At 60.5% G+C, this 55,631-nt stretch carries 57 protein-coding genes; 15 read left to right on the forward strand and 42 right to left on the reverse strand.

The window, feature by feature from the left end; genetic code table 11:
• The first annotated feature begins 95 nt into the window (after positions 1–95).
• Positions 96–344 (forward strand): hypothetical protein, encoded by a 249-nt coding sequence (locus U1A24_RS07450; protein ID WP_322321349.1) that lies wholly within the window; start codon positions 96–98, stop codon positions 342–344.
• A gap of 111 nt (positions 345–455) precedes the next feature.
• On the opposite strand, the gene U1A24_RS07455 is transcribed toward U1A24_RS07450, so the two are convergent.
• From U1A24_RS07455 to U1A24_RS07475, 5 genes are all read right to left on the reverse strand, one after another.
• Positions 456–977, reverse strand: coding sequence for an alkylphosphonate utilization protein (locus tag U1A24_RS07455; protein WP_322321350.1), 522 nt, complete (start codon positions 975–977; stop codon positions 456–458).
• 53 nt (positions 978–1,030) lie between these two features.
• Positions 1,031–1,978, reverse strand: a complete 948-nt coding sequence (locus tag U1A24_RS07460) for a LysR family transcriptional regulator (RefSeq protein ID WP_322321351.1) — start codon at positions 1,976–1,978, stop codon at positions 1,031–1,033.
• Position 1,979: 1 nt separating this feature from the next.
• Entirely contained in the window at positions 1,980–2,534 is a 555-nt protein-coding gene (phaR, locus tag U1A24_RS07465; protein ID WP_322321352.1) for a polyhydroxyalkanoate synthesis repressor PhaR, read from the reverse strand.
• 229 nt (positions 2,535–2,763) lie between these two features.
• A complete protein-coding gene (locus tag U1A24_RS07470; RefSeq protein WP_322321353.1) occupies positions 2,764–3,219 on the reverse strand; it encodes a Phasin in 456 nt (151 codons plus the stop codon).
• Positions 3,220–3,372: 153 nt separating this feature from the next.
• On the reverse strand, positions 3,373–5,178 hold the full coding sequence (locus U1A24_RS07475; protein ID WP_322321354.1) for a class I poly(R)-hydroxyalkanoic acid synthase: 1,806 nt from the start codon (positions 5,176–5,178) through the stop codon (positions 3,373–3,375).
• 104 nt (positions 5,179–5,282) lie between these two features.
• On the opposite strand from U1A24_RS07475, the gene phaZ reads away from it, so the two are divergent.
• On the forward strand, positions 5,283–6,653 hold the full coding sequence (gene phaZ, locus U1A24_RS07480) for a polyhydroxyalkanoate depolymerase (RefSeq protein ID WP_322321355.1): 1,371 nt from the start codon (positions 5,283–5,285) through the stop codon (positions 6,651–6,653).
• 51 nt (positions 6,654–6,704) lie between these two features.
• On the opposite strand, the gene U1A24_RS07485 is transcribed toward phaZ, so the two are convergent.
• Together U1A24_RS07485 and U1A24_RS07490 are read right to left on the reverse strand one after the other, a co-directional pair.
• On the reverse strand, positions 6,705–7,421 hold the full coding sequence (locus tag U1A24_RS07485) for an alpha/beta hydrolase (protein WP_322321356.1): 717 nt from the start codon (positions 7,419–7,421) through the stop codon (positions 6,705–6,707).
• A complete protein-coding gene (locus tag U1A24_RS07490; protein ID WP_322321357.1) occupies positions 7,421–8,176 on the reverse strand; it encodes an alpha/beta hydrolase in 756 nt (251 codons plus the stop codon). Before U1A24_RS07490 ends, U1A24_RS07485 begins: the two co-directional genes overlap by 1 nt.
• A gap of 125 nt (positions 8,177–8,301) precedes the next feature.
• On the opposite strand from U1A24_RS07490, the gene thrS reads away from it, so the two are divergent.
• The gene (thrS, locus tag U1A24_RS07495) at positions 8,302–10,248 is read left to right on the forward strand and encodes a threonine--tRNA ligase (RefSeq protein WP_322321358.1); all 1,947 of its coding nucleotides are present in this window, start codon (positions 8,302–8,304) and stop codon (positions 10,246–10,248) included.
• A 180-nt stretch (positions 10,249–10,428) separates the two neighbouring features.
• On the opposite strand, the gene U1A24_RS07500 is transcribed toward thrS, so the two are convergent.
• Complete coding sequence (locus U1A24_RS07500; RefSeq protein WP_322321359.1) at positions 10,429–10,785, reverse strand: hypothetical protein; 357 nt, start codon at positions 10,783–10,785, stop codon at positions 10,429–10,431.
• Positions 10,786–10,935: 150 nt separating this feature from the next.
• On the opposite strand from U1A24_RS07500, the gene U1A24_RS07505 reads away from it, so the two are divergent.
• Positions 10,936–11,142: a cold-shock protein gene (locus U1A24_RS07505; RefSeq protein ID WP_054008012.1), complete on the forward strand. Its 207-nt coding sequence runs from the start codon at positions 10,936–10,938 to the stop codon at positions 11,140–11,142.
• Between the two features lie 34 nt (positions 11,143–11,176).
• Here U1A24_RS07505 and U1A24_RS07510 read toward each other — a convergent pair whose 3' ends face one another.
• Both U1A24_RS07510 and U1A24_RS07515 read right to left on the reverse strand, forming a co-directional pair.
• On the reverse strand, positions 11,177–11,500 hold the full coding sequence (locus U1A24_RS07510) for an arsenate reductase family protein (protein ID WP_322321360.1): 324 nt from the start codon (positions 11,498–11,500) through the stop codon (positions 11,177–11,179).
• Positions 11,497–11,901 carry a DUF2177 family protein gene (locus U1A24_RS07515; RefSeq protein WP_322321361.1) on the reverse strand — a complete coding sequence of 135 codons (405 nt, stop codon included), beginning with the start codon at positions 11,899–11,901 and terminating at the stop codon, positions 11,497–11,499. Before U1A24_RS07515 ends, U1A24_RS07510 begins: the two co-directional genes overlap by 4 nt.
• A gap of 230 nt (positions 11,902–12,131) precedes the next feature.
• Between U1A24_RS07515 and U1A24_RS07520 the strand changes: the two genes are divergently transcribed.
• From U1A24_RS07520 to U1A24_RS07535, 4 genes are read left to right on the forward strand one after another with little or no spacing between them, the layout of a single operon-like run.
• Entirely contained in the window at positions 12,132–12,737 is a 606-nt protein-coding gene (locus U1A24_RS07520) for a CDP-alcohol phosphatidyltransferase family protein (RefSeq protein ID WP_322321362.1), read from the forward strand.
• Between the two features lie 54 nt (positions 12,738–12,791).
• Positions 12,792–13,976, forward strand: a complete 1,185-nt coding sequence (locus U1A24_RS07525) for an ABC transporter substrate-binding protein (RefSeq protein ID WP_322321363.1) — start codon at positions 12,792–12,794, stop codon at positions 13,974–13,976.
• Entirely contained in the window at positions 13,973–15,634 is a 1,662-nt protein-coding gene (locus tag U1A24_RS07530; RefSeq protein WP_322321364.1) for an ABC transporter permease subunit, read from the forward strand. The genes U1A24_RS07525 and U1A24_RS07530 overlap by 4 nt, the downstream gene beginning before the upstream one ends.
• Complete coding sequence (locus tag U1A24_RS07535; protein ID WP_322321365.1) at positions 15,631–16,260, forward strand: ATP-binding cassette domain-containing protein; 630 nt, start codon at positions 15,631–15,633, stop codon at positions 16,258–16,260. Before U1A24_RS07530 ends, U1A24_RS07535 begins: the two co-directional genes overlap by 4 nt.
• 135 nt (positions 16,261–16,395) lie before the next feature.
• Here the strand turns inward: U1A24_RS07535 and U1A24_RS07540 are convergent, their stop codons facing one another.
• On the reverse strand, positions 16,396–16,872 hold the full coding sequence (locus tag U1A24_RS07540) for a dihydrofolate reductase (RefSeq protein ID WP_322321366.1): 477 nt from the start codon (positions 16,870–16,872) through the stop codon (positions 16,396–16,398).
• Positions 16,872–17,705, reverse strand: a complete 834-nt coding sequence (locus U1A24_RS07545) for a thymidylate synthase (protein WP_322321367.1) — start codon at positions 17,703–17,705, stop codon at positions 16,872–16,874. The genes U1A24_RS07540 and U1A24_RS07545 overlap by 1 nt, the downstream gene beginning before the upstream one ends.
• 249 nt (positions 17,706–17,954) lie before the next feature.
• Between U1A24_RS07545 and U1A24_RS07550 the strand changes: the two genes are divergently transcribed.
• Genes U1A24_RS07550 through U1A24_RS07560 form a run of 3 tightly spaced genes read left to right on the forward strand, consistent with a single transcriptional unit; the run spans position 17,955 to position 20,778 of the window.
• Entirely contained in the window at positions 17,955–18,902 is a 948-nt protein-coding gene (locus tag U1A24_RS07550) for a hypothetical protein (protein WP_322321368.1), read from the forward strand.
• On the forward strand, positions 18,878–20,293 hold the full coding sequence (locus U1A24_RS07555) for a hypothetical protein (protein WP_322321369.1): 1,416 nt from the start codon (positions 18,878–18,880) through the stop codon (positions 20,291–20,293). The genes U1A24_RS07550 and U1A24_RS07555 overlap by 25 nt, the downstream gene beginning before the upstream one ends.
• 56 nt (positions 20,294–20,349) lie before the next feature.
• A complete protein-coding gene (locus U1A24_RS07560) occupies positions 20,350–20,778 on the forward strand; it encodes a VOC family protein (RefSeq protein ID WP_322321370.1) in 429 nt (142 codons plus the stop codon).
• Between the two features lie 75 nt (positions 20,779–20,853).
• Here U1A24_RS07560 and ribD read toward each other — a convergent pair whose 3' ends face one another.
• The 3 genes from ribD to U1A24_RS07575 all read right to left on the reverse strand — a co-directional run bounded on the left by ribD (position 20,854) and on the right by U1A24_RS07575 (position 22,997).
• Positions 20,854–21,921: a bifunctional diaminohydroxyphosphoribosylaminopyrimidine deaminase/5-amino-6-(5-phosphoribosylamino)uracil reductase RibD gene (gene ribD, locus U1A24_RS07565; protein ID WP_322321413.1), complete on the reverse strand. Its 1,068-nt coding sequence runs from the start codon at positions 21,919–21,921 to the stop codon at positions 20,854–20,856.
• A 14-nt stretch (positions 21,922–21,935) separates the two neighbouring features.
• Complete coding sequence (gene nrdR, locus U1A24_RS07570) at positions 21,936–22,403, reverse strand: transcriptional regulator NrdR (RefSeq protein WP_299474984.1); 468 nt, start codon at positions 22,401–22,403, stop codon at positions 21,936–21,938.
• 147 nt (positions 22,404–22,550) lie between these two features.
• Positions 22,551–22,997 (reverse strand): thiol-disulfide oxidoreductase DCC family protein, encoded by a 447-nt coding sequence (locus tag U1A24_RS07575; protein ID WP_322321371.1) that lies wholly within the window; start codon positions 22,995–22,997, stop codon positions 22,551–22,553.
• A 170-nt stretch (positions 22,998–23,167) separates the two neighbouring features.
• Between U1A24_RS07575 and yghX the strand changes: the two genes are divergently transcribed.
• Positions 23,168–24,055 carry a YghX family hydrolase gene (gene yghX, locus U1A24_RS07580; protein ID WP_322321372.1) on the forward strand — a complete coding sequence of 296 codons (888 nt, stop codon included), beginning with the start codon at positions 23,168–23,170 and terminating at the stop codon, positions 24,053–24,055.
• 57 nt (positions 24,056–24,112) lie between these two features.
• Here the strand turns inward: yghX and U1A24_RS07585 are convergent, their stop codons facing one another.
• Together U1A24_RS07585 and U1A24_RS07590 are read right to left on the reverse strand one after the other, a co-directional pair.
• Positions 24,113–25,498, reverse strand: coding sequence for an FAD-binding oxidoreductase (locus U1A24_RS07585; protein ID WP_322321373.1), 1,386 nt, complete (start codon positions 25,496–25,498; stop codon positions 24,113–24,115).
• Positions 25,499–25,629: 131 nt separating this feature from the next.
• The gene (locus tag U1A24_RS07590) at positions 25,630–26,529 is read right to left on the reverse strand and encodes a LysR substrate-binding domain-containing protein (RefSeq protein ID WP_322321374.1); all 900 of its coding nucleotides are present in this window, start codon (positions 26,527–26,529) and stop codon (positions 25,630–25,632) included.
• A gap of 76 nt (positions 26,530–26,605) precedes the next feature.
• Between U1A24_RS07590 and U1A24_RS07595 the strand changes: the two genes are divergently transcribed.
• Entirely contained in the window at positions 26,606–27,826 is a 1,221-nt protein-coding gene (locus U1A24_RS07595) for an acyl-CoA dehydrogenase (protein WP_322321375.1), read from the forward strand.
• 95 nt (positions 27,827–27,921) lie between these two features.
• Here U1A24_RS07595 and U1A24_RS07600 read toward each other — a convergent pair whose 3' ends face one another.
• From U1A24_RS07600 to U1A24_RS07615, 4 genes are all read right to left on the reverse strand, one after another.
• The gene (locus U1A24_RS07600; protein WP_322321376.1) at positions 27,922–28,791 is read right to left on the reverse strand and encodes an ABC transporter permease; all 870 of its coding nucleotides are present in this window, start codon (positions 28,789–28,791) and stop codon (positions 27,922–27,924) included.
• Between the two features lie 12 nt (positions 28,792–28,803).
• The gene (locus U1A24_RS07605) at positions 28,804–29,727 is read right to left on the reverse strand and encodes an ABC transporter permease (protein WP_322321377.1); all 924 of its coding nucleotides are present in this window, start codon (positions 29,725–29,727) and stop codon (positions 28,804–28,806) included.
• Positions 29,728–30,810: an ABC transporter ATP-binding protein gene (locus U1A24_RS07610; protein ID WP_322321378.1), complete on the reverse strand. Its 1,083-nt coding sequence runs from the start codon at positions 30,808–30,810 to the stop codon at positions 29,728–29,730.
• Positions 30,811–30,922: 112 nt separating this feature from the next.
• Positions 30,923–32,047: an extracellular solute-binding protein gene (locus U1A24_RS07615; protein ID WP_322321379.1), complete on the reverse strand. Its 1,125-nt coding sequence runs from the start codon at positions 32,045–32,047 to the stop codon at positions 30,923–30,925.
• 485 nt (positions 32,048–32,532) lie between these two features.
• Here U1A24_RS07615 and U1A24_RS07620 point away from each other — a divergent pair, with 485 nt between their 5' ends.
• The gene (locus tag U1A24_RS07620; RefSeq protein WP_322321380.1) at positions 32,533–33,792 is read left to right on the forward strand and encodes a D-amino acid dehydrogenase; all 1,260 of its coding nucleotides are present in this window, start codon (positions 32,533–32,535) and stop codon (positions 33,790–33,792) included.
• 125 nt (positions 33,793–33,917) lie between these two features.
• Here the strand turns inward: U1A24_RS07620 and U1A24_RS07625 are convergent, their stop codons facing one another.
• From U1A24_RS07625 to U1A24_RS07655, 7 genes are read right to left on the reverse strand one after another with little or no spacing between them, the layout of a single operon-like run.
• Positions 33,918–34,637 (reverse strand): FadR/GntR family transcriptional regulator, encoded by a 720-nt coding sequence (locus U1A24_RS07625; protein WP_322321381.1) that lies wholly within the window; start codon positions 34,635–34,637, stop codon positions 33,918–33,920.
• A gap of 27 nt (positions 34,638–34,664) precedes the next feature.
• A complete protein-coding gene (locus U1A24_RS07630) occupies positions 34,665–35,855 on the reverse strand; it encodes an aminotransferase class V-fold PLP-dependent enzyme (protein ID WP_322321382.1) in 1,191 nt (396 codons plus the stop codon).
• A gap of 1 nt (position 35,856) precedes the next feature.
• Complete coding sequence (locus U1A24_RS07635; protein WP_322321383.1) at positions 35,857–36,720, reverse strand: ABC transporter permease; 864 nt, start codon at positions 36,718–36,720, stop codon at positions 35,857–35,859.
• Positions 36,717–37,646: an ABC transporter permease gene (locus tag U1A24_RS07640; protein ID WP_322321384.1), complete on the reverse strand. Its 930-nt coding sequence runs from the start codon at positions 37,644–37,646 to the stop codon at positions 36,717–36,719. Before U1A24_RS07640 ends, U1A24_RS07635 begins: the two co-directional genes overlap by 4 nt.
• Positions 37,643–38,566: an ATP-binding cassette domain-containing protein gene (locus U1A24_RS07645; protein ID WP_322321385.1), complete on the reverse strand. Its 924-nt coding sequence runs from the start codon at positions 38,564–38,566 to the stop codon at positions 37,643–37,645. The genes U1A24_RS07640 and U1A24_RS07645 overlap by 4 nt, the downstream gene beginning before the upstream one ends.
• The gene (locus U1A24_RS07650; protein WP_322321386.1) at positions 38,563–39,525 is read right to left on the reverse strand and encodes an ABC transporter ATP-binding protein; all 963 of its coding nucleotides are present in this window, start codon (positions 39,523–39,525) and stop codon (positions 38,563–38,565) included. The genes U1A24_RS07645 and U1A24_RS07650 overlap by 4 nt, the downstream gene beginning before the upstream one ends.
• A gap of 48 nt (positions 39,526–39,573) precedes the next feature.
• Positions 39,574–41,178, reverse strand: a complete 1,605-nt coding sequence (locus U1A24_RS07655) for a peptide ABC transporter substrate-binding protein (RefSeq protein WP_322321387.1) — start codon at positions 41,176–41,178, stop codon at positions 39,574–39,576.
• A gap of 234 nt (positions 41,179–41,412) precedes the next feature.
• Between U1A24_RS07655 and U1A24_RS07660 the strand changes: the two genes are divergently transcribed.
• Entirely contained in the window at positions 41,413–42,648 is a 1,236-nt protein-coding gene (locus tag U1A24_RS07660) for an aminopeptidase (RefSeq protein WP_322321388.1), read from the forward strand.
• 109 nt (positions 42,649–42,757) lie between these two features.
• Here U1A24_RS07660 and U1A24_RS07665 read toward each other — a convergent pair whose 3' ends face one another.
• The 14 genes from U1A24_RS07665 to U1A24_RS07730 form a co-directional block, all read right to left on the reverse strand.
• Positions 42,758–43,171, reverse strand: coding sequence for a c-type cytochrome (locus U1A24_RS07665; protein WP_322321389.1), 414 nt, complete (start codon positions 43,169–43,171; stop codon positions 42,758–42,760).
• Between the two features lie 61 nt (positions 43,172–43,232).
• Positions 43,233–43,916 carry an ABC transporter ATP-binding protein gene (locus U1A24_RS07670; protein ID WP_322321390.1) on the reverse strand — a complete coding sequence of 228 codons (684 nt, stop codon included), beginning with the start codon at positions 43,914–43,916 and terminating at the stop codon, positions 43,233–43,235.
• Positions 43,909–45,198 (reverse strand): lipoprotein-releasing ABC transporter permease subunit, encoded by a 1,290-nt coding sequence (locus U1A24_RS07675; protein ID WP_416173474.1) that lies wholly within the window; start codon positions 45,196–45,198, stop codon positions 43,909–43,911. The genes U1A24_RS07670 and U1A24_RS07675 overlap by 8 nt, the downstream gene beginning before the upstream one ends.
• A gap of 82 nt (positions 45,199–45,280) precedes the next feature.
• Positions 45,281–45,616 carry an AAA+ family ATPase gene (locus U1A24_RS07680; RefSeq protein WP_322321392.1) on the reverse strand — a complete coding sequence of 112 codons (336 nt, stop codon included), beginning with the start codon at positions 45,614–45,616 and terminating at the stop codon, positions 45,281–45,283.
• Positions 45,617–45,651: 35 nt separating this feature from the next.
• Entirely contained in the window at positions 45,652–46,704 is a 1,053-nt protein-coding gene (locus U1A24_RS07685; protein ID WP_322321393.1) for an endonuclease/exonuclease/phosphatase family protein, read from the reverse strand.
• Complete coding sequence (locus U1A24_RS07690) at positions 46,701–47,414, reverse strand: molecular chaperone DjiA (RefSeq protein ID WP_322321394.1); 714 nt, start codon at positions 47,412–47,414, stop codon at positions 46,701–46,703. The genes U1A24_RS07685 and U1A24_RS07690 overlap by 4 nt, the downstream gene beginning before the upstream one ends.
• Before the next feature lie 31 nt (positions 47,415–47,445).
• Positions 47,446–47,919, reverse strand: a complete 474-nt coding sequence (locus U1A24_RS07695; RefSeq protein ID WP_322321395.1) for an N-acetyltransferase family protein — start codon at positions 47,917–47,919, stop codon at positions 47,446–47,448.
• On the reverse strand, positions 47,916–48,530 hold the full coding sequence (locus tag U1A24_RS07700; protein WP_322321396.1) for a VOC family protein: 615 nt from the start codon (positions 48,528–48,530) through the stop codon (positions 47,916–47,918). Before U1A24_RS07700 ends, U1A24_RS07695 begins: the two co-directional genes overlap by 4 nt.
• Entirely contained in the window at positions 48,530–50,065 is a 1,536-nt protein-coding gene (locus U1A24_RS07705; RefSeq protein ID WP_322321397.1) for a Ppx/GppA family phosphatase, read from the reverse strand. The genes U1A24_RS07700 and U1A24_RS07705 overlap by 1 nt, the downstream gene beginning before the upstream one ends.
• A 50-nt stretch (positions 50,066–50,115) precedes the next feature.
• Complete coding sequence (locus tag U1A24_RS07710; RefSeq protein ID WP_322321398.1) at positions 50,116–52,278, reverse strand: RNA degradosome polyphosphate kinase; 2,163 nt, start codon at positions 52,276–52,278, stop codon at positions 50,116–50,118.
• Positions 52,279–52,322: 44 nt separating this feature from the next.
• On the reverse strand, positions 52,323–52,994 hold the full coding sequence (locus U1A24_RS07715) for a chromosomal replication initiator DnaA (RefSeq protein WP_322321399.1): 672 nt from the start codon (positions 52,992–52,994) through the stop codon (positions 52,323–52,325).
• Positions 52,991–54,085 carry an AI-2E family transporter gene (locus U1A24_RS07720; protein WP_322321400.1) on the reverse strand — a complete coding sequence of 365 codons (1,095 nt, stop codon included), beginning with the start codon at positions 54,083–54,085 and terminating at the stop codon, positions 52,991–52,993. Before U1A24_RS07720 ends, U1A24_RS07715 begins: the two co-directional genes overlap by 4 nt.
• 63 nt (positions 54,086–54,148) lie before the next feature.
• Positions 54,149–55,174 carry a pentapeptide repeat-containing protein gene (locus U1A24_RS07725; protein WP_322321401.1) on the reverse strand — a complete coding sequence of 342 codons (1,026 nt, stop codon included), beginning with the start codon at positions 55,172–55,174 and terminating at the stop codon, positions 54,149–54,151.
• Positions 55,171–55,407, reverse strand: coding sequence for a hypothetical protein (locus U1A24_RS07730; protein ID WP_322321402.1), 237 nt, complete (start codon positions 55,405–55,407; stop codon positions 55,171–55,173). The genes U1A24_RS07725 and U1A24_RS07730 overlap by 4 nt, the downstream gene beginning before the upstream one ends.
• Positions 55,408–55,631 lie beyond the last annotated feature (224 nt).

Raw genomic sequence — 55,631 nt, forward strand, 5'->3', positions numbered from 1 at the left:
CCACTGCAACCAAGGCTGATGAACGGCAGGATTAAACTTTGCGGGCCATAAGAAGATCGCGTAGCCTGCACCGAAAGACCTATCCGGGGACCGTCATGACCGAAACCTATGTTGCAAGCTGGCGCATCATCCTTGCGTTCATTCTTGATCTGATCACCGCCTTCGTGGTGATCGGCTGGCTGATCGCTTGGGCCACCGGAAGCCTGACGGAAAGCGGCTTCCAGCTGACGGGCGGGCCCGCTTTGCTGTTCTTTGTGCTGCTGATTGGCTATTTTGTTGTGTCTAACCGCTATCTGGGCGGCACATTGTGGAAGCGTATTCTGCGCGCCGTCCGTCACCGCTGATCACGCGGATGCGCGCCCCCCTTGGCGTGCAAACCTTAAAAAACTATGAACGAAACTTTGTAACTTATTGATATTAATGATGAAAGATGATTGTCCACGCGTGGACCGCCCTCAAATCTTCTTCACAAACGCCGTCAAAATCACGATCCGCTGATCCTCGACCCGGCCTTCAATCTGCTCGGGATTATCCGCCACCAACGAAATCCGCCGCACCGCCGTGCCGCGCTTGGCGGTGAAATTCGCGCCCTTCACCACCAGATCCTTGATCAACATCACGGAATCGCCATGCGCCAGCAAAACCCCGTTGCTGTCGCGATGCTCGACCTTGGCCGCGGCATCGCTCCAACCCTGCACCTCATCCGACAACACCATCCCCTCGCGCGCCTCAACGGCCCAAGGGTCCGCCAACTGCCCCAGCTTGCGCCAGACCGCCAGTTGCACCACAGGCTCGGCAGACCAAGCCGCGCCCTCAAGACAGCGCCAGTGCGAAGCATCGGCGGGCACATCCTCGCGGCAAGCAGGACAAAGCGCGATCTCGCCCGCAGGCGGCACATCGACCGCAGCCAGATCGGCAGCTGCGCCACAGAATTCGCAAGCATCGCCCGCGCGGGCCAGAAGATCGGAAAGTGCCATGATATGTCCTTTGATTTCCTCAGCCCTAAGCGCTTGCCCCGGCGAAAGCCAGCTTAAAGCACCCGCAGCGTCTCACCCAGCCAAGGCCATTCCGCCTGCGCGGGGGCGACGATTTGCGCGGCGATCAATCCGCGCAGACGGGATGCGATCTGACGCGGCATGTCGCGCAGCACACCTTCGCGGGCGGAAAGCGAGAGGGTGCGCTGCAAGGGTTCGAACGGTAGGGGTGCGACGTCGATAGCCCCGTGAAAGCGGGCGGCGTGGTGCAGGGCCAGCGGGGTCAGGATCGTCCAGCCCTGCCCGCCTGCCACCATCGCCAAAATCGCGTGATAGCTGTCGAGTTCAAAGCGATGCGCCAGCCGCAGGTTCTGCCGCGCCAGATGGCCCGCGATCTGGCGGCCCATCACATGCCGGGCGGTGTATTGGATCAGCGGTAGATCGGTGTGGCTGCGGCCCTTGGGGGTGATGGCAAGGAAGGGTTCGGCCAGCAGCGGATGCACCTCGCGCCAGCCCTGATCGGCGGTGCCGGAATCTAGATCAGCCGCGACGACGATATCCAGCGAGCGGCTTTCAAGCTGATCCAGCAAGCGGTGGCTGGCCCCGGTTTCAAGAAGGAAACGGCAGCCTTTGAGTTCGCCCGCCAAGGCTGACAGCAGGCTTGGCGTCACCTCGGCATCGAAATCTTCGATCATTCCCAGCCGCAGCGTGGTCAGGCCGGAAAGATCCGCCACTGCCAGATCAGCGCGGGCTTCGGCCTCGGCGTTCAGGATTGTTTGGGCATGGCGGCGAAACATCGCGCCCGCTGGCGTCAGCCGCATCGGCCGGGCGGAGCGATCCAGCAGCACGGCGGCGAGAGCGGTTTCCAGCCCGGTCAACTGCTGACTGATCGCCGAGGGGCTGACGCCCAAGCGTTTCGCAGCCGCAGAAATTGCGCCCTCTTCGGCGACGGCAAGGAAAACCTCGATCCCCCAAAGCGTGACGCGACCTTGTTGTTCGGCCATTCTACAGCTTCGACAGCTTCTTCTGAAGCTCGGCGAATTGCTTTTTGATCTCAGCCAACTCTTCCGCCGGGTCTTGCGCAGAGTCTTCCTTGGCAGGACCAGAGCCAGACCAGCCCGGAACGCCGCCCATCATAGTTTTCATGAACGCTTCCTGCTGCTTGCGCATCAGATCAAACCCCGGCATCGCGGTCAGCGGGTTCGGGATCGCGTTCATGTTCTCGATCACTTTGGTGGGGCCATCGCGCAGCATCTCAAAGCTGGCAGCAAGGAATTGCGGCACAACGGATTGGATGTTGCTGGTGTAGCTGCGCACAAGGTCGGTCAACACATTGGTGGGCAGCACGGTGTCGCCCTTGGATTCATGTTCGGCCACGATTTGCAGCAGATATTGCCGGGTCAGATCATCGCCGGATTTCAGATCAACGATCTGCACTTCGCGGCCCGCGCGGATAAACCCTGCGATATCTTCCAGCGTCACATAATCAGAAGTCTCGGTGTTATAGAGACGACGGCTGGCATAGCGCTTGATCAGCAGCGGCTTAGCAGGTTCGGCCATAGTTCTCTCCCCGAGATATTGCAGTGCAGAGAAAGTCTAGAGCGGTTCAGAGGGTCATGGAAGTAAAAGTATCAAAAAACGCGTTCTCGCGCCGCGAGAGGCAGCGGTTTTCTGATATTTGCAAGTTTCAGCCGCTTTGCAGCTGCAGCATAAAAGAAAGGGCGGGCACAATGGCCCGCCCTGCACATCCCCACTTAGGGAGGAAATTGGGATGCGCGATCCTTGCGGATTACTTGGCAGCGGTAGCTGCGGTGGCTTTTTTGGTCGCAGCGGTCACTTCGTCAGTGGCTTTTTTCACAACAGCCGAAGCTTCAGCCGAGGCGTCTTTGCCAGCAGCCAACAGCAGCTCGACGGTTTCCATCTGCACTTTTTTCGCAACTTCAGCGAAAGCAGCCATGTTTTCCGAAGCCAGTTCAGCAGCAGCCGAAGCGAAGTCGGTTGCAGCTTTGGTGTAGTCAGCCGGCTCGGTTTTCGCTTTGGCAGCGCCCGACAGCTTGGCGATGGTCTCTTTTGCCCACTTGGACGAGATTTCGGTCGACTTTTCAGCAGCTTCCAGAGCCACTTTCGACAGTTTCTCGCCAAATGCGGCTTGGGTCTTGAATGCGTTCTGGAACGCCGAAGCGTCAACCGGGAACTTTGCCATCATGTCTTGCATGACTTTGGTGAAATCATTCGCATTGGTCATTTTATGCTCCTACAGGTGTGCGGGAGATAACCCGCTTTTCGATGACCCAGATATAAATGCTGCGGTGCAGCATTGCAAGTGAATTTTCTGCAACGCAGCAATGACAGTGTCGCAGGGCGCGCGCAGGCTGCCGCTAGGGAAAGCCGTGCAAACTCAACCCTTTGGCGAGTTCGGCTGCTGCGACACATATGTGCCGGGGGCTGCACACAGCACCGGACGCACCGAATCACCCGGTATCCGCGCGGGAATTTGTGCACCGGACTGCGCGGCGAGCCATGCCCCCCAATGCGGCCACCAGCTGCCTTGATTGAAGGTTGCGCTGGCCATCCAATCATCCGGCGCGCCTGCCACCGGGCCGGCGTTGGTGTAATGGCCGTATTTGCCTTTCGAGGGCGGATTGATGATGCCCGCGATATGGCCGGACTGAGAAACGATAAAGGTCTTGTCCGCCGAGCCCATCTGTTTGAAGCCGTTAAAGCTGCCGCGCCAATGCGCGATATGGTCGGTCTCACAGGCAATGGCGCAGACCGGGATCTGAATGTCCTGCAAGCTGACGTTATGCCCGAACACCTTGTAGGTGCCCTGCGCCAAGCCATCATCCTGGCAAAGCCCACGCAGATATTCGATCGCCATTTTGCACGGCAGATTGGTGCCGTCGCCGTTCCAATACAGCAGGTCAAACGCCGGGGGAGCCTCGCCCATCATATAGCTTTTGATCGCCGGGCCGTAGATCAGATCATTCGAGCGCAGATAGCTGAAGGTGCGGCTCATGAAGGTCTTCGACAACATGCCGTCATTGAGGCTTTGGCGTTCGATGCCATCGACAAAGTCATTGTCGAGGAACACGCCCACCTCACCCGGATCAGAGAAATCGGTCAGCATGGTGAAGAAGGTCGCGGATTTCACCGAGGTGTCGCCCGCACGGTGCAGATGCGACAGGGTCAGGCTGAGGGTGGTGCCCGCAATGCAATAGCCGACCGCGTTGATCTGTTTTTCGTCGGTGATGCGGCGCACTTCGGCCATCGCGGTCAGATAGCCTTCGCGGATATAATCATCCATGCCGACATCGGCGTAAGTTGCGTCGGGGTTGACCCAAGAAACCACGAACAGCGTGAAACCCTGATCGACGATCCATTTGATCAGGCTGTTTTGCGGTTTCAGATCCATCACATAGAATTTGTTGATCCACGGCGGGAAGATCAGCAGCGGGGTTTCAAAAACCGTTTCGGTGCTGGGGCTGTACTGGATCAATTCCAACATGCGGTTGCGGAACACCACGGCACCGGGGGTGGTGGCAATGTTTTCGCCCAATACAAACGCCTCACGATCAGCCAAAGTCACCGCGAGTTCGCCGTTATTGGCCTCGATATCTGCCACAAGGTTCTCAAGCCCGCGCACCAGACTTTCGCCATCGGTTGCCACGGCTTTTTCCAACGCATCCGGGTTGGTGCCCAGAAAATTGGTCGGTGACAGCATATCGACGATCTGCTTGGTGAAATACTCGACACGCTTTTTATCGCCGGGCTCGATGGATTCCATATCGCCGACAGCGTTCTGCACGGCCTCGGCGTTGAACAGATACTGCTGCTTCAGATAATTGAAGGCAGGGTGGGTATCCCAGAGCGGATTGGAAAAGCGGCGATCTTTTGGGCCTGAATCGGCGGGGGCCTTCAGCTCACCCGAGGCCAGGGCCTGCTGGGCTTCGACGTAGTGCTTCATCGTCTTGCCCCAATAGGCGATCTGATGCTCCAGCACCTTGGCCGGGTTCTGCATCATTCCGGCCAGATAGGCAGCGGCGGCTTTCATATACATGTCTTGCCCCGGACCTTGCACGCCGGGGTCGGAAGACTTTTTACTCGCTAAAGCCGCCATCAAACGCGCTGACAATGCTTCGATTTTGGCGAGATTGGCAGTCATCTTCTCCAATTTAGCGCCTGCGGCATTGTCTTCGGTTGTCATGTTAATCTTTAGCCCCTATTCTTTCTGCTGTGCAGCATCGCGCCGCCCCCTCCCAGGGGCCCCGCGAAAAGAGGGCCGGGGCCCTATCCCCGCAAGGAGTCGTGATGAAGTATATGGCGACCTACGACCTTATGGAAAGCATTCGTAACACCAATGAGTGGATGGGTGCCACCGCGCGCGCCATGGCCTCTTATCCGGCGTTCTCGATGACGATGAACCCGATGCTGAACGTGATCGCCGCCTGGGGCGAAGTGACCGAGCGCAGTTTTGGCCGCATGGTGACCAAGCCAGACTGGGGTATCCGCTCGATTCCCGGCCCGGATGCGCAGGACCATCTGGTTGACGTGGTCGCCGTGGTGGATCGCCCGTTCGGCAGCCTGATGCAGTTCAAGGTGCGCAGGCGGGCGGCTATGGCGCGCAAAGTGCTGCTGGTGGCGCCGATGTCAGGACATTATGCCACACTGCTGCGCTCGACCGTCTCCAGCCTGCTGCCGGATGCGGATGTCTATATCACCGACTGGCACAACGCCCGCGACATTCCTGTGTCGGCGGGTAAGTTCGATATTGAAGACTACACGCTGTATCTGGTTGATTTCATGCGCGCGTTGGGGCCGGACACCCATGTGATCGCGGTCTGCCAGCCAGCCCCTTTGACCTTGGCCGCAACGGCCTATCTGGCCGCAGAAGATCCAGATGCACAGCCGCGCAGCCTGACCTTGATCGGCGGGCCGATTGACCCCGATGCAGCGGCAACAGACGTAACCGACTTTGGCCGCCGAATCACCATGGGCCAGTTGGAGCAGATCGCCATCCAGCGCGTTGGCTTCAAATACAAAGGCGTGGGACGTCTGGTCTATCCGGGCTTGCTGCAACTGCAAAGCTTCATGTCGATGAATGCCGATCGGCACTCCAAAGCCTTCAACGATCAGATCATGCGGATCGCGCAGGGGGACGCTTCCGAACACGATGCACATAACCGCTTCTATGACGAATATCTGGCGGTGATGGACATGACTGCCGAGTTCTATCTTTCCACGGTAGAGCGGATCTTCAAAAACCGCGAAATCGCCAAGAACGAGTTCGTCGTCGCAGGCAAGCTGGTGGATATCGGGGCAATCTCGCGCGTTGCGGTGATGACGGTCGAAGGCGCTGAGGATGACATTTCCGCCCCCGGCCAATGCGTTGCCGCGCTGGATATGCTGACCGGCTTGCCCGACAGCATGAAAGCGCAGCATCTGGAACCGGGCGCTGGCCATTACGGCATCTTCGCGGGCAAAAGCTGGCGTCTGAACATCCGGCCACTGGTGTTGTCGTTTATTGACGCCAATTCGGGCGCAGCCCCGGTTGCCGCAGCGGTTGTTTCTGAACCCGTTGTTGCAGCGCCAATCTCGGAAGCGCCTGTTGCGACGGCACCGATTGCCGATGCACCGTCTGCGACTGTCATGCGACTGGCCTCGGTAAAATCGGGCCGATAACCGATTGTTGTTGTGATAAAAGGCCCGAGGGGAAACCTTCGGGCCTTTGTCTTATCGCAGCATCATCGGACCGGCGAGAAAGTCCTCGATGGCTTTCGACACCACCTCGGGCTGTTCCAGGCTTGCCAGATGCCCGGCAGCCTCGATCACCAAAAGCTTGCCATAGGGCATCAGATTGGCGGTGAATTCCTGCCGGCGCATCGGCACCAAAGTATCGGCCTCGCCCGCGATCACCAAAACCGGCAGTTTGACCCGCCGCATGGTTTTCTGCTGATCCGGGCGGCGTTGCAAAGCACGGGATTGCCGCAGGAACACGCCCTCACCCAGACCCATCGCCATATCCTGCACCAGTGCCATGATCTCATCGCGCCAGTCTGCCGCGACAATGGCCGACAGCGGGATTTCCTGCCACATCGCCTCGGCCAAACGCCCCGACCGCGCGGCGACGATCCGCGCTTCGCGGGCGGCGGCGGCTTGCGGCGGTTCGGACAGCGGATCGGTCGCCATCAGCACCACGCGGGTGACGCGGTCAGGCACGCGTCGGATCAAATCAAGCGCGATATCACCGCCCAAGCCATGGCCCAACAGAGCGAATTTCTCGGGCAGGCCGGGCAGGATGGCCTCGGACATCTGCTCCACCGTTTCGCCCTTGGTCGGCAACACCACCTGCATCGCCCGCGTCGCCCCCAGTTGCACCATCTGCGGCAAAAACAGCCGCGCATCGGCCATCAGGCCGGGGATCAGCACCAGGGGTTCGGGATGCGGCATCAGATCGTGCTTTCCAGCACATCAGTGATGGCATCGGTGATCAGAGCAAGGCAGGCGGGGGTGGAAAAGCGGTGATCTGCGTCCTTCACCAGCGTCAGGCGGATATCCGGCCCCGTCGCATGATCCAACAGCCGCAGCGCCACGGCGGGCGGCACGTCGATATCGGCTGTACCTTGCAGCAGGCGGGTGGGAAAGTTCAGGGCAAGCGGATCCCGCAACACCAACCGATTGCGGCCTTCCTCAATCAGGCGGCGGGTGATGATATAGGGCGCGTCGGAATACTCAGACGGCAAGGCGATCTGACCTTTCGCCATGATTTCAGCGCGTTGCGCATCGGTGAAATCGGCCCACATACTGTCTTCGGTAAAGTCCGGCGCTGCCGCGATCCCCACCAGCCCCGCAATCCGCGCAGGGATCGCACGGGCAACCAGCAGCGCAATCCAGCCGCCCATCGACGAGCCGACCAGCACCAGCGGCCCTGAGGTCACAGCGTCAATCACCGCCAAGGCATCTTCAAACCAATCGCCTATCGCACCGTCAAGGAAGTCGCCCGATGAGGCGCCATGCCCCGAGTAATCGAAGCGCAGGAACGAACGCCCCGCAGCCTCGGCCCAATCCTGCAAATAAATCGCCTTGGTCCCGGTCATGTCGGATTTGAACCCGCCCAGAAACACCACGGTCGGCCCCTGCCCCGGCGTCAAATGATAGGCAATCCGGCGGCCCTGCTTTGTGGTCAACTGGTGCGGTTCGGTCATGCTGCCTCACTTTTTCTTCACCATAGCGGGCCACGGTTGACAAGGCCACGGGGCATAGGCAAAACCCCGCTTACATAACCCGCAACCGGGCGTTTCGTAGGCGCCAAAACGACGAGGAGGACGATATGTCCCAGATTTCGCTCACATTCCCTGATGGCAATAAGCGCGATTACGCCGCTGGCGTGACTGCTGCTGAAGTGGCTGCAAGTATCGCCCCCGGCCTTGCCAAAAAGGCGATCTCGGCCACGGTCAACGGCGCGCATTTCGATCTGCAATGGCCGATCCACGCCGATGCCAGCATCGCGATCCACACGCTGGCCGATGATGCGCAGGCTCTGGAGCTGATCCGCCACGACGCAGCCCACATCATGGCCCGCGCAGTGCAGGAAATCTGGCCGGATGTGAAAGTCACCATTGGCCCGGTGCGCGATTACGGCTGGTTTTATGATTTCGACCGCGCCGAGCCGTTCACGCCGGAAGATCTTGGCGCGATTGAAGCCAAGATGAAGCAGATCATCAACGCCCGCGACCCGGTGAAAACCGAAGTCTGGGACCGCGCCCGTGCTGTCAAATTCTATGAAGACAAGAACGAACCGTTCAAGGTCGAACTGATCAACCGCATCCCCGAAGGCGAGGATCTGCGGATGTATTGGCATGGCAATTGGCAGGATTTCTGCCGTGGCCCGCATTTCGCCCATACCGGGCAAGTGCCCGCCGACGCCTTCAAGCTGACGCATGTGGCGGGCGCGTATTGGCTGGGCGATGCCAGCCGCCCGATGTTGCAGCGCATCTATGGTCTGGCGTTCAAGAACCGCGATGACCTCAAGGCGCATATGACCATGCTGGAAGAGGCCGCCAAGCGCGACCACCGCAAGCTGGGTCGTGAGATGGACCTGTTCCACATTCAGGACGAAGCCCCCGGCATGGTGTTCTGGCACCCGAACGGCTGGACGGTGTACCGTCAGCTGGAAGACTATATGCGCGGGCGTCAAAAGGCGGCGGGCTACAAGGAAATCAAGACACCGCAAGTGGTTGACCGCGTGTTGTGGGAGAAATCCGGCCATTGGGAAGCCTATCGCGAGAACATGTTCATCGTCGAAGTGGACGAAGAGGGTGAAAAGGCCAAGCGCATCAACGCGTTGAAGCCGATGAACTGCCCCTGCCATGTGCAGATCTTCAATCAGGGGCTGAAAAGCTACCGCGACCTGCCGCTGCGGCTGGCCGAGTTTGGCTCCTGCCACCGCTACGAATCCTCGGGCTCGATGCACGGGCTGATGCGGGTGCGCGGCTTTGTGCAGGACGACGCGCATATCTTCTGCACCGAAGATCAGATCGAAAGCGAATGTGCGGCCTTCATCGCTCTGCTGTCCTCTGTCTATAAAGACCTTGGCTTTGAGAAATTCGACATCAAGCTTTCTACCCGCCCGGATGTGCGTGTGGGTTCGGATGAGGTTTGGGACAAAGCCGAAAACGCGCTGAAAACCGCGATTGAAGGGCTGCACCTGCCCTATCAGATCAATGAGGGCGACGGCGCATTCTATGGGCCGAAGCTTGATTTCAAGCTGACCGATGCGATTGGTCGCGAATGGCAGTGCGGCACCTTCCAAGCCGATTTCAACCTGCCAAACCGGCTTGATGCCGAATTTGTCGGCGAAGATGGCGCAAAGCATCGCCCGGTCATGTTGCACCGCGCGATTCTGGGCAGTTTCGAGCGTTTCATCGGCATTCTTCTGGAAAACTACGCCGGCAAACTGCCGTTCTGGCTGGCCCCACGTCAGGTGGTGGTGGCCTCTATCGTCTCGGATGCAGATCCGTTTGTGCATGAGATCACCAATGCACTGATCAAGGCGGGTGTGCGGGCCGAGGTCGACACCCGCAACGAGAAGATCAACTACAAGGTGCGGGAGCATTCGGTGGGCAAGGTTCCGGTGATCCTTGCGGTGGGGATGAAAGAAGTTGCAGACCGCACGGTTTCGGTGCGCCGTCTGGGCGACAACCGCACCGAGACGATCAGCCTCGATCAGGCGTTGGCCGAGTTTGGCTTTGCCGCGCTGCCGCCTTCAGGGCACTAACAACCGCGCCAATTTCACATTGGTCTAAATACTCAGCCCGGAATGCCTGTGCATTCCGGGTAGCCGGAGGCTTCCGCCGCAGCCGCAGAAGCCTCCGGCGGGAGTATTTCAAAAAGAGCAAATCCAAGATCCGGCAGCGCCGCTGAGTGGGGCCTCGATGGCCCCCGAGGCGGCTCTTGTTTAGTGGGCGTCAGGTTGCCGCGCGGCCAAGGCCAGGATGCCGCCAAGGCCACACATCGCAATCGGGAACATCGTGAAGACGCCGAACCCGAAAGCCACATAAATCCCCAATGCCGAAGCCAGCATCAGAACCCCGGCCGGAATATTTTGCGACCGCGCCATCGCCGCGCCCGCAATCGCCAGAATTGGCGCCAGAAAGCTGGCAACTTTAATCACCATCGGATGATCGACCTGGGTGCCGAAATCGCCAATCGCACCATTGCGCGAGACGAACTCGGTATAACCATAGCCAAAAAACCCAACAATCATGGCCAAAACGCCGCCAATCAGGCCTAAAGTCAGTGCAGCGTTTCTCACCCGAATCTCCGTGCTTGATTTTCGCCTAAGGTTTGGCATGATTTCATCAGTGACGACAGACTTTCTGAACGCCTGACTTGGCCCGGAAGACCTGGATTGCACGGCCCGGGGTAATATCGCCTCGGGGGGGGTTGAGATAGGAGAGACGGCATGCCAACCGGCACCGTAAAATGGTTCAACAGCACAAAGGGCTACGGCTTTATCGCGCCCGATGATGGCGGGAAGGATATCTTCGTTCACATCTCGGCAGTCGAGCGCGCCGGGTTGAAGGGCCTGAATGACAACCAGAAGATCGGCTTCGAGCTGCAATCTGGTCGCGACGGCAAGGAATCCGCAGGCGATCTGCGCTTGCTCTAAAGTTTGAAAGCGGCCCCTCTGGGGGCCGTTTTTCTTACAGCAGGGCCGCTTGCACGGCGTCGTCCCAGCCGAGGTAGAACTTGCCACCCGCGTCAATCACCGGGCGTTTCATCACGGCGGGTTGCGCTGCGATTTGTGCCTCGGGGTCTGAGGCTTTCAGGAAATCGTTGAAACCGCGATAGGTGGTGGACTGCTTGTTCACCGCGCGGTCGCCAAATTCCATCACGATCTTGTCGATTTCAGCCTCGGACAACGGTTGCGCCCGGATGTCGCGGAAGGTGACGTCGCGGCCCGCTGCTTCCAGCGCTTTCAGGGCTTTCTTGCAGGTGTCGCAGGTGGATATGCCGTAGAGGATCATTGCAGGCCTTTGAATATCATCTTGGTCAGGGTGACCCCGCCCCACGCGGAGGCGGCGGTCAGGACGGTGCCCCAGATCAGATCGGTCGCGACCATCTCGGGGCTCCAGGCTTTCATAACCGCGTAGCTGGTGAATTCATAGGTGCCGTAGGCCATCGCGCCCAAGATCGCGGCGGGGATCAGAACGGGCGTGTCGGATTTCAGGCCCGGGATTGAGACCAGATAGAGCAGGCCCGCGATATAGGCGGCGTAGAAGGCGGCGGCGGGGAGGTAGCGGATTTCGGGCAGCAGTTGATCGCCAAGATGGCGGCGGAACAGGGGCTGCATGTGGAGGGTCAGCATCACCGCATCGAGGATCAGGAAGATCAGCGCGGTCAGGATATAGAGGGTGATGATTTGCATGGGGCTCTCCTTTAGCCGGAAGGTAGGCTGCGGCGCGGCTTTGGGAAGGGTGTTGAGGGCGGTCCCAACTCGGGACCTTTTTATTGTGTTTTATATCAGACACTTGACCTGCGCCAATTAACGAAAAATTAAGGTTTTGGGGCCGGACTCACGTTTCTGACATCTGAGTGAAAGATGAGGCGCAAACGCGGCCAAGCCCCTATGCTGGCCGCGAAATGTAGGGAGCAGGCATGATCGACGCGAAACTTTTGCCGATACAGCGCTGGCTGTTGCGGGGACCGGCGCGGGTGCTGGCACGCTGGGTCACGGCGGATCAGGTCTCGGTGGCCGGGTTTGTGCTGGGCGCGCTGACGGTTCCGGCGCTGGCGCTTGGGCTTTATGGGCTGGCGCTGATTTTGCTGGTGCTGAACAGGGTGGCGGATGGTTTGGACGGCGCGATTGCGCGGATCACCGGGCCGACAGATCGCGGCGCGTTTCTGGATATAGCGCTGGATTTCGTGTTTTACGCGCTGTTTCCCTTGGGCTTTGCGCTGGCCGATCCGGTCGCAAATGCCTTGCCCGCTGCGGTGTTGATCGCAAGCTTTGTCGGCACCGGATCATCGTTTCTGGCCTTTGCCAGCATTGCCGCCCGGCGGGGTTTGACCGCCGCCGATTATCCCAACAAGGGGATCTATTATCTGGGCGGTTTCACCGAAGGCTTTGAAACCATTGTGGTCTTTGCCCTGATGGCGCTTAATCCTGCGTGGTTTGCGATGCTGGCCTATGGCTATGCCGCCGCCTGCTGTCTGACGACTGCGACACGGTGGCGGATGGGGTGGCACGCCTTTGCCCGCTAGACCGCGCGGGCTATATCCTGCTGATATGATATGAATTTTGACATTGGAGTTGCCATGAAACTGTCGCTGATTGCCGCCCTTGGGCTGATGCTTGCCACCCCTGCCCTTGCCGACTGGGCGCAGACGCTGGAGGCGGCGAAGGGCCAGACGGTGTATTTCAACGCCTGGGGCGGCGATGCGCGCACCAATGCGTTCATCGCTTGGGTTAGCACGCAGACCGAGGCGCAGTATGGCGTGAAGGTCGAGCAGGTGAAGCTGACCGATACTGCGGAAGCGGTGACTCGGGTGATCTCCGAAAAAGCGGCGGGGCAGGATACCGGCGGATCGGTTGATCTGATCTGGATCAACGGGCCGAATTTTCTGGCGATGAAAGAGCAAGGCCTGCTGCATGGGCCGTTCGTGGCGGATTTGCCGAATGCGAAGTATCTGGATTTGGACGCAGCTTCGGCGGCGTCGGTGGATTTTACCGTGCCGGTAGAGGGGATGGAAAGCCCGTGGCGGCTGGCGAAGTTTGTGTTCAGCTATGACAGCGCCAAGGTGGCGGATGTGCCCGCGGATATGGCCGGGTTTGTCGCGTGGGCGGCGGCGCATAAGGGCCGGATGACGCATCCTGACCCGTCAAATTTCATGGGTGCTACGTTTCTGAAGCAAGCGCTGATCGAACTGGCCCCCGATGCAAGCGTGTTGCAGCAGCCGGTGACCGAGGAAGCGTTTGCTGCCGCGACGGCGCCGCTCTGGACATGGTATGACGCGCTGCGGCCGAACTTGTGGCAAGGCGGGGCGACGTTTCCGGCGAGTGGCGAGGTGCAAAGCCAGATGCTGAACGATGGCGAGGTCGATATGGCGATGTCGTTTGATCCGGCCTCGACTGCGGCGGCGATTGCCGAGGGGACGTTGCCGGAAACCGCGCGGGTGTTCGTGCCGAAAGCGGGCAGCATCGGCAATATCAGCTTCGTGGCGATCCCGTATAATGCGGCGCATGCAGCGGGGGCAGAGGTGGTGGCGAATTTTCTTTTGGAGCCAGCCACCCAAGCCCATATGCAAAATATTGAGGTTTTGGGCTCGTTTGCAGTGCTGGACCCTGCACGGCTGGATGAGGCGGGCAAGGCGGCGTTTGCGGCTTTGCCGAAGGCTGAAGCGTTGCCTGCGTTGGATGATCTGGGGCCGGTGTTGCTGGAGCCGCACGCCAGCTGGATGACTCGTCTGGTTGAGGAATGGGCCAAGCGTTACACAAAATGAGCAGGTTGCGCGGCGCGGTTCTGGCGATCGTGCTGCTGGGGCTGATCGCACCGATCGTGGTGGGATTGGCGGAAACCGCCTGCGCTGCGTTTGGGGTGTTGCCGGCTTTGGGGCGGGCGGAGTGGTCTTTGGATCCGTGGCGGATGCTGCTGGCGCAGCCGGGGTTTGCCAGCAGTTTGCGGCTGACTTTGGTGACCGGGCTGGGGTCGACCCTGATCGCTTTGGCTTTGGCGGTGGGGTTTTGCGCTTCTGTGCCGGGGCGGATGCGCTGGCTGGCACCGTTTCTGGCAGTGCCACATGCGGCGATGGCGGTGGGGTTGGCGTTTGTTTTAGCACCCTCTGGCTGGATTGCGCGGGCATTGACGCCGCTGATGGGATGGGGTCAGCCGCCGGATATCGCCTCGGTGCATGACGGCTGGGGGCTGGCGCTGATGCTGGGGCTGGTGGTGAAAGAACTGCCGTTTCTGCTGTTGGTGATGGCGTCGGGGCTGGCGCAGCTTCCGGTCGCGCGGCACATCGCGGTGGGGCGGGCGATGGGCTATGGGCCGGGGGTGGTGTGGATCAAGCTGATCCTGCCGCAACTTTGGCCGCTGATCCGGCTGCCGGTTTGGGTGGTGCTGGCCTACGGGGTGTCGGTGGTGGATATGGCGATCATTCTGGGGCCGTCGAACCCGCCGACCTTGGCGGTGGCGGTGGTGCGCTGGTTCAGCGCGGCCGATGTGGCGATGATCCTGCCAGCCTCGGCGGGGGCGTTGTTGCAGGCGGCGCTGGTGGTGGTCTGTATTGCCGGGCTGTGGGGGGCGGAGGTTGTGCTGCGCATCGTGGGCCGCTGGTGGCTGCGGCGCGGTGGGCGGGGGATGTCTTGGGCTCCGGGTTTGCAGGTGGCGCGGGTTGGGGTTTGTGGGCTGATGGCGCTGGCGGGACTGGCGTTGCTGTCACTGCTGGTGTGGTCGCTGGCGTGGCGCTGGTCTTATCCGATGCTGTGGCCGGAACGCTGGTCTGGTGGGCTTTGGATGAGCGCAATGTGGGGTAAGGCCTTGATCCACACGCTGATTTTGGCGGCGGTGACGGTGGGGCTGTCGCTGCTGCTGGCGGTGTTCTGGCTGGAGGCAGAGGAAGGTCGCCCGCGTGCGGGTTGGGCTGAGGCGCTGATTTATCTGCCGCTGCTGATGCCGCAGATCGGGTTTCTCTATGGGTTGAACGTGGTGTTTTTGCGGGCTGGGATCTCGGGCGGCTATCTTGCGGTGATCTGGGCGCAGGCGTTGTTCGTGTTTCCCTATGTGATGATCGCGTTGTCAGAGCCGTGGCGGGCCTTGGATGCGCGGTTGTTGCGGGTGGGGGCGGCCTTGGGTGCGGGGCGCTGGCGGCGGTTGCTCGCGCTGCGGCTGCCGATGCTGCTGGGCCCGATCCTGACCGCAGCGGCGATTGGGGTGGCGGTGTCGGTGGCGCAATATCTGCCGACGTTGTTCTTAGGTGCGGGGCGGATTGCGACGCTGACGACTGAGGCGGTGACACTGTCTTCGGGCTCGGATCGCCGGGTGACCGGGGTCTATGCCAGCCTGCAAGCCGCCCTGCCCTTCGCGGCCTATGGGTTGGCGGCGCTGGTGCCTGCGTGGTGGCATCGCAACAGGCGTGATCTGCGCGGAGGTGGGGTATGAGTCTGGAACTGGTGGAACTTTCGGTGCAGCGGGCGGGGGTGGCCCTGTTCGCGCCGCTGTCCTTGCGGGTGGATTGCGGCGCGGTGGCGACGGTGATGGGACCGTCGGGGGTGGGGAAATCCACCCTGCTGGATGCGATCGGCGGCCATCTGGCGCATGGGTTTGCCTGCACGGGCCGCGTGCTGGTGATGGGCCGCGATGTGACGGGACTGCCCGCCGAGGCGCGGCGGATCGGGGTGATGTTTCAGGATGCGCTGCTGTTTCCGCATCTGTCGGTAGGCGATAATTTGGCGTTTGGGCTGCCTGCTGCGTTCAAAGGCCGAACGGTGCGGCGGGCTGCGGTCGAGGCGGCTTTGGCGCAGGCGGGGCTGGAGGGGATGTATCTGCGCGATCCGGCGACGCTTTCCGGCGGGCAGCGGGCGCGGGCGGCGTTGATGCGTGCGTTACTGGCCGAGCCGCTGGCGCTGCTGCTGGATGAGCCGTTTTCCAAACTGGATGCGGGTTTGCGCGCCGAGATGCGGCGGTTCTTGTTTGGCCATCTGCGGGCGCGCGGGATTGCCGCCTTGATGGTGACGCATGATCCTGCGGACGCGGCCGAGGCTGGCGGGCCGGTGGTGGATTTGTGAGGTTTGGTCGGGGGATGGCCGCTGGGGGTTTCACACCCCTGCTACGAAGTTTCTTCGCTACTTCGTAGCAAGCTTCTACGCACCCTTGGAGTATTTGAGCCAATGTGAAACAAATTTTAGATAAATTTTAGCGGGTTAGCGGCGAAGGTATTCTGTTGCGGTGCAGGATGGGGCCTCGGCGCGCAGCGGGATTGCCGGGAGTTGCTGCCAGTCTTTTGCATTGAAATCCGGGAAGAAAGCATCGGCTTCAGGGATGTCGAGGGCGACTTCGGTGATCAGCAGGCGATCCGCGAGGGGCAGAAGCGCGCGGTAAATGCCTTCACCGCCGATGCCGTAAGCGCGGGCGTAGCCTTGGGCGCGGGCGAACGTGAGTGCAGCTTCCGGGGTTGCGAAGACGTGCTCTGTCAGGGTCGGATCGGACGATATCACGCAATTCAGGCGATTTTTCAATGGCTTGAACGGCAGGCTTTCCCAGGTTTTGCGGCCCATGATGATCGCCCCCCCGGTGGTTTCGCGTTGGAAAAACGCCAGATCCTCGGGCGCATGCCACGGGATCAGATTGTCTTTGCCAATGGCACCATTGCAGGCGCGGGCGACGACGAGGCTCAGCATCAGACGGCCACCGGAGCTTTGATCGCAGGATCGGGATCGTAGTTCAGAAACTCAAAATCTTCGTATTTGAAATCAAAGATCGAGGTGACTTGCCGTTTGATCCGCAAGGTGGGCAGGGATTTCGGGGTGCGGGAAAGTTGGGTCTGCACCTGCTCCATATGGTTGGAATAGATATGCGCGTCACCCATCGTGTGAATGAAATCACCCGGCTCATACCCCGTCACATGCGCCAGCATGCACTGCAAAAGCGCATAAGACGCGATGTTGAACGGCACGCCGAGAAACATATCGGCAGAGCGCTGGTAGAGTTGCAGATGCAGTTTGCGGCCCGCGATGCGGACTTGCCACAGGGTGTGGCAGGGCGGCAGCGCCATGTTGGGCACCTCGCCAGGGTTCCAGGCCGAGACGATCAGGCGGCGGCTGTCGGGGGTTTTGCGAATCGCGGCCACCAGATCGGCGATCTGATCGACGCTATCCGCATAAAACACGGGGCGGCCTTGGGCGTCGTCGCCCGCCGGGGTCAGCTTGGGAAACCGTCGCCATTGTGCGCCGTAGACCGGGCCAAGATCGCCGTTCTCATCGGCCCATTCATCCCAGATGCCGACGCCATTGGCCTTAAGATAGCCGATATTGGTGTCGCCGTTCAGGAACCACAACAGCTCATGTATGATGGATTTCAGGTGCAGTTTCTTGGTGGTGACCAGCGGAAAGCCGAGGCTCAGGTCATAGCGGCTCTGCATGCCGAAATGCGAAATCGTCCCGGTGCCGGTGCGGTCGGTCGAGGTTTCACCCTCAGCCAGCACGCGGCGCAATGCGTCGAGATAGGTTTGCACGTCTGTGTTCCGTCCGGTTTGAGGGTTGTGGCTTTGAGGGCGTATGACAAGCAGTTGTCAGGCATCGCGGTGGTTTGTCTATATATAGACATGATCTGCGGGCTGCGCCAAGGCCGAAGCACGCGCAACCGTGGGGTGATGCCGGGCAGGCACAGCGACGAAAGATCGGGAGCCAGAAGCGAATCCGCTTTGACTTTCAAGGGTTTTGCACGCAAAGTTGATGTGATTTTCGTGAGGGTGAGGCCGTTGATGAAACCGATTTATCTGCTGTTTGCTGCGGCGCTGACTTTGGCGGCTTGTGGTGGCAACCCGTTTGTCGACACGCCGCCGGTGGACCCCACCGATCCAACTGATCCTGGAGCTCCGGTGAAGGTTGACGATGATGTGGCGGTGAATTTGCGCTCTATCACGTATGATCCCAGCGGTGCGGGTTCCCTAACAATGAATATTGATGGCATCGTCGGCCCGACAGCGGGTGTGCAGTTTACAAGAAGTAACCCAGCATCCGATATACCTGGCTATGAGACCTATACCTATCAAAACCGGCTCACTCAGCGATCCTTCATTGCACAGGTGGCGACAAATTCGCGCAGCACCTTGCTGGCCTCGGCGGTTTCGGATGGCGGGCAGTTTAACGGACATTTCGGCGGCGGCACTTTTGTGCGGCTGGGTGTTTACAATGCGCCAACAGGCACGTTCTCGTACGCGGGCACCTATGCCGGGATTTTCGCACCCGGCGACGCTTCCAGCGATTTGCCCGCTGGATTGGTGGCGAACAATCCCTATCGGGTGCAGGGCGATGCCCTGATCAACGCCAGTTTCGTGAACAACAAGGTGGATGGTGGCGTGTCAAATCGTTGGCTTCTCGATGACACCGGTGCCAGAGTGGACGTCAACGCCGATGGTGTGGTGGACGATGATGACCAGATACTGGTCGACATCGCCTTCCCGGAAATGACCATCACCGCCAACGGCCAGTTCCTTGGCGATGTTCAAGTTTCGCAAGCACCAGCCCCGGTAGACGGCCCCGTTATCGGCAAGGTCAACGGTGTGTTTGGCGGCGCGGGGGCCACCGACGTGGCGGGGGCGATTGCAATCACTCCGATTTCCGGCACATCAGAACATGGCGTGTTCAACCTGCCGCGCTGTGGTCTCGCGGGCGAGTCGCCGCTGTGCAATCCCAACCCATTGCCGTGACACACGGGCTGCGGCGGCTGGCTCGGGCGGTTTGGCTTGGGCTTTGCCTGGCCGGGGCGGTTGGGCTCGCCTCGGTGGCGGGTGCCGAGACTGTGAAGCTGTCGCTCGATCAAAGCCGGATCATCGCGCGGCAGGCGCTGATGGCGGGGAATGCGGCTTTGGCGCGGGCTTTGGCCAAAGGGTTGTTGCAGGCGGATGCGGATGATCCCTATGCGCTGCTAATCCTTACAGCGGCGGAGACGCAGCTGGGCGATCCCGCGGCAGGGCGGCAGGCGGGGCGTGCGGCCTGGATTGCGGCCCGCGGCCTGCCGGATGGTTTGCGCTATGACATCGCCCGCTACACCGCTTTGGCCGCGCTGCAAGACGGACGGGTTTTGCCGACGCAGTTCTGGCTGCGCCGCGCTGTCGATACCGCACCCACATCGCAGGCCCGCGCGCAGACCATCGCCGATTACCGGGCTTTGCGCAGCAATACGCGGCTGCGCTATGCCATCGACCTTTCGGTAACGCCCAGTGACAATCTGAATGACGGGGCATCGAGCAAATATCTGTCGATTGATGACTGGTTCGTGCTGGGCCTGCTGTCGGGGTCGGCGCAGGCGCTGTCGGGGGTGCGGGCGGATGCGCGGCTGCGGCTGACTTATCTGCTACGGACGTCAGCAAAATCGCAGACCAGCCTTGGCTTTAGTGCGGCGGCGTCCCGCAATTTCCTGTCAGATGAGGCCAAGCTGCTGGCTCCGGATTTGCGCGGCAAGGATCTGGATCAAAGCGCTGCTGAAGTCAGCGTGACGCAGGATTTTTTGTGGCCGCAGAGCCAGCACCCGATAAGCCTCAGCTTTGCGCTGGGGCAAAACTGGGCGGCTGGCCAGGTGGCGGGGCCTTATGTGCGGGCGCAAATCTCGACATCCGTGTTTCAGCGCGAGCGGACAGAAATCCGCATGGAGGTCACGACGCAACGCGCTTGGCGCACGGATTCCTTGATAGATGCCAATGCCTTATCCCTCGAGGGGCAGCATCACCTCGGCGCGGGAGCGATCAACTGGGGTCTGGCGGTGAGTGAGGTCGCAGGCACTGCGATCAACCAAAGCTACAAGCGGGGCTCTGCCAGCCTGGGCTACCGTTTTGACAAACCGATTGGGCCTGTCACGCTGGCAACTTCGCTGACAGCGTCGAACAGTCACTACGAGATTTACCAACTGCTCGGCGCGCAACTGACCAAGGGTCGCACCGACACCCAGTTCGACCTCAGCGTCGATATGACATTTCAAAACATCGGGTTGATGGGCTATTCGCCAACGTTGAGTCTGTCGAGAACCACCACGCAATCGAATGTCAGCCGCTTTGAAAGCAACGGCGTGAACATCTCGGTTGGGATCACATCACAGTTCTAACCCCCTCGCCTTTCCCAGTTTGGCTGCTAAGTTGCACGCGAACAAAGGAGACGCGCATGACAATCCGTTATTTGCACACGATGGTCCGGGTGTTGGACCTTGACGCTTCGATGGCGTTCTACAGTTTGCTGGGGCTGGAGGAGACCAAGCGCTATACCAATGACAAGGGGCGATTTACGCTGGTGTTCATGGCGCCTCCGGGACAGCCGGAGTGTCCGGTGGAGTTGACCTATAACTGGGATGGCGATGCGGGCTTGCCCAGTGACAGCCGGCATTTCGGGCATCTGGCCTATGAGGTCGATGATATTTACGCCACTTGCGCGCATCTGGCGGCGAATGGCGTGGTGATCAACCGCCCGCCGCGCGATGGGCATATGGCGTTTGTGCGCTCGCCCGACAATGTCTCGATCGAGATCTTGCAGAAGGGCGAGTCGCTGGCTGCAGCGGAGCCTTGGGCGTCGATGGGCAACACTGGCAGTTGGTAAGCAAATCCGCCGGGAGTGCATGACGAGATGTGCGCTTCCGGCGGGAATATTTATGCCAATGTGAATTGATAAGAGTTAGAGGGACCAGAGGCTGTAGGCGTCTGGTCCTATTGTTTTCGTCTCGCGCAGGGTCAGGCGGGGGGCGTCTTTCAGGGCGGTGAGGTTGAGGGCGGCTAGGCTGGGCTGGCCATCGGCCCCAATCAACGCGCCTGCGGTGAACAGGGCAAGATCGTCGACCAGTTTGGCGCGGATCAGGGAGGCTGCGAGCGTGCCGCCGCCCTCGCAGAAAATCCGGGTCAGGCCTTGGGCGGTGAGGCTTTGCAGCGCTGCGCGGGGGTTCAGGCTGCCGTTTTCGCAGGCGGTTTCCAGCAGGGTTGCGCCCTGCCCTGCCCAAGCGTCTCGGCGATCTTGCGGCGCATCGGGGCCGTGTAGCAGCCAGACCGGCGAGATTTTCGCGGTTTGGCCAAGGCGGCTGTCGGGGCTGTGGCTGAGGCGGCTGTCCATCACGATGCGGATCGGTTGGTGGGACGCGCCAAGCTCGCGCACCGTCAGATCCGGGTCATCGGCGCGGGCGGTGCCGGAGCCGATCAGCACCGCATCGTGGTTCAGCCGCATGGTATGAACGGCACGGCGGGCGGCTGGCCCCGTGATCCAGCGCGATTCGCCTGATGCCGTGGCGATGCGTCCATCCAGCGTGGTGGCAAGTTTCAGAGTGACGAAGGGCAGGCCTTGGGTGACGCGCTTGAGGAACCCCGCATTGGCGCGGGAAGCGTCGGATTGCAGTATGTTTTCAGTGACCTCGATGCCAGCGGCACGGAGCATGGTATGGCCTTTGCCGCTGACGCGGGGGTCAGGGTCTTGCAGGGCACTGACCATGCGGGCGACACCTGCCGCGATCAAGGCCGAAGCGCAGGGCGGGGTTTTGCCGTGATGCGCGCAGGGTTCCAGCGTGACATAGGCTGTGGCACCGCGCGCCGCATCACCGGCCTGTGCCAACGCCATCACCTCGGCATGCGGGCGGCCGCCGGGTTGCGTCCAACCGCGTCCGACGATCACGCCTGCTTTGACGATGACACAGCCCACCGCCGGATTGGGCCAGGTGCGCCCCAAGCCCCGCGCGGCAAGGCGCAGGGCATGGGCCATGTGTTCAGGATCGCTCACTCTTCGGCTGATGTGCCGGGGCGCAGCTCGGACACGAAGCGGTCGAAATCATCGGCAGCCTGGAAGTTCTTGTAAACGCTGGCGAAACGCACGTAAGCCACGGTGTCGATCCGGGCCAGGCTTTCCATCACGATCTCACCGATGACTTTCGACGAGATGTCGGTATCGCCCAGAGATTCCAGACGACGCACGATGCCAGAAATCATCTGATCAATCCGTTCGGGATCAATCGGGCGTTTCTGCATGGCGATGCGGATCGAGCGTTCCAGCTTGGTGCGGTCGAAATCCTCACGCTTGCCAGAGGTTTTGACGACGACCAGATCGCGCAGCTGCACGCGTTCATAGGTGGTGAAGCGTCCACCGCAGGCCGGGCAAAACCGACGGCGGCGGATTGATACGTGATCCTCCGCAGGGCGGCTGTCTTTGACTTGCGTATCGACGTTTCCGCAGAATGGGCAGCGCATCGGCTCCCTCCTTGCTTGTTATTTGTGACTGCCTCGGTCCCGGCTATCCTGCCGAGTTATCCACAGACCCTAGCGCCATTGCCTAGCCTTCGCCTAGGGGGCTGATCGCGGATACTGCATATAGCTGTGAGGTGTGGCGGGCAGGACTCAGGTCAGGCCCAAAAACCGGGATCTCACCACGGTATCCGGGATCAGGCAGGTGTCATAGCGGCCAAAGATGCGGTAGCGGTTGCGGGCGATCGGTTTGTAGATCGCGTCTTTCACGGCCTTGGGCAGCTGGCGGGCGATGCGGGCAAAGCGCCACGGCGCGGGCAGTTCCGCCATCGCGGCGGCGAAAGCGTCAAGGCGCTGGTGAATCTCGCCGTTGGTGATCACGAGATTGGTTTCAAAATCTATCAGCGGCAGGTTGAGCGCCGCATACAGCGCTTGGCCAAGCGGGCTTTGCGCGGTGGCATAGTGGAATTTCTGTGCGCGGTCGTGGCGCAGCATGAAGCGGAAGAACGCCGAGCAGAACACGCATTCGCCGTCGAACACGATCAGGTTCTTGCCGGAAAGCATCTGATCAAGCGGGCTGGGGAGGTGGCGGACCTGCATGTCGCGAGTGTGCCGCAGCTTTTGCTGCTGTGCGAGGGGCTGTGATGTCGCAGCGGCCCTGCGCTGGCAAATTGGCCGGATATCGCCAAAGTTGCGCCCTTCACGAAAGCGTGAGAGGCCGAGCACGCACTCTGCGCTAGCTTTGATCCACCAGAAGCAAGGAGAGCGTGATGACCCGAATGACCGCGAAGGACTTCAGCCCGGAATTGCTGGAGCTTTATGATTTTTACGCGCATGGCAAAATCTCCAAGCGCGAGTTTCTCGACAAGGCGGCAAAGTTTACCGTCGGCGGGCTGACAGCGGCGGCGCTGCTGGGGATCATGTCGCCGAATTATGCTTTGGCCGAGCAGGTCAGCTTCAATGACCCTGAGATTTTGGCGGAATATGTCACCTACCCTTCCCCGAATGGCAATGGCGAGGTGCGCGGCTATCTGGTGAAGCCTGCGGCGGCGTCCGGCAAGTTGCCCAGCGTGGTGGTGGTGCATGAAAATCGCGGGCTGAACCCTTACATCGAGGATGTGGCGCGGCGCTTGGCGAAGGCCGGATTTCTGGCGCTGGCCCCGGATGGCTTGACCAGCGTTGGCGGCTATCCGGGCAATGACGAGGAAGGCAAAACGCTGCAATCCACCGTCGATCCGACCAAGCTGATGAATGATTTCTTCGCGGCGATCGAGTGGATGATGGCGCATGAAGGCTCCACGGGGCGGGTCGGCATCACCGGGTTTTGCTATGGCGGTGGTGTGTCGAATGCGGCGGCGGTGGCTTATCCCGAACTGGGCGGGGCGGTGCCGTTCTACGGCATGCAGGCGAAGGCCGAGGATGTCCCCAAGATCAAATGCCCGATCTTGCTGCATTATGCCGAGTTGGATACCCGCGTGAACGAGGGTTGGCCCGCCTATGAAGCGGCGTTGAAGGCCGCCGGGACCAAGTATGAGGCGTTCATTTATCCCGGCGTCAACCACGGTTTTCACAACGATTCCACGCCGCGCTATGACAAGGCGGCGGCGGATCTGGCCTGGGAGCGCACAGTGGCGTTTTTCCGCGCGAATTTGGCGTAGATCGGGCTGCTGTAGCTCTGCCGTCACAGTTCTTGGGCGGCGAGTGCCGCCCAGCCTTTAGTGACGGCCCGTCAGCCAGTTGCCAAAGGCTGCGAATTTTGACGGCGGGATGCCAAGTCTGGCTTCCCGCTGATCGGCGATGCGCAACAGTTTATACATCAGATGCACGCCGAACCAACGGAAGGGCTCGGGCTCCCACTGCCGGACGCGGCGGTTGACCCAGGGAAATTTGGCAATCGCGGTGTCGCGGTTCAGCGCCAGATCGGCGAGGGTGCGGCCTGCAAGATTGGCGGTAGAAACCCCGGTGCCGACATAGCCACCTGCCCAGCCGAGGCCGGTTTTGCGGTCCAGCCCCACGGTCGCGCACCAATCGCGCGGCACGGCGATGACGCCGCACCAGGCGTGGTCGATGGGATAGGCGGCTGCTTCGGGGAAATGGGTGTGCAACACTTCGGTCAAGCGGCGAATGGTTTCGGCATCCGGCTCGCCGTTATTATCCATTTGGCTGGCATACTTATACGGCACACCGCGCGCGCCAACGGTGATGCGGCCCTCGCGCGTGCGCTGACAGTAGCAATAGGCGTTGTTCATATCGCCGATCAGCTCATGCCCGTGCCAGCCGATTTTCTCCCATACTTCGGGTGGCAGCGGCACGGTGGCGATCTGGGCGGAATTGAGCGGCAGCCATTCGCGTTTGTGGCCGGGGAGCGTAGCCGTGAAGCCTTCGGTGCAGCGCAGGATGATCGGGGCTTTCACCACGGCTTTCGGCGTGATGATTTCGCCTTGATCGTAGGAGAGCACCTCGGTGGCTTCGGCAATCCGCACACCCATCCGTTCGCAAGCCTCAGCCAGACCGCGCACCAGTTTGGCGGGCTGGATGCGGGCCATGCCCGACACCGCCATCGCGCCCAACACGTTCGGCGCGGTGATGCGCTGTTTGACTTCGGCGGGGGAAAGCTCGCGAACGCGGTGCGCGTTGCCCCAGAGTTCGTGATGCGCAATCGCCTCGTGCATCCGCGCCAGTTGTGCGGGGTTGGTGGCCAGCATCAGCTCTTCCGCAGGGATGATATCAGCGTCGATGCCTTCCTCGGCGCAGACGCGGATTATCTCGGGCACCGTGGTTTCAAGTTCGCGCACCATTTCCAGCACGGCCTCACGGCTGGTGGCTTTTGCGTAGGCCTCATGGTTCCACGCAAAGGTGCCCATGCACCAACCGCCATTGCGGCCCGAGGCACCAAAACCTGCGAATTCCTTCTCGATCACCAGCACATTCAACGCCGGATTGGCCTTTTTCAGATAGTAGGCCGCCCAAAGCCCGGTAAAGCCCGCGCCGATGATCGCCACATCGGCCGTGGTGTTTTCCGTAAGGCTGGGGCGGCGGGTTTGTGGCAGGCCGATATCGGCATACCAGAACGACACGTCTCCGATGTGGTTAGGTTGCATGATGGGCCCCTTTGTTTGCGGCAAGATGCCGGGGCATTTGATCAAAAGCAAGGGGGGCTTCCGCCCCCCTCGGCCTGCGGCCTCACCCCTGAGGATATTTGCGCACAGAGGATGACAATAAGAGCTAAATTTTAGGCGTCACGCTCGGCGGCGATCCAGTGGCGGAACGAGGCAAGCGGCGCGCGCGGGGCGGCGTCTTTTGGCCAGACCAGATAATAGCTGCCGAGTGAGGGGATCGGCGGACCGAATGCGGGGATCAGGCGGTTTTCGGCCAGTTCACGCTCGATCAGGAACAGCGGCAGCAGGGCCACGCCAAGACCGTGGATTGCACCTTGCGTCATGGTGGCGAATTGGTCGAACAGCATGGCGGGCGGGCGTTGGTTGGGACTGCCGTGATGCGCCAGCCAGCGGCCCCAATCGCCGGTGCGGCTTTCCAACTGCAACAGCGGGTATGAGAGAATGTCATTGGCAGAGCCGAGCGGCGCTTTCAGCAGGCCCGGAGAGGCCACCGCCAGCAAGTCTTCCTCCATCAGCGGCAGATACTCGACGCCCGACCAGTCTTGGCGGCCATAGTGGATGGCGGCGTCGAAATGGCTGGTGGCAAAGTCGAAGGGTTGCAGGCGGGTCGATAGGTTGACGGTCACTTCGGGATGCTGGGCGGCAAAGCGCGCAAGCCGGGGGGCAAGCCAGTGCATGCCAAAGGCGGGCAGAATCGCGAGGTTCAGCGTGCCACCATTGGGATTGGCGCGCAGGGTCAGGCTGGCTTGGTTCAGCGCTTGCAGGGCGCGGCGGATCTCGCGGCAATAGTCTTGTGCGGCGGGGGTCAAGCGCAGACGGTGCTTGTCGCGGATGATCAGGCCCAGACCCAACTGGCCCTCAAGCACCTGCAACTGTCGCGAAATCGCACTTTGCGTCAGGTTGAGTTCCTCGGCTGCGGCAGAGGCGGAACCCAGACGCTCGACGGCCTCTAAAGCCAGCAAGGATGGCATCGACGGCAGATAGCGGCGCGAGAGCATATGAGGTTTCCTCATGTTTTGTTGCCAGAACCTCGTTAGGCGTTCTGCGGAGTTTGTGCAATATAATCGGCAAAACCATTGGAGAGCCGCGATGACCGATAAGCCCAAGCTGAAAGCCAAGGATGCGCCTGATCTGGGGCGGTTTGATTGGCAAGACCCGTTCCGCATGGAAGATCAGCTGACCGAGGAAGAGCGGATGCTGCGCGATGGCGCGCGGGCCTATGCGCAGGAAAAGCTGCAACCGCGGGTGATCGCGGCCTATCGCGACGAATCCACCGATCCGGCGATCTTCCGTGAGATGGGTGAGATGGGTTTGCTGGGCGTCACCGTGCCCGAGCAATACGGCGGCTTGGGCGCGTCTTATGTCGCCTACGGTCTGATCGCGCGCGAAGTCGAGCGGGTGGATTCTGGCTATCGGTCGATGATGTCGGTGCAATCGTCATTGGTGATGTATCCGATCTACGCCTATGGCACCGAGGCGCAGCGGATGAAATATCTGCCGAAGCTGTCGTCGGGGGAATGGATCGGTTGCTTTGGTCTGACCGAACCGGATGCAGGGTCTGACCCGGCGGGGATGAAGACCGTGGCGAAGAAAACCGCCAATGGCTACGTTTTGAACGGCGCGAAGATGTGGATTTCCAACGCGCCGATTGCCGATGTGTTCGTGGTCTGGGCGAAGTCGGAAGCGCATGGCGGCAAAATCAAGGGCTTTGTGCTGGATAAAGGCACCAAGGGGCTCACGGCACCGAAGATCGGCGGCAAGCTCTCCCTCCGCGCTTCGGTGACCGGTGAGATCGTTTTGAAGGATGTGGAAGTCGGCGAAGACGCCTTGCTGCCGCATGTCGAGGGGCTGAAAGGGCCGTTTGGCTGTTTGAACCGCGCACGTTACGGGATTTCTTGGGGCGTGCTGGGGGCGGCGGAGTTCTGCATGGGGGCGGCGCGCCAGTACGGGCTTGACCGCAAGCAGTTCGGCAAGCCTTTGGCGCAGACCCAGCTGTATCAGTTGAAGCTGGCGAATATGCTGACCGAGATTTCGCTGGGGATGCAGGCGTCTTTGCGCGTCGGGCGGTTGTTGGATGAAGCCAATGCGGCGCCCGAGATGATCTCGATCATCAAGCGCAACAACTGCGGCAAGGCTTTGGATGCGGCCCGTTGGGCGCGGGATATGCATGGCGGCAACGGCATTCAGGAAGATTACCAGATCATGCGCCACATGGTGAACCTTGAGACGGTGAACACCTATGAGGGCACGCATGACGTGCATGCGCTGATCTTGGGGCGGGCTGTGACCGGATTGCAGGCGTTCTTTTAAGCGGGCGGTGGGTTTTACCCACCCTACCCCAAGAGGACACCACGATAGAGAAAAGGCCCGGATCGCTCCGGGCCTTTTGCCATATGTGCTTCTTCTTAAATAATCGCCTCTTCCAAGGCGGCGGCGCGGCGGGCTTCAGCCTCTCGCGCGGCTTCGATGCTGGCGGTGCGGCGGCGTTTCAGCTCGTAAAGCACCGCGAGCAGAAGTGTCACCCCGATCAGCAGCAGGGCCAAGGCGTTGATCGTCGGCGTGATGCCGGATCGCACCTTGGAGAACACATAGACCGTCAGCGTATCGGCCCCGCCTCGGGTGAATTGCGTCACGTTGAAGTTCTCGATCGACTGGAAGAACGCAACCGCGCCCCCTGCCCCGATGGCTGGATAAAGATGCGGCAGCAGGATGCGGCGCATCACCTGAGCGTGGGATGCCCCCAGATCAAGCGCTGCCTCTTCCAGCCCCTGATCAAAGCTTTGCAGCCGCGCCAGCACCAGCAGCATCACGATGGCGGCGATGTAGCTGACCTGACCCAGCACCGACAGATGCAGGCCCGGTTTGAACAGGATGAAATCGGTATCCATCGCGTTGCCCATCTTGGTCCACATGATCATGGTGGAAATCCCGATCACCGCACCCGGGATCAGGATGGTCGAGATCATCGTGCCATACAAAGCCGCGCGCAGATTGCCCGAGACCGAGTTGATCAGGATCGCCGCCGCCGTCCCCACAATAACCGAGATCAATGCGACCGCGATGGCGACGAAGATGGTGTTCTGAAACGCATGCCACATCCGGTCATCCGCCCACAGGGCGGTGAACCATTTCGTGGTAAAGCCCCGCCACGGCACGATAGAGGGGGTTTTGTTGTCATTGAAGGCGGCTGCCGCCATGATCACCAAGGGCAGCAGCATGTAGAAGATGAAGGCCCCGGCATAGACGCGGGCGAGGGTTTGGCGCAGTTTGTGCATATTATCCCTCCCTCAGTTCGCGATGTCAGAAAGTTTGACGCGGAAAATCTTCATCACCAGACTGACGAACAAGGTGCACATCAGCAGCAGCAAGAAGGCGTAGGCCGCAGCGGTGTTCCAATCCAGTGCATCCAGCATCCATTGCTGCACGGTCTGGGTGAACCATTGCGAGGTGGTCGAGCCCAGGATCGACGGCACCAGCAGCGAGCCCGCCGACAGCATGAACACCATCACGGCACCGCTTGCGATGCCGGGTTTGGCATGCGGCAAAACGATACGCCAATGGATGCGCCACCACGGCGCGCCCAAATCTTCGGCGGCCTCGATCTGGTTGGAATCCAAGGAAGAAATCGCGTTGTAAACCGGGAAGATCATGAACAGCACATAGGTATAGACCAGCCCGATCATCACGCCGTTATAGCCGACGATCCAGCGCACTTCGGTGTCGATGATGTTCAACTGAATCAGCGCCCAGGACAGCGGGCCTTTCAGCGCCAGAATGATCCACCATGCGAAGGCCCGCAGCACTTCGGACACCCACAGCGGCACAAACAGCAGCAAGAACATCGTCGGCAGCGATCGCGCACTGAGGATTTTCGCCATGAAGTAGGCCAGGGGATAGGCCAGTGCAAAGCAGATCAGCGTCACCACCACCGAGTAGAACAGCGTCAGCGAGAAGGTCAGCACATGCACCGGAATTTCAAATGTGAAGCCCAGCGGTGAAACCTCGATCGCGCCGTTGAAGACTTTCATGTAATTGGCGGCGGTGTAGACATCCAGCGGTCCGCCGACTTCTGTGACGGGCAGATAGGGCCGGAACGAGCTTTCCAGCAAGGTGATGTTCGGCACGATCACCAGCATCAGCAGCCAGAATGCGGTCAGCAGGCAGATCAGCAGGGTCAGACTTGCGCCATAGCGGCGGATCATATTGCCCATCTACGCCACCACCGTTGAATCGGGCAGGATCGAGGCATGGGCGGCGTTGAAATGCGCGAACCGTGCCGCGCCGATTTCGGGCACCGTGGCAGAGCCGTCGTTGCGCACTTCGGCCACAATGGTCTGACCCGTGGCGGTCTTGCCATGCACCGCGATAAACGCGCCCTCGAAGGACACTTCCGACACCGTCACCGGCACCGAGTTTTCTGCCGCCGCAGCTTCCGACAAGATGGTGTGTTCGGGGCGGACGTAAAGCTTGATATTGTTGCCCTTGGCAAGTTCGCCCAGCCGCGCGCGGAACGGACCAAGCGCTGTGTCAAACCCTGCCATACCGCCCGAGGCGTTGCTGACAGAGCCGGTGAAGATGTTGTTTTCGCCGACAAAAGACGCGACGAAGCCGTTGACCGGGTTGTTGTAAATCTCTCGCGGGTCGGCGACTTGCTGGATGCGACCCTGGCTCATCACGCCGACACGGTCCGACATCGCCAGTGCTTCGCCCTGATCGTGGGTGATGTAGATGAAGGTCACGCCGGTGCGCTTTTGGATGGCGCGCAACTCGGCCCGCATGTGCTGACGCAGCTTCAGATCCAGCGCCGACAACGGCTCGTCCAGCAGCATGACTTTCGGCTCAACCGCCAAAGCCCGCGCGATGGCGACACGCTGTTTCTGGCCGCCCGACAACTGGCTGACCATTTTATCCGCCGCCCCCGGCAGATCGACCATTTCCAGCAAAGCTTGCGCCTTGGCCCGGCGGGTGGCCTTGTCAACCCCCCGCACTTCCAGCCCGAACGAGATATTTTCCCAGATCGGCATCAGCGGGAAAAGTGCCAAATTCTGGAAGATCAGCGCGGTGGGGCGCTGGTTCGGGCGCTGGCCCTGCATGTCTTTGCCACCGATGCGGATCACGCCCTGCGTCGGATCAATAAAGCCGGAAATCATCCGCAGAATCGTGGTCTTGCCACAGCCCGACGGCCCCAGAAACGAAAAGAACTCTCCGGGTTTGATCGCCACATTGGCGTTATCAACCGCACGGAAGCTGCCAAAGTCGCAGCAGACATTTTCAAGATCAATCCCAGCACTCATTGGATCGTCTTTCCCCCTGATATGTTTTTGTTATGAGGCCATAGGCCGGTCGTGCGCAGAAAATATCAACGCCGGGCCCCTTCGGACCCGGCGTCTGGTTCAGTTGGACCGCTTACGAGGCCTTGTACTTGTCAGCATACTCGGCCCGTTTGGTGAGGAACTCTGCCGATTGGTTCGGCCACCACCACAGTTTTGCCAGCGCCTCGTCGTTGAAGGTGCCGTTGTAGTAGGTCGCGACATCCGGGTCCATTTTCTCGGATGCGCCTTTGCCAACCGGGTTCGACGAGAAGGCGGTTGCCCACATCGCAGCACCATCAGCGGTCGAGACCCATTTGGCGAACTCATGCGCCTGATCGACGTTGACGGCATTTTTCAGCAGCACAAAGCCCTGATGCCATGCGAAGGCGCCTTCGGTCGGGGCCATATAGCCGTAACCGTCATTGCGCAGGTTGAAGCCGGTCGAATCCCAGCACAGGCCGACGGTTGCACCGTTGGCGGTAAAGCCTGCATTGGCCTCGTTCTCGCCGGACCACCACTGCACGACATTGCCCTTGGCTTTGATGGCTTCGGCCAGCGCGATATCCCACAACTCGACCATCGCGCCCATGTCGGCATAACCGTCAATCCACGGACGCGGCAGTTTGCCCTGTGCATCCAGCCAGCGGCCCATCGCAGCCAGCGCCGAATGCGGGCGCAGCGTGACCTGGTTCGCCGGGTCGAACAGCGCGCCCAAGGTTGGCGGCTCGCCCAGTTTCGCGCTTTCTTTGTTGTAGACCAGCGACTCGGTGCCCCAGTTCGACGGCACATACATCAGATTGCCGTCGATGCGCGACCGCTCGCCCGCCGAGCCATCGGCCAGACCGGGCAGATAGTTGTCCATCGCCAGTTTGGCCGGATCCCAAGCGCCCAGCAGGCCGTTCGAGTTCCAGGCGCCCACCCGCTCGATGGTCGGTTCGGTCACATCCATGCCGCCCGCTTCCAGCGCGACCTTGGCTTCACCAAACATGGTGTCCTGATCGGGAAGTTCCTTGAAGTTGACGGTGATGCCGGTGGCGGCGGTGAACGCTGGAAACACTTCGGCAGAAAGCTTGTCATAGCCGGCCCAGCCGGTGAAGTTCAGCTCGCCCGACGAGGCAAGCGCCTTGGAGGAAATGATCGCGGGGGCCGCCAATGCGCCCACGCCAATGGCCGACGACTTTAGAAAGCTGCGGCGGTTCAGTGCGATATGTTTTTTCACGAAAGTCTCCCTGGAGTTGATCCGCTGTTGGCGGATGGCAGCAGATGCTTTGCGCATCTTGTTGTAGAAGATCGCCCCACACATGACACAGATGTGACAAGCGCGGACCGGTCCATAAGCCAAGCCTACTCCTGTGCAGGGGAGTTCTGTCAACAAGAGTTGTTGATTGGCGGATCAAGAAAACGCGCGAATTGCGGGCTTAGGGGGCAAATGCTCTCAAATCGGGCAGGGCCGCGCGGATGGCGGGTTGTCTGGCCTCGCAGGCACAGGGGAAATCTTTGCTTTTGGCCGTCGAAAATCGGAGGCTGGAAAGGTGTGATGTGCGGCTTTGTCGTTCATATATCGCCCATAATTTCACCTTACTGATATATCTTAGAATAATCTTCGAATAATTACGCGCCCCACCGACACCTTTCCAAACTCCTTTCGCGGCTTTGCGCTATGGTGCCGTAAATCGACAGGGCCTGCACAATTAGGGGTTGCATATGAAGGTTGTCATTCTTGGCGCGGGCGTCATTGGCGTCACCTCGGCGTGGTATCTGGCACAAGCCGGGCATGAGGTGACGGTGCTGGATCGCCAGCCCGGTCCGGCGCTGGAAACCTCTTTCGGCAACGCCGGTGAAATCAGCCCCGGCTATGCCAGCCCTTGGGCCGCCCCCGGTATTCCGGCCAAGGCAATGAAATGGCTGTTCATGCGCCATGCCCCACTGATCATCCAGCCTGCGCCGGATCTGGCGAAGATGTCCTGGGTGATGCGAATGCTGATGAACTGCACCTCAGCCGCCTATGTGGTGAACAAAAGCCGGATGGTGCGCTTGGCCGAATACAGCCGCGATTGCCTGATGGATCTGCGCCGCGACACCGGGATTACCTATGACGAGCGGATGCAGGGCACATTGCAACTGTTCCGCACCCAGAAGCAGGTGGATGGGGCGTATAAAGATATCAAGGTGTTGCAGGCCGATGGCGTGCCCTTCGTGGTGCTGAACCCAGATGAATGCATCAAGGCCGAGCCCGGTCTGGCGCCCCGCCGCGATGCCATCAAAGGCGGCCTGCTGTTGCCGGGGGATGAGACCGGTGATTGCTTCAAATTCACCAACAGTTTGCAGGATATGGCCAAGGCGGCAGGCGTGACCTTCCGCTATGGCGTGCGGATTGATCGGCTGGAGGCTGAAGGCGGCAAGATTGCCGCCGTGCACACCTCGGAAGGTCGGGTGGTTGCGGATGCGTTTGTGCTGGCGCTGGGGTCGTATTCTCCGCTGCTGGCGCGTCCCTTGGGGATCAAACTGCCGATCTATCCGGTGAAGGGCTATTCGATCACCGTGCCGATCGTCGATGCCAGCCGCGCCCCCGAATCAACCGTGATGGATGAAAGCTATAAGATCGCTATCACCCGATTGGGCGACCGGATTCGCGTCGGTGGCATGGCCGAGATTGCAGGCTTCGATATGACCCTGCACGCCAAACGCCGCGAAACTTTGGTGCATTCGGTGGAGGATCTGTTCGGCGGCGCGGGCGATCAATCGCGCGCGACCTTCTGGTGCGGTCTGCGCCCGATGACGCCCGATGGCACGCCGATCTTGGGCCGCTCTCCGATCTCAAACCTGTTCCTGAACACCGGGCATGGCACGTTGGGCTGGACGATGGCGGCAGGTTCGGGGCGGGTGCTGGCGGATATGATTTCAGGCAAGGCGGCGGATATTGAGACTGCGGATCTGGGGTATGCCCGCTATCACGCGGCGTGATGGCGGCTGATGGCCGGGGGCTCGCCCCCCATGCCATTGGTCTATCGAACCAATGGCGATACCAATGGCAAACCCCGTGGGATATTTGCGCGCAGAGGATGACAATTTTAGCTCAGTTTTAGCGACTATGTGCCCGGCGAGATGATCTGGCGGATTTCGGATTCGACGGAATCCAGGATGGTGTTGATCGCGACCTCGGCGGCATCAGGATCGCCCGCGACGATGGCATCGGCAAGATCACGGTGCGGAGGAAAGCTCGCCAGACCGAACCCCGGCACCGAGAACGGCGATTCTGCGGACCTTTCGAGTGCGTCATCCATCTTCGCCAGCACTTGACCAAACATCGGATTGCCGGTGGCATCGCAAATCGCACTGTGAAACGCCATGTCGGCAGCACGGTAGGACTCGCCGGTATCAACAATCTGCAACAACACATCGCACAAACGGCTGATCTGCTGGCGCTGCGCGAGGGTCGCGTTCAGCGCCGCCCGCCGCACCGTGCCGGATTCGATCACCCGGCGCATATCCAAGAGGCGCAAGATCGCCTCCCCCTCCAGCCGGATCATCGTTGGCAACGGGCCCTGCGAGGTTTGCACTTTCGCGGTGAGGTAAGTGCCATCGCCGCGACGCCGCCGGATGATGCCCAAACCTTCCCATCGGTTCAGCGCCTCACGGATGGTCGACCGCCCTACCCCGAGGGCCGTGGCAAGGGAGACTTCGGGCGGCAGCCGATCCCCGACTTGCAGCCCCGCCCGTTCGATCATCTCGGCCAAAGCATCCAGCACCGCCACCCCGCGCGCGGCGGTTTCAATCGGCTCAAGGTAGCGAATGGCGGTGCGCGACATGATCTCTCCGGTGCGCGAGGCCGCGCTTTAACCTTTGGCAGATACCTGCGGCAGCAATTCTGTCAAGGCCGTTACCAAATGGTCCATTTGGCTTTCGGTATTGTAACCCTGCACCGAGACCCGTGCGATGGTGTGATCTTGCCAGTCAAAGCAGGGGATTTCTATCTGGTAGTCATCATAAAGCCGGGTTTTCAGATGGGCCGGATCGCAGCGCGGCACTGGCATTGACACCATTTGCGGCGCACAAAACTCCGGGCTGCTGAGCGCGGGCAGCCCGGTGATCGCACGCACCCGTGCGGCGGTATCTTGGGCAAGGGCTTGGCAGCTTTCGGCCACCTTATCCCAATCGTGATCCTGGCGGAATTGCAGCGCTGCAGGCACCGTCAGCCAAGCCGAAGGGTCGCGGGTGCCTTGCATTTCCAGCCCGTCAATGAACGGCGAGTTGCCGAACACGCCCTTGGTGCCGGGCAGTTTGGCATCTGCCGTCCAGCCATGGCTGATCACCAGCGGGTTCAACATCGCCTGCAATTCGGGGCGGACATGCAGAAAGGCCGAGCCTTTCGGGGCCATGATCCATTTGTGGCAGTTGCCCGCGTAGAAATCAGCACCCAGCGCGTCAAGATTCAGCGGGATATGGCCGGGGGTGTGGGCGCCGTCGATCACCGTATAGATTCCGCGCTTGCGGGCCTCGGCTACGGCCCGTTCAATCGGGAACACCAAGGCGGTGGCCGAAGTGATATGCGACAGGAACAGCACACGGGTTTTGTCGGTGAACCCCGTGAGCACAGCATCGGTGAACTGCGCCTCATTGGTCAGCGGCAGCGGGATTTGCACGGTTCTGATCACCGCCCCGGTGTTGCGGCAGACATAGGCCCAGGTCTTTTCCAGTGCGGCATACTCGTGATCGGTGGTCAGAATCTCATCACCGGGTTTCAGATCCAGCGACTGCGCCACGATGTTCAGCGCATAGGTGGCGTTCGTCAGCCCGACGATATTCTCCGCCGAGGTGCCCAACATCGCGGCCATAGCCACCCGCGCATCGCGCATCCAACCCGACAGCCCCCGTGCAGGGTCCAGAAACGCCACCGGCTGGCTTTCCAATTGCAGCTGCCAGCGCTGATATTCCTCAAAAACCGGCCGAGGGCAGGCCCCGAAAGAACCGTGGTTCAGGAAGGTCACGTCGGGGCGCAACAGGAAGAAGGCATCAAGGTTTTGCAATTCAGCGCCCTTTCAGGGTCGGATCAAGAGCGTCTCGCAAACCATCGCCAAACAGCGTGGTCGCAAGCACGGTGATGGCAAGTGCTGCGGTCGGGAACACTGCCAAGTGCCAGTAAAAATACATGAAATTCATCCCGACATTGATCATCTGCCCCCAGCTTGGCACCGGCGGCGGCACGCCGATGCCAAGGAAACTAAGGCTTGCTTCCAGCATCATCGCCAGCGGAATCGCCAGCACAAAGCCGACGATGATCGGCGAGATCGCATTCGGGATCAGATGCCGGCGGATGATATAGCCGGGGGTCGCCCCCAGCGCCTGCGCCGCCCGGACAAATTCCTTCTGCGCCATCGCTTTCACTTGCGCACGCACCAACAGGCAGACCTGCACCCAGCCAAACAAGGCCGCGATCAGCACGATGGTGGCAAAGCCGCCATTGGTTAATGCGCCAAGCAGCATGGCGGCCAGAAGGGGTGGGACGACCGAAAACAGCTCGATCAGCCGCATCACGCACCAATCCGCCCGCCCGCCGTAATAGCCCGCGACGGCCCCCAAAGGGATGCCGATGATCAGCGAAAACGCGGCTGCGGTGAAGCCGATGGTCAGCGACACCCGCGCGCCATAGACGATGCGGGTGAAGAAATCGCGGCCCAGATCATCGACGCCAAACCAGAACTCAGCCTGCGGGAAGGCATAGGCTTGGGTTAGGAATTTTTGCTCGGCATAGCCGGTTTTGCTGATCAGCGGCGCGAAAATCGCCATCAGGACGATCAGCAGCAAGATCGCTCCGGCGACCAGTGCGGCTTTGTTATCGGCAAAGCGCCGCCATGCGAAATAGAGCGGGCTGCGCGGTTTTAATGTGGTCATTTGCCGTCTCCGAACCGAATACGGGGATTGAGCAGCGCATAGATGATGTCGGAAATCAGATAGGCCACGCAGAACATCATGGTGATCATCAGGATCAGCGCCATTTCCAGCGGGTAGTCGCGCAGGTTGATCGAGCTTACGAAATACGCGCCAAGCCCCGGCACCCGGAACATCGCCTCGACAAAGATCGAGCCTGTCGCGGTGCCAATGAACATCGGCAGGAACACCGTCACCATCGGCAAGGCGGCGTTGCGCAGCACATGCTGGAAGATGATGCGGCGCTCCGACAGCCCCTTGGCGCGCAAGACCGTGACGAAGGGCTTGTTCAGCACATCCAACATCGCAGAGCGGGTGTAGCGCGCGTAGGTCGCCATCGGGATCGCGGCATAGGCGATGATCGGCAGGATCCAGGAATTGGGTTTGCCCCAGCCGCTGGCGGGCAGCCAATTCAGCCAGACCGCGAACACCATGATCAGCGCCATCGAGATCACGAACACCGGAATCGTCAGCCCCAAAGTGGCGAAGGCCGAGGCAAGATAGTCGATCCAAGTGTTGCGGCGCAGGGCTGCGGCCATGCCCAAGAGGATGCCCAAGGGTGCGCCGATCAGCACGCCCGCGCCGCCCAAGATCAGGCTGGGCGGCCAAGCGCGGCCCAGAAGTTGCAGCACGGTTTCGCCCGGCGATTGGAACGGCACGCCGAAATCGAAATGCAGCACACCCCACATGTATTTGAAATACTGCACATAAAGCGGTTGATCGAGGCCAAGCGAGGCGTTCAGTTTGGCCTTCACCGCATCGTTGACCGGCATGTCGTTGCCATCAAACGGGCCACCCGGCACCGCGTGCATCATCAGAAACACGATGATCGACACCACGGTGAAGGTGAGGGCAATAGAGGCCAGACGGCCCAGAATATAACGGATCATCGGATCGCCTCCAATCGGTGGCCGGGGGCTATTTCGTGCAATTCAGGCAGGCCGTTTTGGTCGGAAAACCGGGGCGTTGCGGCCTCAATCTGCGCACGGGTCAGGAAGGTTCTTGCGCGGCGCTCACGCGGGTTCAGCACCGGAATCGCATCTAGCAGGCTACGGGTATAGGGGTGGCGGGCGTCGGTGAAGATGGTTTCCGTGGCGGCCTCTTCCACAATCCGGCCCTGAAACATCACCGCAACCTTGTCGGTCAACGACCGCACAACCGACAAATCATGGCTGATGAACAGGATCGACAACCCCATTTCGGCCTGCAAATCCAACAGCAGATTGATGATCTGCGCCTTCACTGACACATCTAGGGCCGAGGTCGGCTCATCCGCCACCAAGACCGATGGTCTCAGGATCAGCGCGCGGGCAATCGCCACACGCTGACGCTGGCCGCCGGAAAGCTCATGCGGATAGCGGTTGCCATAAGAGCGGTCGAGGCCAGTTTTCACCAGCATATCAAGTGCTTGTTCGGTTTGCTCCGCCCCGCTGCCAAGCCCATGAATATGCAAAGGCTCCGCCACGATCTGCGCCAAGGTCATCATCGGGTCGAGCGCCGAATAGCTGTCTTGGAACACCACCTGCATCTTGCGGCGGTAGGGTTTCAGCGCGGCATGGCCCAAAGCGGTGATATCGGTGCCATCGACGAGGATCTGCCCAAAGGTCGGCTCCACCAACCGCATCGCCATCATGCCAGTGGTGGTTTTGCCCGACCCACTTTCGCCCACCAGCCCCAAAATCTGATTGCGCGGCAGGGTCAGCGAGACGTTGTTGACCGCCAGATGATCGGTGGTGCGGGCGAAAAACCCAGAGCTGTGGCGCAGTTGATAGGTTTTGGAAAGGTTTTTCAGCTCTAATGCCGGGGTCATACCAGCCTCCAACAGGCTGCGGCGCGGCTGTCGGACAGCGCTTTGAAAACAGGCGCTTCGGCGGCGCAGCGCGCATCGGCCGCAGCGCAGCGCGGATGAAACGGGCAACCTGTCGGCGGATTGGCGGGGTTGGGTGAAGCCCCCGCAATCTCTACCAACCGCTGCTTTCCCGGCGTGCGACCGGGCATCGAAGCCATCAGCGCTTGGGTATAGGGATGCAGCGGGGCGTCAAAAATATCCTGCACCGGGGCGGTTTCCATCACCCGGCCACCATACATCACCACCACGCGGTCCACGGTTTCGGCCACCACGCCCAGATCGTGCGTCACCATGATCAGCGCCATGCCCAACTCGGCCTGCAACTGCTTGATCAGGTGCAGAATTTGCGCCTGAATCGTCACATCCAAGGCGGTGGTCGGCTCATCCGCGAACAGAATTTGCGGGCGGCAGGATAAAGCCATCGCGATCATCGCGCGCTGTAACATGCCGCCAGAAAGCTGGTGCGGATAGCTGTTCAGGATGGCCTCGGGGGTCTTGATTTCCACCCGTGCCAGCAGGGCCGAGGCCTCAACCGCAGCGGCAGATTTCGATACATCGCGATGCGCGCGGATGGTTTCCACGATCTGATGGCCAATGGTGAACACCGGATCAAACGCCGTCATCGGGTCTTGAAACACCATTGCCGCAATCCGGCCCCGCACCGCCGCCAGTTGCGCGCGCCCTGCCCGCAGCATATCGACGCCGCCCAACTCCAGCTTATCCGCCAAAATCCGCGACGGAGGTTCACGCAGCAACCGCAGCGCCGCCATGCAGGTCACCGACTTGCCCGAACCGGATTCGCCCACAATACCAACGCTTTCCCCCGGTGAAATCCGCAAGGACACCCCGCGCACCGCCTGCACCACGCCATCGTGCTGCGGAAAGCTGACGGTCAGATTTTCGATATTCAGCAGGGTCATAAACGCTCCGATAAAAGCCCCCCGGATCAGACCGGGGGGCGTAGGGGATTATTTCGACACATGCGTGTAGAAATACAGCGCCAACTGCCGCAGCGGCGCAAAGCCCAGCTTGTTCGGCTTGGTGCCATCGCCCTTCAGATCCGCCGACACCACCGCATTGGTGATCGGATGCACCAGCGGCACGAAGGATGCGTTGTCGATCAGAACCTGCTCGGCCTGCTCATACAGCTTCTCACGATTCTCCCATTTCGGAGCGGAATCCGCCTTGGCGACCAGATCGTCATAGGCTTGCAGATGATGGTCGTGACGCCCGCCATTGAAGAAGATGCCGTAGAAATTCGACGGGTCGAGGTAGTCATATTCATAGGGTGCCAAGAACAGGTTGTTCTTTTTCTCCATCATACCCGCCATCCAGTCTTTGGTCGGCATCACTTTGATATTCATGGTGATTCCCAGAACATCCTTAAACTGCGCTTGCAGATATTGCAGCATCGGGCCTGAGATTGCGCCATTATAGCCGCCCTGATCGCGATACCAAATCTCGACCTCGGGGAAGCCTTCGCCGCCCGGATAGCCCGCGTCGGCCATGAACTTCTTGGCCTTTTCCGGGTCAAACACCGCCTGCGCGGTGATCACGTCGTTGTACCCCGGATAGCCCGGCGGCAGCAGCGATTTGCCGGGAATGGCGAGGTCTTTCAGCACCGTAGAAGTCATCTCATCGCGATTGATTGCGGCCTGAAACGCTTTGCGGACGTTGATGTTGTCGAAGGGCGGCATATCAAGGCTGAACGAGATATAGGTGGTGGCGAACACCGCGTTCTTGGCGATTTGGCCCGGAAAGCGTTGTTCCACAAAGGGAATTTGACCTGCGTTCAGATAAGAAAAATCCGCCTCGCCTGCCATGAAGGCGGGCAGACCGACCTCTGGCGCACCCAAAGACGGGTCAATTTCCAAGCGGTCCACCTGCGGCGCCCAAGGCCCGGTGTATTTCGGGTTCTTCACCAGAACCATCTTGTTGTTGGATTTCTCCCACGATTCCACGATGAACGGGCCGGAGGATACCAGCGTATCGACATTGGCGGCGTAATCGTCGCCCAGTTTGTCCCAGACGTGCTGCGGCACCGGATACCACAGCGAAACCACGCTTGGCAGATAGGGTTTCGGCGCTGCAGTTTTGACTTCAAGCGTCAAATCATCGACAGCTTTGATGCCCAAAGTCGCGACATCCATCTCGCCCTTGGTCACCGCATCCCAGTTCTCAATCCCGCCCGCATAGCCCCAATACCACGCGAAATCATAGCCGGTGGTGGCGGCGCGTTGCAGCGCGAAGATGTAATCGCTGGCCTTCAAAGGCGCGCCATCCGACCACAGCAAACCGGGGCGCAGCTTGAAGGTCCAGGTCAGGCCATCTTCGGATTGCGTCCACGACTCGGCCGCCATCGGGTGCAGCACATAGTCATTATCGAAACTGGACAGCGGCAGTTGGATGATCTCGGGGTTGCCCGCACGGGCGTAGACGGTTTTCATATAATCCATATATGTGCCAGAGGTGCTGTCCCCCGCACTATATACGATGGTCTGCGCCGCGATCGGCATCGTCGCAAGCAGCGTGGCCGTCGCCAGCGCCCCCGCGAGTTTCAGGAACTGTCGCATCTATTCCTCCGTGTTGACGCCCATGCTTGGGCTTTTCATTGGCAGGATGCCCGAGTTTGCCCGGTGCATTTTGACCGCTGGCGTCGGCTGCCGTGGGGTCAATTTCAAATGTCTGACAAATTCTGAACCGTCGCGCAATACGCAGGTTGTGATGGGGCGCAGATTCTTTTCAAACGGTTGACCCTGCCCTGCCTGCGGCTATGGTCTGCGGCAAAACAGGCAAAGGATGCTGCGATGACCCCTGCGATTGATCCGGTAAAGCTGGCGAAACTGGCCGAGGTGGCGGTGAATGTCGGCGTCGCGCTGCAACCGGGGCAGGATCTGATTCTGACCGCGCCGATGAGTGCCCTGCCCCTCGTGCGGCTGATCGCAGCTGCGGCGTATCGCGCAGGTGCGGGCGTGGTGACGCCGATTTTCGCCGATGAGGCGATTGCCTTGGCGCGCTATCAGTATGGCCACGATGCCAGTTTCGATACCGCGCCGAACTGGCTCTACAATGGCATGGCCGAAGCCTTCGCCAACGGCGCTGCCCGAATGGCGATTGTCGGTGACAACCCGATGCTGCTGGCGGGGGAAGACCCCGCGAAGGTTGCCCGCGCGGGCAAGGCGAATTCCTTGGCCTATCAGCCAGCTTTGGCGAAGATCGCGGGCTTTGATATCAACTGGTCGATTTGTTCTTATCCAGGTGAGGCTTGGGCGCGGCAGATTTTCCCGGACTTGGCCGCTGATGCCGCCGTGCATAGGCTGGCAGAGGCGATTTTTGCAGCGTCCCGCGTCGATCAGGACGATCCGGTGGCGGCTTGGGCCACCCATAACGCCGCCCTGCGCAGCCGGACCAAATGGCTGAACGGCAAGCGCTTTTCCGCCCTGCGCTTCACTGGCCCCGGCACCGATCTGACTGTGGGATTGGCCGATGGCCACGAATGGCAAGGTGGGGCCTCGACCGCGAAGAATGGGGTGACCTGCAACGCCAATATCCCGACCGAGGAAGTCTTCACCACCCCGCACGCCTTGCGGGTGGAGGGATTTGTCAGCGCCACCAAACCCTTGGCGCATCAGGGCACATTGATTGAGAACATTCAGGTGCGGTTTGAGGCAGGTCGCATCGTCGAGGCCAAGGCCACCAAAGGCGAGGCTGTGTTGCAAAAACTGATCGACAGCGATGAGGGTGCGCGGCGGTTGGGCGAGGTGGCTTTGGTGCCACATGGCTCACCCATTTCGCAATCCGGGCTGCTGTTTTACAACACGCTGTTCGATGAAAACGCCGCCTGTCACATCGCTTTGGGCCAGTGCTACGCCAAGTGTTTCCTGAATGGTGCTGCGCTTTCGCCAGAGCAGATCGCAGCCCAAGGCGGCAATGCCAGCATGATCCATGTCGATTGGATGATCGGCTCGGGGCTTGTGGATATTGACGGCATTGCTGCGGATGGCACGGTGGAAGCGGTGTTCCGACGGGGGGAATGGGCGTAAGTTGGAGCGATTGAGGCAGGCCACTGGCGGCTTCACACCCCCAGACCCCGGTGGGATATTTGAGCACAGAGGATGACAATTTTAGTCAAATCTTCTGGAGTCAGCCGGACTATTTCACCTGAAGCGTCTTGAGATATTCTGCCAGCTCCACCAGCCGGATCGGCGTTGGCGTCGCAATGCCATCGCCGCCGTCATAGGGCACGGTATCGCCTTCCAGCAAGGGCGCGAAGTCGGGCATCACACCCTTGCCCTTCTTGCCCGCATAGCCCCAGATCTGTGCCATCACTTTGGTGGTCGGAAACGTGCCCTTGTTGCGCGCGGCCAAAGTGCTGAGATCGGCGGGCTTTTTCGCAAATGTCCCCGCCGTGCCGCCGTCACCCTGCCCGGTCGGGCCATGACAGGCCGCGCAATAGTCGTTGTAGTCCTGCGCGCCGGTGGTTTTCTCGGGTGGCTTGCCATATTCCACGCAGGCGGACAGCAGAACCGACATCCCGAGAGCCGTCACAAGAGGTAGGATGCGCATGGTGATCTCCTGATTGGTGGCATTTTCTTGCACAGATGCAAAACGCCAACCTTGATCTGTATCAGGACGTCACAACCCGGCCCTTGTCCAGCCGCACCACGCGGTCCATCCGCGCAGCCAGCTCCATGTTATGGGTGGCGATCAGCGCGGCAAGGCCGGTTTCGCGCACCAAGGCCATCAACGCGCCGAACACCTGATCCGAGGTGCCGGGATCAAGGTTGCCGGTGGGTTCATCCGCCAGCAGCAGTTTCGGTTTGTTGGCCAGCGCGCGGCAGAACGCCACCCGCTGTTGCTCGCCCCCCGACAGCGCCGCCGGGCGATGACTGGCGCGCAGCAACACCCCGACATGCGCCAGCAGATCACGCGCGCGCGCCTCGGCCTCGGCTTTCGGCACGCCATTTGCCAGCTGCGGGATCACCACGTTTTCCAGCGCGGTAAACTCGGGCAGCAGGTGGTGGAACTGGTAAATGAAGCCGACATCATTGCGCCGCGCCTCGGTGCGGGCCTTGTCGCCAAGCCCGACCATATTGCGCCCGCCCAACGCAACCGAGCCCTCATCCGGCGTATCAAGCAGCCCCGCGATATGCAGCAGCGTCGATTTGCCCGCACCTGAGGGCGCGACCAAAGCCACCACCTCGCCGCGCTTGACCTCCAGGGTGGCGCCATGCAGCACCATGACTTCTGACGGCTTGCCGCGATTGTAGCATTTCTCGATGCCCGCCAGTTCCAGCGCAAAATCACTCATAACGCAGCGCCTCCACCGGGTTCATCCGGGCCGCACGCCGCGCCGGGAAGATCGTGACGATAAACGACAGGCCCAAAGACAAAGCCATCGCAGAGAGCACATCGTTCAAGCGCAACTCCGCAGGAAGCGCGTAAATCCCCCGGATCGACGGATCCCAGACATCGCCGCCCGTCACCAGATTGATCGCCGCCACCACCTGATCAATATAGGTCGCGAACAGACAGCCGATCACCACGCCCAACAGCGTGCCCACCACCCCGGTAAACGCGCCGCAGATGAAGAAGATCCGCAAAACTGATCCCTCTGTCAGCCCCATCGTGCGCAAGATCCCAATATCGCGGCCCTTGTTTTTCACCAGCATGATCAGACCCGAGATAATGTTCAGCGTCGAGATCAGCACAAGGATCGACATGATCAGGAACATCACATTGTCCTCGATCTTCAGCGCATTCAGGTAGCTTCCGGCACTATCCATCCATGTCCACAACATCGCGTCCGGCCCGCCCGCGCCCATCACTGCATCGCGGTAGCTGTCGATCTGTTCAGGGTCATTGACCATCACCGCGAATTCATCCGCCAGATTTTCGCGGTTGAAATAGCTCTGCGCCTCGGCAAATGGCATATACATCCGGCTTTGGTCGATCAGATAATTGCCCGAGGTGAAGATATAGACCACGGCATAGGCATTGATCCGCGGGCTGAACCCCATCGGGCTTTTGACGCCAGAGGGCGAAATCACCCGCACCTTATCGCCCACCGTCACCCCCAAAGTGCGCGCCAAGCCAGAGCCAATCGCGATGCCTTGCTCAAAATCATCAAGCTTGCCGTAAGCATCCGCGCCGTCACCAATGCGAGGGATGCGGCGCAAGTCGGCCAGCCGCAGCCCGAACACCTCGGCCCCGCTGGTGCCATCGCCCACCGCCGTCACCATCACCTGACCTTTGATCTGCGGGGCGGCTTCAATCACGCCAGGGATCGCCGCCAGCTTTGCCGAGATCGCATCGTAATCGGCAAAGCCCTTCACGATCTGGCCCTCAGGGTTCATAGAGCCCGCCGAATACACCGTCACATGCGCGTTCGAGCCCAGAAAGGTCGAGACCAGTTCGGTGCGAAAGCCAGAGCGCACCGCCAGCGTCACGATCAGCGCAAACACCGCCAAGGTGATGCCGATCAGGCTGATCCAGGTCATCACCGACACGCCACCCTCGGCCCGTTTGGCGCGCAAATAGCGCCATGCAATCATGAATTCAAAGCGCGAAAACGGGGAGGTGGAGGCCAAGATGCTGCTCTTTCTTTTTCGCGCCAAAGTGCAACGTAACCGCAGCAGGGTCAAGGAACGCTTGTGTGAGACCTATAAGCTTGGCCTAAAGCTCTGTCTCAGCCCCCGGCAAGGCCTCCAGCTTCAGCTCGCTGGGGGTCTTGCGCCGCAGGAGAATATCGCCATTCGGCAGCTTTTCCGGCGCATGATAGTTCGCCAGATCATCCATCATCGTCAGAACTTCCATCAGCTTGGGTTGCGCGTCTTTCAGCGCCTTCGCCATATCCTGCAAGCTTGGCTCGACCTGCCCCATCATATGGTTGAACAGCAGCTCCGCCCCCTGCTGCATCAGGCTCAGCCCCTTGTCCGCGTCAGACGGCGGCGTGGTCTGCGCCATGACCGGCGCGGGCAAAAGCAACAGGGCAAGAATGAGATGTTTCATGCAGCAACTATGCGCCGCGATTGTGACAATTCAAATCACAAAGCCAGATCCAGCGTCACCGGAAAGTGGTCAGAGGCGGAAAGCAGCGCATCCGCCAATTCCCGCACCTCGAGCACAGCCGGATCATCCAGCGGATGCCAGATCCGCCAGACCGGCTTGGTCGCCACCAGATCCGGCGAGACCATGATGAAATCCAGCAGCGCCTCAAAATAACGCTTCTGCGGTTGCAGCCAAAACCGCGCGGTGCTTGGGGCAAGCGGATTGGTCTGTGACAAGGCCATCGCGGCATGCGGCTCGTGCAGCCGGATCTGATCGCCCTGCCCCAGCACAATTTCTATGCCAGAGAGGCCGAACAGCTTTTCATATTCATCCAGACCCGGACCGTCGTTGAAATCGCCCAGCACGATCAGGCTGTCGCCTGCCTCAAGCTGCCGATCAATCCGCGCCCGCAGCCACAGGCATTCCGCCAACTGCTTGCGGCGGTTGTCGATGGAAATCCGCTTGAATGCGGCATCATCCCCGGCCCCATGCGGGGCTTTCGATTTGGCATGCACCCCGATCAACCGCAGTTCGCGCCCCGCATTGGTGGTGATCACCAGTTCCAGCGGCGGCTTGGAAAATCGCACCAGATCTTCAACGCCGTCGCCGTTGATATCCAGCCGCAACTGGCTGTCAAAGCGCGGCGCGCCCGGCGCACCCCGGCTGGGGGCGGGTTCGCCTTGCGGATCATGACGCACCGACAGCTTGTCGGGATCATAGAGAAAGGCGATTTCCTGTTCGGTTTCCGAGACATAGCCGATGATCGCCTGCCGCGCCCGCAAGCCATACTGCGCCGCAAACCTCTCAAGCGCCGTCACGGTCGACCTCCGCCCATTGGTATCAGGCGCTTCGATGATCATCACCCCATCGGCATCCAAGGCGGTGAACACGATACCCAAAGCCGCCAGCTGATCGCCACGGGTGATCTTGTAGCGCGCCGAATACTCGCGATCCTCCAGCAAACGGCCGCGATCATCGAACAAGGCGTTGAACCATTCGACGTTGTAGCTGGCCAATCTGAGACGATCGGCTGGGGTCTGATCGCTCATGCGGCGACCTTGGCCTGTATCTCGTCCCAAGCTGCGTTGATCGCGATCAGCCGCCGCGTCGCCAGTTTCACCGCCTCGGCCGGAACCCCGCGCGCAATCATCACATCGGGATGGCTGTCCTTCACCGCCGCCCGCCAGGCGGAGCGGGCATCTTGCAGGCTGGCCTGCTGCGGAATGCCCAACACATCATAGGGATCGCGCGGCGCACCATCCACAAACCGGCCGCGCAGCACCCGGAAGCAGCGGTCGTCCAGCCCGAAAATCTGCGCAACCGCAGCCAGGAACTGATCTTCCGCCGGATGATACTCGCCATCCGACATCGCAATCTGAAACAGCCCCTCCAGAATGTCGATCAGCACATTGCGATCATCCGCGCAGAGCGGCAGCCCCGGTTTGTTGAACAAAGCCGCGACCTTACGGGCGTAGGCGTCAAATCCAGCCACATCCTCCCGCGCCAAGTTGTACACATGTGCGGCATGATATTCATCGGCTTTCGAGATCGAAAAGATCCGCCGGAACGTCGCCACCTCGTCGCGCGTCACCTCGCCGTCAGCCTTCGCCATCTTCGCGCCCAAAGCGATCACCGCGATGGTGAAACCAATCGAGCGTTCCGGCACCGCGCCGCCGCGCAGCCGGTCAAACACAGCCGCCAGCCCCTCGCCCGAGGCAAGGGCGGCGATGGCTTCGGTGATGCGGGTCCAGATCGACATGGGTTCAGCTTATCGGTTTCAAAGGGGCCTGTCAGGCCAGGAATTTCTGCATCAGCACAAGATCCATAAATCGACCGAATTTGAAGCCCGCATCGCGAATGATCGCGATCTCGTGATATCCCAGCGCCGTATGGAACCGCCGCCCTTCGGGATTTTCCCCCGACACACCGGCGATCATCTGATGCGCCCCCGCCGCCTGCGCATGATCCTCGACCGCCGCCATCAAAGCCCGCCCGGCCCCCATGCCGCGCGCGGTCGGGGCCAGAATCACCGTATGCTCCATACAGGTCGCATAGCCCGTGCCACCACGGAATTGATCATATGTCGCAAAGCCTTGCAGGCCGTTGTTGATGTAAACCAGAAAGCAGTTCCGCGCCGCGATCATCGCCCGCAAATCGGCCTCAGTCTTTTCAGCCGCGTTGAAGGTCACCGCCGTGTCGCGGATCCACGGGTTCCACAAAGCCGCCAATGCAGCCGCATCCGCAGGCTGTGCCGCGCGGATCATTCCAGCACGCGCCGCCCATGCGGCGTGCTGAAGCTTGCGCGCATCGCCTTCTCGGCCCCCGGCACGATGACCACACGGCCATCGGCAAACAGGCTTGCAAGTGCAGCATGCAGCGCCGCTGCCTGTGGATGCGCAATCTCCAGACGCTCCAGCCGCACACCGCTTTCCGGCAAGGCCCGCGCCGGATGCAATGTCCCGCCCCATTCGATCAACGCCGGAAAACAGCCGTCAAACGGCAGCTTGCCATTGGCGGGCACCGCCATCTGCCAGCGGTAGTCGCCGCGCTGCAACGCCACGGGAATCCCGACACCATCAGGGCTGGCCGCCACTGCAGCACTTATATTATCACAACATGAAACCCAGTTAGTAAGCCTGGAACTGCCCTGAAAATTGTCTAAATCGAACCATCGCGGCCAAGTTGGCGCTTGTGCAGAAGGGTCAGCCGCGATCACCTCCAGATACAGATCCCCCAACCCCAGCAGCCGATTATGCGTCGCCATATGGCTATGCTGACCGCCCCCCGCCAGCGCCACGCCCAAGGCCGCCTCGACCGCGGCCACGCCTTCGGCCAAATCCAGCGCCGATACCGCGATATGGTCAAACCGCAGCATCACGCCTTGATCCCCAAAGTGGTCTGCGCTTTCAGCGCTTGTGCCAAAGCGTTGAACCGCGCTTCGGCCACCTCACCAAACAGCCCACGGCCTTCTTCGGTCAGTTGCAATTCCAGCTGCCGCGTCGCCGGCTGCCAGAGCAACCGCCCCGCCCGCCCCGGATCGCCAACCGAGAACATCGCGCCAAATCGCATCGCCTTGCCCAGCACTTCCGCGTCCAGCAATTCATCCTCGCGCAAAAGCTTGAACAGCGGCTCCATCCGCGATCCCGAGCGGCTGTTTTTATAGCGGTGCAACAGCGCCAGCCCCAAGAACACCCGGCCCGGATGATCCAGACCGCCCAAATTCGCCCGCGTCGCATTGTCAAAACAGGCCTCGGCGCGGTAATCCGGGTGGGCGCGCCAGGTGGTGTCATGCAGCAGACAGGCGGCTTTGATCAACCGCATCCGCTCTTCGCTGACATCCGGGAACAGCGGCAGCAGGAACTCATACAGTTTCTTGCCAAAGCCCGGAATCCGCGACGAAATCTTTTCCGCCATCCGCGCCGCTTCAATCAGCGGGTCGCGCGCACGCAGTTTTTCCGGCATCTGCTCATACAGCAGCCCCTCGCGGATGCCGTAGGCCGAGACGTCAATTTCCGACGGTTTCAGCATCTTGATCAGCTCGCGCATCACCTCGCAGGCCAGCGGCACCAGCTCCATCCGTTCCACCGAGGTGCCGGTCTTGCTGCGCAACTGGCTCAGATCGCTGGCCGCAATCCAATCCAGGGTTTCCAGCAAGTCATTGGGCATCATGCGATATTCGTGCAAAACCGTCAGCGGATAGTTGCGCCGCTCCATATCCAGCCGTGCGATCACCCGCCACGAACCACCGACCAGATAAATCCGCTCACCTTCCGAATTCAGCTGCGCCTGACAGTCCTTCAGAATGCGGTCGATATGGGCTGCGCGCTTTTTCGGCGTGTCGGCCACCTGTTGCAGCCGGAACGGCCCCAGCGGCGTGGACACTCGTTGCCCAACCGTGCCGCCGCCGATTTTCGCCAGTTCCATCGAGTTGCCGCCGATGTCGCAGACAATGCCCTTGGCATCCGGCCAGCCCAGCAGCACGCCCTGCGCAGACAGCCGCGCTTCCTCGCCACCGTCGACCACCCAGATCTTCAGCCCGGTCTGTTCCAGCACTTCCGCCTGAAACGCCGGGCCATCAGAAGCCTCGCGCGCCGCAGCGGTGGCCACCACCGTCAGCGTCTCAATCCCCATACCCTTGGCCAATAACGAAAATCTCTTCAGCGCCAACAGCGCCCGCCTGCGCCCTTCCGGGTGCAGCTTGCCGGTCTCCGCCAGCCCCTTGCCCAGACCGCACATCAGCTTTTCGTTGTAGAAATAGGCCGGAGACCGCGCGGCCCCGTCAAACACCACCATCCGCACCGAGTTCGATCCCACATCCACCACGCCAACCCGGCTGAGCGCCCGCGCCGAAGGGTCGTCAAACAAGGGGCGGCCAAACGGGCCGTGGTCGTCGTCATGGTCTTCGGTCATAGGTTTTCCGTTCAGGTGTTGAAGCCGCAAATCTTCATGTCTTACCGGCTTCAGGCAAGTTTCTGCACATCCTTCGCGCCCGCCGTGCCACGCCCGGACAGCGAGGGATTCTCCATGAAGAAACGGTGACAGTTGAAAGCGCTGCCGTCCACAGGCGTATGGTCGCGCTTGTAGGCCCCCCCCGGTTGCAACACCCAGGATTGTGACTCATCGGCAAGGTTGGCCGCCATGATCTGCCCGACAATCTGCGCCTGCACCGTCGGGTTGTGGATCTCGACCAGGGTTTCAACCCGCCGCGTCAGGTTGCGCCCCATCCAGTCGGCCGAGGAAATGAACACCCGCGCCTGCTTCGACGGCAGACCGTGGCCATTACCGAAACAGATGATCCGGCTGTGTTCCAGAAAGCGGCCAACGATGGATTTCACCCGGATATTCTCGGACAGCCCCTTGATACCCGGCCGCACGCCGCAAATCCCGCGCACCACCAGACTGATCCGCACTCCAGCCTGAGACGCCGCATAAAACGCGTCGATCACATCCGGGTCGATCAGCGAGTTGACCTTGCCCCAGATCTCCGCCGGTCGTCCGGCGCGGGCATGAATGGCCTCCGCCGCGATCATCTCCAGCAGGCGTGATTTCAGGGTAAACGGAGAAATCGCAAGGTTCTCAAGGCCCTGCGGCTGCACATAGCCCGACAGATAGTTGAACACCCGCGTTGCATCGCGCCCCAAGGCGGCGTCGCAGGTGAAGAAACTCAGGTCGGTATACACTCTGGCGGTGATGGGGTGATAATTTCCGGTGCCGTAGTGGGTGTAGGTCACCAGATTTTCACCCTCACGCCGCACCACCGTGCTGATCTTCGCGTGGGTTTTGTAGTTCATGAAGCCATAAACCACATGCGCGCCCGCGCGCTCCAACCGCCGCGATTGCCGGATATTGGCGGCCTCATCAAACCGCGCCTTCAGCTCGACCAGTGCTGTCACCGATTTGCCAGCCTCGGCGGCCTCACACAGCGCGGCCACGATCGGACTGTCCCACGAGGTGCGATACAGCGTCTGCTTGATCGCCAAAACATTGGGGTCGCGCGCCGCCTGTTCCAGAAAATTGATCACCAGATCGAAGGTTTCATAGGGATGATGCAGCAAAATATCCTTCTGCTTGATCGCCGCGAACAGATCGCCGTCATGGTCCTGCACCCGTTCCGGCACCCGCGGGCTGAAGGTCGGCCACAGCAGATCGGGTCGGCTGGACAGCACCAGTTCCTTCAGATCGGCCACGCCCAAAAGCCCGCGCACTTCGACCATTTCATCCGGGGTGACGCCCAGCTCTTCCATGATCAGCGCGCGCAGCTCGGGCGGTGCGCCCGATGACAGCTTCAGCCGGATCACCTCGCCACGACGCCGCCGTTTCAACGCGGTTTCAAACTCGCGCACCAGATCTTCGGCCTCATCCTCGACCTCAAGGTCACTGTCGCGCAGCACCCGGAACAGGCAATGCCCACGGTCCTTATAGCCCGGAAACAGCATATCCAGATGGATCAGCAACAGTTCTTCCAGCGGCAGAAAGCGATATTCGCCATCCTTGTCCGGCAGCCGCACAAACCGCGCGATCTGCTGCGGGATCGGCAACAGCGCCTGCAAGCTGCGCTGATCGGTTTCGCGCTCCAACTGCAACGCCAGCGAAAATCCGGTGTTCGGGATGAACGGAAACGGATGCGCCGGATCAATCGCCAAGGGCGACAGCACCGGGAACACCTTGTTCAGAAAGTGATCTTCCAGAAACTTCAGATCGCGCACCGTCAGCTTGGAGCGCGTGAGCAAAGTAATCCCCTGCACATCCATCAGCTTTTTCAGCTTGTTGAACACCGCCTGCTGGGTGTGCATCAAGCGGCGTGCATTGGCGTGGATCAGCGTCAGCTGTTCGGCAGCCGAGCGGCCATCCTCGGACAGCGTCTTGTTCTTCGCCCGCACCCAAGCGCGCAATCCCGCCACCCGCACGGTGTAGAATTCATCCAGATTGGTGGCCGAGATCGACAGAAACCGCAGCCGTTCCAGCAGCGGCACCGCCGGGTTGCTGGCTTCATCCAGCACCCGCCAGTTGAAGGCCAACCAGCTGAGTTCCCTGTTGAAAAACCGCCGAGGTCCGGTGATTTCGGCCTCGGGCACCTCAACAGCGGCGGGGAAGTCGTGCTTCAGAAAATCGGATTGGGTCATCGGGCCTTCATGCTACTCAATAGTAACGCCAAGGTGACACTGTCTCACCGACCATCGGTCAAGTCCAGCACCTCAGCGGCCAAGGCTCGCGTCACCGGGCGGCCCAGCGCCAGCGCGCGGGCATCGAGAAACTTCACCCATTCGCGTGCCGCGGCAAAAGAGCGGTCCATCCGCGACACCAGATAACCGATCAGGTTCGGCGGCACCACGATCTGGCGATCCGCGAACAGTTTGATCAGCACCGCCGACAGCAACATATCATCCGGCGGGTCCAGCTGCGCCACGCCCGCCGCCTGCATCCGGCTCAGCAGATCCGGCAGACCCAGACCCCAATCACGCGGCGGGCTGACGGCGGTCACCAACAGCCCCCGCCCCGCCAACAGATTGTGCAGATGAAACAGCGCCACCTCGGCCTCACGGTCGCCCGCGATGCGGTCTGCATTTTCCACCGCCACCGGGCCCTGCGCCAGATGATGCAGATCGGTTTCCAGCAACTTGGCAGCCGAGATCACCTCAGCCCCCGCCATCTCGGCCCAGACATGCGCCAGATGCGTCTTGCCCGCGCCTTCCGGCCCGATCAGCACCAGCTTGCCGCCCGGCCAGTCGCGCCAGGCCTCAACAGCCGCCAGCGCCTGCGCATTCGCCGCCGAGACGAAGAAATCCGCCCGCCGAAACGCCTCCCCGCTGGGCAGATCAAACGCCAGTTGCAAAGTCACGCGTTGTCCTCGTCAACCACCTGCACCACAGGTTCCTGTCCGACCACGCCCTGATACAGCACGCTGCCCTGATACTGCGCCATCGCAAACCGGATCAGCACGCCCATCGCCGCCGCCACCGGCACCGCCACCAGCATGCCGACAAAGCCGAACAGCGATCCGAACACCGACAAGGCAAACATCAGCCAGACCGGATGCAGCCCCACCGATTTGCCGACCAGTTTCGGCGTCAGCACATTGCCCTCAAGGAACTGGCCAAAGCCAAACACCCCGGCCACCAGCCCGATGGACACCCAGTCGCCCCAGAACTGGAACAGCGCCAGACCAATCGCCAGAACCCCGCCCACCAGCGCGCCGATATAGGGAATGAACGTGATCGCCCCGGCAATCGCGCCAACCACCAGCCCAAACTGCAAGCCCACCAGCATCAGCGCCGTGGCGTAAAACGTCCCCAGCGCTACACAAACCGTCAACTGCCCGCGCACAAACGCCGACAGCGCATCATTGATCTCTCCGCCCAGACGCCGCACCACCGGGGCATGATCGCGCGGCAGCATCGCGTCAATCCGCGCCAGCATGTGATCCCAGTCCAGCAGCATATAAAAGGTCACCACCGGCACCACGACGATGAACACCACCGCCGACAACAGGCTCAGCGCCGAGGTCAGCACCCCCTGCGCCAAAGTCGCACCCTTGGCTTGAATCGCCGCCCCAATCTCGGCCAGCGTCGTGCGCATGGTCGAGGTGCTGTCGGTCAGTTCCGGGAATTTCTCGATCAGGAAGCCTTGCAGCCGCTTGGCGATTTCAGGCGCCGCGTTGATCAGCGCGCTGGTTTGCTGGATCAGCGTCGGGATCACCGCCAGCACCAGCAACACCATCGCCAGCAAACCGACCAGCGTGATCACCGTGGTAGCGGCCACGCGGGAAAGCCCCCAGCGCTGCAACCGATCCGCCACCGGATCTAGGAAATAGGCCAAAGCCCCGCCGACCAGAAACGGCAAGATCACCGAGCCCAGCAATAACAGCAGCAAAAACAGCACCGCCAAGGCGATGCACCAGTATTTCACCTGTTCGCGCACCGGAAGTGCCATGTCATCGCCCCTGCTGCCTCGCCCGACATATCGCCTTTGGGGGGACACGTTGCAAGGGGGAGGTCAGTCGTCGTGCGGCCACCCGATCAACCCGTTCGCCTCTTTAAAGGCTTTGAGCGCTCTGCCATAGGTGAGATCGTTCGCAGCGTACTCAAACCAATGCGCGAAAGTGGATGCTTTGATCCTTTGGTTCAGATCAGTGCAAAGTGCTTTGTCTTCCGCACGGAGTGCCTTTCTTAATTCCCCCTTTAACCCTTTCAACTGATCCCGCTCTTCGTCGAGTTCCCAAGAAAGTTTGGTATCCTTGCTCCCGAAAATTTTGCTATGATCCGCTCCCAAATGGTCGATTGCAGACAAATCTGCGGCCGCAACAGTCACACCCAGAATATGTCCGGTGGTAAAGCCATACTCTCCGCTGTTTATCGGTAAACTAAATATTGCTTGGTCAAATCTAGTACCCTTCAAAGTAGCGTCCCAAAACTGGGCAAAGTTCAACAAACACCCCTGCATCCAAGTTCCGGTCAGGTTGGTATCTGATAGATTCGCAGCCTCTAATCTCGACCGCAAAAAAATTGCCCCTGAAAAATTACCGCCACTTAGGTCACAGCCGTCTAAGTTTGTTGAACGCAGGTCCAGACGGTATCGGACATTTTCTTCAAGACAAATTTGTTCTGCCTCGCGGCGCTTTATGATATGGATAACCATCTGAATATCCAAGCGCGGGACTTTACTTTTGAATGGCGGAACCGTTGGATCAAGATTATCCACGCGCGCATTTTCTCTGACGTAAGCGCATAATATTTCCATGACACGCACATGATCGCGGCCTTTGTCATAAGAAACAGAATCCTGCGCGATGCGCTCAAGTGAGAGTATTCCGCCTAGACGCACTTCGATGTTTGGCAGTGACGTTTCGATCGAGCCGCTGCCATCTGGTTTTGGTACTTTGACAGTTTTCTCCGCTCCCAACTGCTCCACCGCCTTGGAAATACGATCCGTCAGATGGCCTTCTTTTTGAAAACCCAAGGCGCGGTGCTTGATAACGGTTGACCAGATCAGGAACGGCGCACCAAGCAGAGCGGTGATCAACGCGCCGGCCCCGAGGTTTGGCGTGCGCGTGCCGTCGTGGAGAAAATATCTCGAATCGTCCCAAAGATTACTGCAGCGGCAGCAATAAAGGCGGCAAGGAACAGCAAACACAGGATGACGCCAATCACTCCACCTAAGCCCCGCGCGGCTGCCCAGTTTGGTGTTGAACTGAACCCCAGCCACTCGAGCAAGTCTTTTGCCGCGGTGGGTCGTTGGTCTTGCTCATTGCTCATCGAAATCACCCGTTCAAGAATGGCGATATTAATCCCGCATCTACAGTTTGGCGCAAGGCGCCCGGTGATAGTTGCGCTCCGGCAACGAACCGAGTCAGCGAGAGCCGTTCACCCCTTATCCACAGAAATCCTTACCAAATCCTTAAATCGCCCTCGCAAGCCCTTGACCTCAAACACATTCCAAATGGTCCCAACTCGGGACCACCCATTTCCTCCACCAATCC

It is taken from the genome of Cypionkella sp. (genome assembly GCF_034376685.1).
In the GTDB taxonomy this organism is placed as follows: domain Bacteria; phylum Pseudomonadota; class Alphaproteobacteria; order Rhodobacterales; family Rhodobacteraceae; genus Cypionkella.

What these genes read in the sequence shown, in the direction of transcription:
- U1A24_RS07450 (WP_322321349.1), top strand. Translation starts at nt 96, where the DNA reads ATGACCGAAACCTATGTTGCAAGCTGGCGCATCATCCTTGCGTTCATT.
- U1A24_RS07455 (WP_322321350.1), bottom strand. Translation starts at nt 977, where the DNA reads ATGGCACTTTCCGATCTTCTGGCCCGCGCGGGCGATGCTTGCGAATTC.
- U1A24_RS07460 (WP_322321351.1), bottom strand. Translation starts at nt 1,978, where the DNA reads ATGGCCGAACAACAAGGTCGCGTCACGCTTTGGGGGATCGAGGTTTTC.
- phaR (WP_322321352.1), bottom strand. Translation starts at nt 2,534, where the DNA reads ATGGCCGAACCTGCTAAGCCGCTGCTGATCAAGCGCTATGCCAGCCGT.
- U1A24_RS07470 (WP_322321353.1), bottom strand. Translation starts at nt 3,219, where the DNA reads ATGACCAATGCGAATGATTTCACCAAAGTCATGCAAGACATGATGGCA.
- U1A24_RS07475 (WP_322321354.1), bottom strand. Translation starts at nt 5,178, where the DNA reads ATGACAACCGAAGACAATGCCGCAGGCGCTAAATTGGAGAAGATGACT.
- phaZ (WP_322321355.1), top strand. Translation starts at nt 5,283, where the DNA reads ATGAAGTATATGGCGACCTACGACCTTATGGAAAGCATTCGTAACACC.
- U1A24_RS07485 (WP_322321356.1), bottom strand. Translation starts at nt 7,421, where the DNA reads ATGCCGCATCCCGAACCCCTGGTGCTGATCCCCGGCCTGATGGCCGAT.
- U1A24_RS07490 (WP_322321357.1), bottom strand. Translation starts at nt 8,176, where the DNA reads ATGACCGAACCGCACCAGTTGACCACAAAGCAGGGCCGCCGGATTGCC.
- thrS (WP_322321358.1), top strand. Translation starts at nt 8,302, where the DNA reads ATGTCCCAGATTTCGCTCACATTCCCTGATGGCAATAAGCGCGATTAC.
- U1A24_RS07505 (WP_054008012.1), top strand. Translation starts at nt 10,936, where the DNA reads ATGCCAACCGGCACCGTAAAATGGTTCAACAGCACAAAGGGCTACGGC.
- U1A24_RS07510 (WP_322321360.1), bottom strand. Translation starts at nt 11,500, where the DNA reads ATGATCCTCTACGGCATATCCACCTGCGACACCTGCAAGAAAGCCCTG.
- U1A24_RS07515 (WP_322321361.1), bottom strand. Translation starts at nt 11,901, where the DNA reads ATGCAAATCATCACCCTCTATATCCTGACCGCGCTGATCTTCCTGATC.
- U1A24_RS07520 (WP_322321362.1), top strand. Translation starts at nt 12,132, where the DNA reads ATGATCGACGCGAAACTTTTGCCGATACAGCGCTGGCTGTTGCGGGGA.
- U1A24_RS07525 (WP_322321363.1), top strand. Translation starts at nt 12,792, where the DNA reads ATGAAACTGTCGCTGATTGCCGCCCTTGGGCTGATGCTTGCCACCCCT.
- U1A24_RS07530 (WP_322321364.1), top strand. Translation starts at nt 13,973, where the DNA reads ATGAGCAGGTTGCGCGGCGCGGTTCTGGCGATCGTGCTGCTGGGGCTG.
- U1A24_RS07535 (WP_322321365.1), top strand. Translation starts at nt 15,631, where the DNA reads ATGAGTCTGGAACTGGTGGAACTTTCGGTGCAGCGGGCGGGGGTGGCC.
- U1A24_RS07540 (WP_322321366.1), bottom strand. Translation starts at nt 16,872, where the DNA reads ATGCTGAGCCTCGTCGTCGCCCGCGCCTGCAATGGTGCCATTGGCAAA.
- U1A24_RS07550 (WP_322321368.1), top strand. Translation starts at nt 17,955, where the DNA reads ATGAAACCGATTTATCTGCTGTTTGCTGCGGCGCTGACTTTGGCGGCT.
- U1A24_RS07560 (WP_322321370.1), top strand. Translation starts at nt 20,350, where the DNA reads ATGACAATCCGTTATTTGCACACGATGGTCCGGGTGTTGGACCTTGAC.
- ribD (WP_322321413.1), bottom strand. Translation starts at nt 21,921, where the DNA reads ATGGCCCATGCCCTGCGCCTTGCCGCGCGGGGCTTGGGGCGCACCTGG.
- nrdR (WP_299474984.1), bottom strand. Translation starts at nt 22,403, where the DNA reads ATGCGCTGCCCATTCTGCGGAAACGTCGATACGCAAGTCAAAGACAGC.
- U1A24_RS07575 (WP_322321371.1), bottom strand. Translation starts at nt 22,997, where the DNA reads ATGCAGGTCCGCCACCTCCCCAGCCCGCTTGATCAGATGCTTTCCGGC.
- yghX (WP_322321372.1), top strand. Translation starts at nt 23,168, where the DNA reads ATGACCCGAATGACCGCGAAGGACTTCAGCCCGGAATTGCTGGAGCTT.
- U1A24_RS07585 (WP_322321373.1), bottom strand. Translation starts at nt 25,498, where the DNA reads ATGCAACCTAACCACATCGGAGACGTGTCGTTCTGGTATGCCGATATC.
- U1A24_RS07590 (WP_322321374.1), bottom strand. Translation starts at nt 26,529, where the DNA reads ATGAGGAAACCTCATATGCTCTCGCGCCGCTATCTGCCGTCGATGCCA.
- U1A24_RS07595 (WP_322321375.1), top strand. Translation starts at nt 26,606, where the DNA reads ATGACCGATAAGCCCAAGCTGAAAGCCAAGGATGCGCCTGATCTGGGG.
- U1A24_RS07600 (WP_322321376.1), bottom strand. Translation starts at nt 28,791, where the DNA reads ATGCACAAACTGCGCCAAACCCTCGCCCGCGTCTATGCCGGGGCCTTC.
- U1A24_RS07605 (WP_322321377.1), bottom strand. Translation starts at nt 29,727, where the DNA reads ATGGGCAATATGATCCGCCGCTATGGCGCAAGTCTGACCCTGCTGATC.
- U1A24_RS07610 (WP_322321378.1), bottom strand. Translation starts at nt 30,810, where the DNA reads ATGAGTGCTGGGATTGATCTTGAAAATGTCTGCTGCGACTTTGGCAGC.
- U1A24_RS07620 (WP_322321380.1), top strand. Translation starts at nt 32,533, where the DNA reads ATGAAGGTTGTCATTCTTGGCGCGGGCGTCATTGGCGTCACCTCGGCG.
- U1A24_RS07625 (WP_322321381.1), bottom strand. Translation starts at nt 34,637, where the DNA reads ATGTCGCGCACCGCCATTCGCTACCTTGAGCCGATTGAAACCGCCGCG.
- U1A24_RS07635 (WP_322321383.1), bottom strand. Translation starts at nt 36,720, where the DNA reads ATGACCACATTAAAACCGCGCAGCCCGCTCTATTTCGCATGGCGGCGC.
- U1A24_RS07640 (WP_322321384.1), bottom strand. Translation starts at nt 37,646, where the DNA reads ATGATCCGTTATATTCTGGGCCGTCTGGCCTCTATTGCCCTCACCTTC.
- U1A24_RS07645 (WP_322321385.1), bottom strand. Translation starts at nt 38,566, where the DNA reads ATGACCCCGGCATTAGAGCTGAAAAACCTTTCCAAAACCTATCAACTG.
- U1A24_RS07650 (WP_322321386.1), bottom strand. Translation starts at nt 39,525, where the DNA reads ATGACCCTGCTGAATATCGAAAATCTGACCGTCAGCTTTCCGCAGCAC.
- U1A24_RS07655 (WP_322321387.1), bottom strand. Translation starts at nt 41,178, where the DNA reads ATGCGACAGTTCCTGAAACTCGCGGGGGCGCTGGCGACGGCCACGCTG.
- U1A24_RS07660 (WP_322321388.1), top strand. Translation starts at nt 41,413, where the DNA reads ATGACCCCTGCGATTGATCCGGTAAAGCTGGCGAAACTGGCCGAGGTG.
- U1A24_RS07665 (WP_322321389.1), bottom strand. Translation starts at nt 43,171, where the DNA reads ATGCGCATCCTACCTCTTGTGACGGCTCTCGGGATGTCGGTTCTGCTG.
- U1A24_RS07670 (WP_322321390.1), bottom strand. Translation starts at nt 43,916, where the DNA reads ATGAGTGATTTTGCGCTGGAACTGGCGGGCATCGAGAAATGCTACAAT.
- U1A24_RS07680 (WP_322321392.1), bottom strand. Translation starts at nt 45,616, where the DNA reads ATGAAACATCTCATTCTTGCCCTGTTGCTTTTGCCCGCGCCGGTCATG.
- U1A24_RS07685 (WP_322321393.1), bottom strand. Translation starts at nt 46,704, where the DNA reads ATGAGCGATCAGACCCCAGCCGATCGTCTCAGATTGGCCAGCTACAAC.
- U1A24_RS07690 (WP_322321394.1), bottom strand. Translation starts at nt 47,414, where the DNA reads ATGTCGATCTGGACCCGCATCACCGAAGCCATCGCCGCCCTTGCCTCG.
- U1A24_RS07695 (WP_322321395.1), bottom strand. Translation starts at nt 47,919, where the DNA reads ATGATCCGCGCGGCACAGCCTGCGGATGCGGCTGCATTGGCGGCTTTG.
- U1A24_RS07700 (WP_322321396.1), bottom strand. Translation starts at nt 48,530, where the DNA reads ATGCTGCGGTTTGACCATATCGCGGTATCGGCGCTGGATTTGGCCGAA.
- U1A24_RS07705 (WP_322321397.1), bottom strand. Translation starts at nt 50,065, where the DNA reads ATGACCGAAGACCATGACGACGACCACGGCCCGTTTGGCCGCCCCTTG.
- U1A24_RS07710 (WP_322321398.1), bottom strand. Translation starts at nt 52,278, where the DNA reads ATGACCCAATCCGATTTTCTGAAGCACGACTTCCCCGCCGCTGTTGAG.
- U1A24_RS07720 (WP_322321400.1), bottom strand. Translation starts at nt 54,085, where the DNA reads ATGGCACTTCCGGTGCGCGAACAGGTGAAATACTGGTGCATCGCCTTG.
- U1A24_RS07730 (WP_322321402.1), bottom strand. Translation starts at nt 55,407, where the DNA reads ATGAGCAATGAGCAAGACCAACGACCCACCGCGGCAAAAGACTTGCTC.